Source organism: Litoribrevibacter albus (assembly GCF_030159995.1).
In the GTDB taxonomy this organism is placed as follows: domain Bacteria; phylum Pseudomonadota; class Gammaproteobacteria; order Pseudomonadales; family Litoribrevibacteraceae; genus Litoribrevibacter; species Litoribrevibacter albus.
In genome coordinates this window covers 173,014-230,684 of sequence record NZ_BSNM01000011.1, presented here as the reverse complement: position 1 = coordinate 230,684, position 57,671 = coordinate 173,014, and the positions used below count along the sequence as shown (strand labels likewise).

45 protein-coding genes (2 of these 45 only partly in view) are annotated in these 57,671 nt (G+C 46.4%); 20 read left to right on the top strand and 25 right to left on the bottom strand.

Translation table 11 applies throughout. From position 1 onward, the window contains the following. From pilV to QQL66_RS08050, 5 genes are all read right to left on the bottom strand, one after another. Positions 1 to 414, bottom strand: partial view of a type IV pilus modification protein PilV gene (gene pilV / locus QQL66_RS08070; protein WP_284380605.1) — the 5' portion only. Its footprint begins 141 nt before the window's first position; only the first 414 of its 555 coding nucleotides appear in the window; its start codon is at positions 412 to 414; its stop codon lies beyond the left edge, outside the window. A 14-nt stretch (positions 415 to 428) separates the two neighbouring features. Further along, on the bottom strand, positions 429 to 962 hold the full coding sequence (locus QQL66_RS08065) for a GspH/FimT family pseudopilin (protein WP_284380604.1): 534 nt from the start codon (positions 960 to 962) through the stop codon (positions 429 to 431). A 5-nt stretch (positions 963 to 967) separates the two neighbouring features. Further along, complete coding sequence (locus QQL66_RS08060) at positions 968 to 1,363, bottom strand: type IV pilin protein (protein WP_284380602.1); 396 nt, start codon at positions 1,361 to 1,363, stop codon at positions 968 to 970. Positions 1,364 to 1,661: 298 nt separating this feature from the next. Then, the gene (locus QQL66_RS08055; RefSeq protein WP_284380601.1) at positions 1,662 to 2,174 is read right to left on the bottom strand and encodes a hypothetical protein; all 513 of its coding nucleotides are present in this window, start codon (positions 2,172 to 2,174) and stop codon (positions 1,662 to 1,664) included. Between the two features lie 180 nt (positions 2,175 to 2,354). Beyond that, positions 2,355 to 3,878, bottom strand: coding sequence for a methyl-accepting chemotaxis protein (locus QQL66_RS08050; RefSeq protein WP_284380600.1), 1,524 nt, complete (start codon positions 3,876 to 3,878; stop codon positions 2,355 to 2,357). A gap of 382 nt (positions 3,879 to 4,260) precedes the next feature. On the opposite strand from QQL66_RS08050, the gene QQL66_RS08045 reads away from it, so the two are divergent. Then, positions 4,261 to 5,001 carry a substrate-binding periplasmic protein gene (locus QQL66_RS08045; RefSeq protein WP_284380599.1) on the top strand — a complete coding sequence of 247 codons (741 nt, stop codon included), beginning with the start codon at positions 4,261 to 4,263 and terminating at the stop codon, positions 4,999 to 5,001. A gap of 129 nt (positions 5,002 to 5,130) precedes the next feature. Here the strand turns inward: QQL66_RS08045 and QQL66_RS08040 are convergent, their stop codons facing one another. Together QQL66_RS08040 and QQL66_RS08035 are read right to left on the bottom strand one after the other, a co-directional pair. After that, positions 5,131 to 8,325, bottom strand: coding sequence for an efflux RND transporter permease subunit (locus QQL66_RS08040; RefSeq protein WP_284380598.1), 3,195 nt, complete (start codon positions 8,323 to 8,325; stop codon positions 5,131 to 5,133). A gap of 150 nt (positions 8,326 to 8,475) precedes the next feature. Beyond that, positions 8,476 to 9,789, bottom strand: coding sequence for an efflux RND transporter periplasmic adaptor subunit (locus QQL66_RS08035; protein WP_284380597.1), 1,314 nt, complete (start codon positions 9,787 to 9,789; stop codon positions 8,476 to 8,478). A gap of 160 nt (positions 9,790 to 9,949) precedes the next feature. Between QQL66_RS08035 and QQL66_RS08030 the strand changes: the two genes are divergently transcribed. Together QQL66_RS08030 and QQL66_RS08025 are read left to right on the top strand one after the other, a co-directional pair. Beyond that, the gene (locus QQL66_RS08030; protein ID WP_284380596.1) at positions 9,950 to 10,948 is read left to right on the top strand and encodes a LysR family transcriptional regulator; all 999 of its coding nucleotides are present in this window, start codon (positions 9,950 to 9,952) and stop codon (positions 10,946 to 10,948) included. 97 nt (positions 10,949 to 11,045) lie between these two features. Next, complete coding sequence (locus QQL66_RS08025; RefSeq protein ID WP_284380595.1) at positions 11,046 to 11,477, top strand: hypothetical protein; 432 nt, start codon at positions 11,046 to 11,048, stop codon at positions 11,475 to 11,477. A gap of 34 nt (positions 11,478 to 11,511) precedes the next feature. Here QQL66_RS08025 and QQL66_RS08020 read toward each other — a convergent pair whose 3' ends face one another. Continuing rightward, the gene (locus QQL66_RS08020) at positions 11,512 to 12,381 is read right to left on the bottom strand and encodes a LysR family transcriptional regulator (RefSeq protein WP_284380594.1); all 870 of its coding nucleotides are present in this window, start codon (positions 12,379 to 12,381) and stop codon (positions 11,512 to 11,514) included. A gap of 119 nt (positions 12,382 to 12,500) precedes the next feature. Between QQL66_RS08020 and QQL66_RS08015 the strand changes: the two genes are divergently transcribed. Next, positions 12,501 to 13,634 carry an S-(hydroxymethyl)glutathione dehydrogenase/class III alcohol dehydrogenase gene (locus QQL66_RS08015; RefSeq protein WP_284380593.1) on the top strand — a complete coding sequence of 378 codons (1,134 nt, stop codon included), beginning with the start codon at positions 12,501 to 12,503 and terminating at the stop codon, positions 13,632 to 13,634. A gap of 38 nt (positions 13,635 to 13,672) precedes the next feature. Next, complete coding sequence (gene fghA / locus QQL66_RS08010; protein WP_284380591.1) at positions 13,673 to 14,527, top strand: S-formylglutathione hydrolase; 855 nt, start codon at positions 13,673 to 13,675, stop codon at positions 14,525 to 14,527. Positions 14,528 to 14,646: 119 nt separating this feature from the next. Here fghA and greB read toward each other — a convergent pair whose 3' ends face one another. After that, positions 14,647 to 15,129, bottom strand: a complete 483-nt coding sequence (greB, locus tag QQL66_RS08005) for a transcription elongation factor GreB (RefSeq protein ID WP_284380590.1) — start codon at positions 15,127 to 15,129, stop codon at positions 14,647 to 14,649. A gap of 187 nt (positions 15,130 to 15,316) precedes the next feature. On the opposite strand from greB, the gene QQL66_RS08000 reads away from it, so the two are divergent. Continuing rightward, entirely contained in the window at positions 15,317 to 17,209 is a 1,893-nt protein-coding gene (locus tag QQL66_RS08000) for a nitrate- and nitrite sensing domain-containing protein (RefSeq protein WP_284380589.1), read from the top strand. Here the strand turns inward: QQL66_RS08000 and QQL66_RS07995 are convergent. Then, entirely contained in the window at positions 17,193 to 17,930 is a 738-nt protein-coding gene (locus QQL66_RS07995; RefSeq protein WP_284380588.1) for a substrate-binding periplasmic protein, read from the bottom strand. The two genes, QQL66_RS08000 and QQL66_RS07995, sit on opposite strands and share 17 nt — an antisense overlap. A gap of 215 nt (positions 17,931 to 18,145) precedes the next feature. Between QQL66_RS07995 and QQL66_RS07990 the strand changes: the two genes are divergently transcribed. Further along, entirely contained in the window at positions 18,146 to 20,005 is a 1,860-nt protein-coding gene (locus tag QQL66_RS07990; protein WP_284380587.1) for a methyl-accepting chemotaxis protein, read from the top strand. A gap of 43 nt (positions 20,006 to 20,048) precedes the next feature. Here the strand turns inward: QQL66_RS07990 and QQL66_RS07985 are convergent, their stop codons facing one another. Next, entirely contained in the window at positions 20,049 to 20,285 is a 237-nt protein-coding gene (locus tag QQL66_RS07985) for a DUF6868 family protein (RefSeq protein ID WP_284380586.1), read from the bottom strand. 186 nt (positions 20,286 to 20,471) lie between these two features. Between QQL66_RS07985 and QQL66_RS07980 the strand changes: the two genes are divergently transcribed. Next, positions 20,472 to 22,562 carry a TonB-dependent receptor plug domain-containing protein gene (locus QQL66_RS07980; protein WP_284380585.1) on the top strand — a complete coding sequence of 697 codons (2,091 nt, stop codon included), beginning with the start codon at positions 20,472 to 20,474 and terminating at the stop codon, positions 22,560 to 22,562. 60 nt (positions 22,563 to 22,622) lie between these two features. Here the strand turns inward: QQL66_RS07980 and QQL66_RS07975 are convergent, their stop codons facing one another. After that, positions 22,623 to 25,205, bottom strand: coding sequence for an ABC transporter permease (locus tag QQL66_RS07975; protein WP_284380584.1), 2,583 nt, complete (start codon positions 25,203 to 25,205; stop codon positions 22,623 to 22,625). Next, positions 25,205 to 25,894 carry an ABC transporter ATP-binding protein gene (locus QQL66_RS07970; protein WP_284380582.1) on the bottom strand — a complete coding sequence of 230 codons (690 nt, stop codon included), beginning with the start codon at positions 25,892 to 25,894 and terminating at the stop codon, positions 25,205 to 25,207. The genes QQL66_RS07975 and QQL66_RS07970 overlap by 1 nt, the downstream gene beginning before the upstream one ends. 142 nt (positions 25,895 to 26,036) lie before the next feature. Here QQL66_RS07970 and QQL66_RS07965 point away from each other — a divergent pair, with 142 nt between their 5' ends. Beyond that, positions 26,037 to 26,621, top strand: coding sequence for an arylesterase (locus QQL66_RS07965; RefSeq protein WP_284380580.1), 585 nt, complete (start codon positions 26,037 to 26,039; stop codon positions 26,619 to 26,621). Here the strand turns inward: QQL66_RS07965 and QQL66_RS07960 are convergent. After that, the gene (locus QQL66_RS07960) at positions 26,616 to 27,602 is read right to left on the bottom strand and encodes a GGDEF domain-containing protein (protein WP_284380579.1); all 987 of its coding nucleotides are present in this window, start codon (positions 27,600 to 27,602) and stop codon (positions 26,616 to 26,618) included. The genes QQL66_RS07965 and QQL66_RS07960 overlap by 6 nt on opposite strands. Before the next feature lie 129 nt (positions 27,603 to 27,731). Here QQL66_RS07960 and QQL66_RS07955 point away from each other — a divergent pair, with 129 nt between their 5' ends. Then, positions 27,732 to 28,292 carry an LOG family protein gene (locus QQL66_RS07955; protein WP_284380577.1) on the top strand — a complete coding sequence of 187 codons (561 nt, stop codon included), beginning with the start codon at positions 27,732 to 27,734 and terminating at the stop codon, positions 28,290 to 28,292. Positions 28,293 to 28,436: 144 nt separating this feature from the next. Continuing rightward, the gene (locus QQL66_RS07950) at positions 28,437 to 29,174 is read left to right on the top strand and encodes a PLDc N-terminal domain-containing protein (RefSeq protein ID WP_284380576.1); all 738 of its coding nucleotides are present in this window, start codon (positions 28,437 to 28,439) and stop codon (positions 29,172 to 29,174) included. Positions 29,175 to 29,498: 324 nt separating this feature from the next. On the opposite strand, the gene QQL66_RS07945 is transcribed toward QQL66_RS07950, so the two are convergent. Beyond that, the gene (locus QQL66_RS07945; RefSeq protein ID WP_284380574.1) at positions 29,499 to 29,693 is read right to left on the bottom strand and encodes a hypothetical protein; all 195 of its coding nucleotides are present in this window, start codon (positions 29,691 to 29,693) and stop codon (positions 29,499 to 29,501) included. Between the two features lie 292 nt (positions 29,694 to 29,985). On the opposite strand from QQL66_RS07945, the gene QQL66_RS07940 reads away from it, so the two are divergent. After that, on the top strand, positions 29,986 to 30,351 hold the full coding sequence (locus QQL66_RS07940; protein WP_284380572.1) for a glutaredoxin family protein: 366 nt from the start codon (positions 29,986 to 29,988) through the stop codon (positions 30,349 to 30,351). Positions 30,352 to 30,427: 76 nt separating this feature from the next. Here the strand turns inward: QQL66_RS07940 and QQL66_RS07935 are convergent, their stop codons facing one another. Further along, the gene (locus tag QQL66_RS07935) at positions 30,428 to 31,747 is read right to left on the bottom strand and encodes a hypothetical protein (protein WP_284380571.1); all 1,320 of its coding nucleotides are present in this window, start codon (positions 31,745 to 31,747) and stop codon (positions 30,428 to 30,430) included. Positions 31,748 to 32,083: 336 nt separating this feature from the next. Between QQL66_RS07935 and QQL66_RS07930 the strand changes: the two genes are divergently transcribed. Both QQL66_RS07930 and QQL66_RS07925 read left to right on the top strand, forming a co-directional pair. After that, positions 32,084 to 32,701, top strand: a complete 618-nt coding sequence (locus QQL66_RS07930) for a cytochrome c oxidase subunit 3 family protein (RefSeq protein WP_284380570.1) — start codon at positions 32,084 to 32,086, stop codon at positions 32,699 to 32,701. Positions 32,702 to 32,764: 63 nt separating this feature from the next. Continuing rightward, a complete protein-coding gene (locus QQL66_RS07925; RefSeq protein WP_284380569.1) occupies positions 32,765 to 33,067 on the top strand; it encodes a cytochrome C oxidase subunit IV family protein in 303 nt (100 codons plus the stop codon). Between the two features lie 121 nt (positions 33,068 to 33,188). On the opposite strand, the gene QQL66_RS07920 is transcribed toward QQL66_RS07925, so the two are convergent. Together QQL66_RS07920 and QQL66_RS07915 are read right to left on the bottom strand one after the other, a co-directional pair. Then, the gene (locus QQL66_RS07920; RefSeq protein WP_284380568.1) at positions 33,189 to 33,986 is read right to left on the bottom strand and encodes a hypothetical protein; all 798 of its coding nucleotides are present in this window, start codon (positions 33,984 to 33,986) and stop codon (positions 33,189 to 33,191) included. Between the two features lie 97 nt (positions 33,987 to 34,083). Beyond that, the gene (locus QQL66_RS07915; RefSeq protein ID WP_284380567.1) at positions 34,084 to 35,391 is read right to left on the bottom strand and encodes an MFS transporter; all 1,308 of its coding nucleotides are present in this window, start codon (positions 35,389 to 35,391) and stop codon (positions 34,084 to 34,086) included. Between the two features lie 144 nt (positions 35,392 to 35,535). Here QQL66_RS07915 and QQL66_RS07910 point away from each other — a divergent pair, with 144 nt between their 5' ends. Continuing rightward, positions 35,536 to 36,618, top strand: coding sequence for a GlxA family transcriptional regulator (locus QQL66_RS07910; RefSeq protein ID WP_284380566.1), 1,083 nt, complete (start codon positions 35,536 to 35,538; stop codon positions 36,616 to 36,618). A 24-nt stretch (positions 36,619 to 36,642) separates the two neighbouring features. Here the strand turns inward: QQL66_RS07910 and QQL66_RS07905 are convergent, their stop codons facing one another. Then, positions 36,643 to 37,380, bottom strand: coding sequence for a cupin domain-containing protein (locus QQL66_RS07905; protein ID WP_284380565.1), 738 nt, complete (start codon positions 37,378 to 37,380; stop codon positions 36,643 to 36,645). Between the two features lie 215 nt (positions 37,381 to 37,595). On the opposite strand from QQL66_RS07905, the gene QQL66_RS07900 reads away from it, so the two are divergent. Beyond that, positions 37,596 to 38,504 (top strand): LysR family transcriptional regulator, encoded by a 909-nt coding sequence (locus QQL66_RS07900; RefSeq protein WP_284380563.1) that lies wholly within the window; start codon positions 37,596 to 37,598, stop codon positions 38,502 to 38,504. 56 nt (positions 38,505 to 38,560) lie between these two features. Here the strand turns inward: QQL66_RS07900 and QQL66_RS07895 are convergent, their stop codons facing one another. Together QQL66_RS07895 and QQL66_RS07890 are read right to left on the bottom strand one after the other, a co-directional pair. Beyond that, positions 38,561 to 39,937 (bottom strand): glutamine synthetase family protein, encoded by a 1,377-nt coding sequence (locus tag QQL66_RS07895; RefSeq protein ID WP_284380562.1) that lies wholly within the window; start codon positions 39,935 to 39,937, stop codon positions 38,561 to 38,563. A gap of 161 nt (positions 39,938 to 40,098) precedes the next feature. Further along, a complete protein-coding gene (locus QQL66_RS07890) occupies positions 40,099 to 40,962 on the bottom strand; it encodes a helix-turn-helix transcriptional regulator (RefSeq protein ID WP_284380561.1) in 864 nt (287 codons plus the stop codon). Positions 40,963 to 41,279: 317 nt separating this feature from the next. Between QQL66_RS07890 and QQL66_RS07885 the strand changes: the two genes are divergently transcribed. The 4 genes from QQL66_RS07885 to QQL66_RS07870 all read left to right on the top strand — a co-directional run bounded on the left by QQL66_RS07885 (position 41,280) and on the right by QQL66_RS07870 (position 47,867). Further along, the gene (locus tag QQL66_RS07885; RefSeq protein ID WP_284380560.1) at positions 41,280 to 43,010 is read left to right on the top strand and encodes an ABC transporter substrate-binding protein; all 1,731 of its coding nucleotides are present in this window, start codon (positions 41,280 to 41,282) and stop codon (positions 43,008 to 43,010) included. A 122-nt stretch (positions 43,011 to 43,132) separates the two neighbouring features. Further along, complete coding sequence (locus QQL66_RS07880; protein WP_284380559.1) at positions 43,133 to 45,133, top strand: methyl-accepting chemotaxis protein; 2,001 nt, start codon at positions 43,133 to 43,135, stop codon at positions 45,131 to 45,133. Positions 45,134 to 45,246: 113 nt separating this feature from the next. After that, positions 45,247 to 46,158 (top strand): DMT family transporter, encoded by a 912-nt coding sequence (locus tag QQL66_RS07875; RefSeq protein WP_284380558.1) that lies wholly within the window; start codon positions 45,247 to 45,249, stop codon positions 46,156 to 46,158. A gap of 83 nt (positions 46,159 to 46,241) precedes the next feature. Continuing rightward, a complete protein-coding gene (locus QQL66_RS07870) occupies positions 46,242 to 47,867 on the top strand; it encodes a methyl-accepting chemotaxis protein (RefSeq protein WP_284380557.1) in 1,626 nt (541 codons plus the stop codon). A gap of 181 nt (positions 47,868 to 48,048) precedes the next feature. On the opposite strand, the gene QQL66_RS07865 is transcribed toward QQL66_RS07870, so the two are convergent. The 4 genes from QQL66_RS07865 to QQL66_RS07850 all read right to left on the bottom strand — a co-directional run. Beyond that, a complete protein-coding gene (locus tag QQL66_RS07865; protein ID WP_284380556.1) occupies positions 48,049 to 49,500 on the bottom strand; it encodes a hypothetical protein in 1,452 nt (483 codons plus the stop codon). 240 nt (positions 49,501 to 49,740) lie between these two features. Then, positions 49,741 to 52,107, bottom strand: a complete 2,367-nt coding sequence (locus tag QQL66_RS07860) for a fatty acid cis/trans isomerase (protein ID WP_284380554.1) — start codon at positions 52,105 to 52,107, stop codon at positions 49,741 to 49,743. A 202-nt stretch (positions 52,108 to 52,309) separates the two neighbouring features. Next, positions 52,310 to 54,703, bottom strand: coding sequence for a penicillin-binding protein 1C (gene pbpC, locus QQL66_RS07855; RefSeq protein WP_284380553.1), 2,394 nt, complete (start codon positions 54,701 to 54,703; stop codon positions 52,310 to 52,312). Between the two features lie 114 nt (positions 54,704 to 54,817). Continuing rightward, on the bottom strand, positions 54,818 to 57,671 hold the end of the coding sequence (locus QQL66_RS07850; protein ID WP_284380552.1) for an alpha-2-macroglobulin family protein. Its footprint extends 3,023 nt past the window's final position; the window shows 2,854 of its 5,877 coding nt (coding positions 3,024-5,877); its start codon lies beyond the right edge, outside the window; its stop codon occupies positions 54,818 to 54,820.

Genomic DNA, 57,671 nt, shown 5'->3' with positions numbered 1-57,671 from the left:
GGTAGTTGCATCTTCGGCTACACATCCTCGTGCACTTAATAGAGCACCACCTTGGTTCTCTCCCTTGAGTAGGTCATCCCAAAAGTTCAGGTCGTTTACTGCTTGTGTTTGTGTTTCAAGTGTTCCTGAGCTTGTACAAGTGAAACTACCAGAAGTACCTGTTCCTACATAAGGCGTCCCATGTGATCCTAGAATAGTTATATAACAGCCTCTGGCATCTCTATTTGTTTGAATGGCTTCTACCATGTAGCTGAGTATTCTTGCTGCTTGTTCTCGTTGATCCATTTCAACATTCATTTGGACACCTCTGTTCTGCATCCCAATAAAGCCAAGAATACCGAGAGCAAAAATTAATAATGCTACTAGGGTTTCCACCATGCTAAAGCCTTTTGAGTGCATAAGGTGGTTAGGCATGATATTGCTCTTTATCATGGTTCACAGTTCCCCTCTGAAATGATTTTTGGGAAGCCATTAGAACTGACCTGAATGGTGCGTTTTGTGACATAAGAGCTCTCATCTTTGTCACAAATTACAATTTCAATATCGGATGTGGTAAGTGGAATGCGGCCTTGTCGGTTATATTTGACGTCACCTGATAATCCGGATAGCTTAACTGGTCTATCATTTTGGAACACATATAAACAATCGTCCTCAGGAGAGCTATCAATACAGTCTTCAAAGCTTCGATTTTCATTCGATGAAATTGCCCAGCCTCCTGTATATCCCTCTGTTGATGGAATCATAAATACATCTTCGTTTCGCTTAACTGCTTCACTTCGTGTCATGAGTAGTGAAGACTGCAGCTGGTGCGCCATAAGACGAACATCTTCGTTGGGTGTGTAATTTCTTAGGGCTGTATAACCACCAGTAAAAAGAATACCCATAACAACTAAACTCACCATTAGCTCCACTAGCGAAAAGCCTTTGATGGTTTGATTTGTTGATGTACCGAGACTCTTCATCGCTATTACCACTTTGCTGCTGGGGCTTTAACGCCAAGATGGTTTAGTGTCAAATTGCCGTCTGAAGCCATTATGCCTGTAGATATTGGTGTCGCTGTAATTAGGTAGTTTGGGACAGTATTAGAACTAATAGAAATCGTAAACGTATAGTTATCAATTACTTCATTCGAAGCAGTAACATTTAAATCCGTTAGAGTTGTTGTATACGCTCGATTGTCCTGAAGATAATTCGCTTCTTGACTTGCAAGTTCTAGCATGTAGCTTTGAGCTGAATTTCGGATACCTTCTTTAATGAAATCTTGATAGCTGGGATAAGCAACGAACCCTAAAATGCCAATAATTGCTACAACGACAAGTAGCTCGATAAGTGAAAACCCTTGATGTGAATTCTTGAGACTCATGTACTTCGTCCTATGGGAAATAGTCATACTTCTTACTTCACTTATTATAAAAAAGTGCGTAAGTCTTGAGGTGCCTGAATGGCAACGATATTAGGGCTAACCGGACAGGCGGTCTGAATTCAGGTGTATGTGGCTTTTTGTTGTGTTTTTTTGGACAATCAATTCGTATCATGGAATATAGATTAGAAGATAAGTGTGATTTTTATCACGGAATAGTGGTCGAAAATACTACAAAGAAAATAATAAATAGTATTGAGGATTGGTGGTAACTATAACAAAAGCTTAGCTAATTTCTATACTATTCATTCGATACAAGCCAATAATTTGTATTATCTTTTTTCTCTCCTTTTGAACGAATGCGTTGAACATGAATTTCTTCCACAAAGAACAGGTGGTCTTTTTTTAAACCGGTTGCTATGGCTTTGAGGTATTCAAGCTCACCATAGAATTCCAGGTTGGTATCTCCTGAGAGCATCATGGTGGTGCTGGAATCGGGCGTGCTCTCATCAACGATGATGGAAAATTCGCCTTTCGAGTCTTTATATTGAAGTAGTAACGCAACCGGTTTGTCCGGTGGGTTTTTGAAAGAGAGCCAGACAGCCGTATTGAATTGTCGGATATGTTTTTGTTTAGGGTTTACTTTGGGTTGAGGTTCTGATTTGGTTTTGCCTCGAAGAAGCTTAAAGAAGTCCAATCGGGACTTTTGATCAAAAGGATCTTTGCACTCTGGAACATCAAGAAATTCTGATCGCGGCACATTTAGAAGTAGGGTGATGTCACGTAGGAATCTGGACGGAATACTGTTATTCATTAGGTGCCTCAATAGAGCTTGGTTGAGTCCCTGCCTGAGATAAGTTCTTCCCTATTCATTGCTAAGTTTAGGTGACTTTGTCGTGAAAATGCGTCCGTTTATCGTAATTGAGCCGTGTAATGAGCGTACTTGATGAGAACCATGCAAGTACGCCCGCCCGAGTGGATGTTTGAGAAATAATTAGACTTTAAACTGTCCGAGTTGATTACGGATTTCTTGAGTCAGGTCTGCCAGTCGGATACAGGATTCTTCGGTGTTTTTAGCTCCGTTAGCAGCCTCATCGGCAATCTCTGCAATACGAGTCACGCTGTTGCCAATCTCTTCTGAGACGGCCGTCTGTTGCTCTGATGCGCTTGCAATCTGTGTACTCATGTCGTTAATGGTTGAAACGGCACTGACGATTCCGGCAAGAGACTCTTCTGTTTTATTTACTTCTTCGACGGTACTTTCACCCTTGGCTTTACTGCTTTCCATGACCGCAACGGCACTCTGGGCTCCGGTTTGAAGTTTATCGATCATTTGTTGAATTTCTTCTGTGGTCGATTGAGTTCGGCTGGCAAGGGTTCGTACTTCGTCGGCAACCACCGCAAATCCTCGGCCTTGCTCTCCTGCTCGGGCAGCCTCAATCGCGGCATTCAGTGCCAGTAGGTTGGTCTGTTCGGCAATGCTTTGAATGACATCAACCATTGAGGTGATGTTACTTACGTCGTTTTCAAGGTTGTTGATAACTTTGGCTCCGGTGTCAATTTCACCTGCTAAATGGCCAATAGCATCAATTGAGGCGGTTACAACACTCTTAGCCAATAAGGCTTCATCGTTGGCGTGATGAGCTGCTTCAGCCGCTTCTGACGTGTTCTGTGAAATATTGTGCGCTGTGGCGCTCATCTCATTAATTGCAGCCGCTACCTGATCTGTTTCCTTGGACTGTGCCTGAACCCCCGCATTGGTTGTTTGAGCTACTTCTAACAAGTCTTGTGTCAGTTCAGACATATGGTTCATAGAACCAACCACTTGCTGTACCAGATGTTGGATCTTATCCACAAATAAATTGAAGTGGTTTGCAACCACACCCACTTCATCTCTTCTGTTGGCATTGAGACGGCGAGTGAGGTCTCCTTCTCCTTGAGAAATATCACTCAAGGCATTGCCAATCTCTGCGAGTGGACGAATAACGATAAGTCGCATCAGAAACGTAATGGTTGCAACCAGCAGTACAACCATCACGATTAATTGAATTAATGTTCTTTTTAGCGATTGATCCAGTAAGTTATCGATCGCACTTTCATCTATCAGAATGACAACTTTACCCACTTTACTGACGGAACCTGAGTCATCGAACTCAAGCACTGTCTGCTTGGTGAGGCCGGCATCTGCGGGAAGTTTCTTTACGTCTACGATTTTTTCAAATTCATTGACCATTCTACCCATGATGATTTCTTTGGTGTCATAGACGAATACACCTTTAATCTCACTGGCGCTGACTTCCGATTCGACGATGCTAACCATTTGATCTGTCTCAAAGTTCCAGAGAGTCGGTGGCAAACTCTGTTTCAAACGCCCCAATACCGCATTTGTTTGCTTATCAAGGCTGGCCCGTAAGGCATTGCCTGTTTGGGTTTGGTTATAGGCGCCAAATGCAACCAATAAAGTAATCACTAGGGCACTGGCTAAAAGATTGAAACGCAAGCTAATTGAATTTTTCACAGAAAACCTCTGATGCAACTTTTAACAGGTTTATTCTTGGAGAATGGAATTGGCTTTCCATCCAATATTTCTTTTCCTGTGTCATGTTTAATCGACTACTTTTGCAAGATCTTTAAAGAAATCATTAAAAAGTTGTCATTTCCGTTGCTGAAATGCCTAAGTATTAGGGGCTTTATCGACCATTGTTTAGGGGCGATATCTCAAAGTAACAGTAGCAGATTTTTAGTAGTGCGTGATTTAACCGATGTTTACCCAGATGCACTATCTGAGCATTAAGTATTAGCCTAATCATGAAATTTCACAAAGTTTTGCTAGCCTTAATAACGTTGATATTCATCGACATAGCTATGCAATAACCATAAAGATCTTGGAGAAGTAACGCATGAGAGTATTCAGTGCCATCTTAACTTTGGCTATTCTATTACTACCTAATTTATTGAAAGCTGACACCATCAAATTAACCTCATTGGAGTGGCCGCCGTATACCAGTGCATCTATGAAAGAGCAGGGTGCCAGTGTAGCGGTCGCTAAGGCTGCATTTAAAGCGATGGGGCATGAACTGGTGGTTGAATTCTATCCTTGGAAGCGTGCAGTTCATTTGGCTAAAGAAGGCCAGTTCGACGGATATTTTCCTGAGTACTATTCAGAGGAGTTAAAACAGGATTTCGTATTATCTGAACCTATGGGGTCCGGGCCGCTAGGATTTGCAGAGTTAACCTCTAAGCCTATCAGCTGGTCAACGTTGGAAGACTTAAAAAAATTCAAAGTGGGTGTGGTGAGTGGCTATGTGAATACCACTGATTTCGACAAAATGGTTGCAGAAAAAGCCATTAAAGCCAGTGAGGCCAGTGATGATGTGAAGAACCTGTTAAAGTTATCCACAGGGCGCACTGAGCTAGCCGTGGTGGATCAAAACGTACTGAGTTATCTATTGGCGTCAGACCCTAAGCTGAAAGCACAGGCGGGTAAGATACAGTTCAACTCGACTTTGCTTGAAGACAAGCAACTGTATGTGTGTTTCAAAAAAGGCGCTCGAGGTGAGAAGCTGGCGGGCATTCTTAATGAAGGGCTGAAGAAAATAGACGTCGCAGCGATTATGAAAGGCTACTTGGAATCGCTCTAAAGATTCAAAATGAATGATAAGAGAATGAAGCACCCAGCCTGGGGGTAAGGGATCGGGAATTGGCCGGGGCTTCAAGAAGGAGAGTGACTGGATTGAATATTCAACTTCAACCAGTCACTGCATTCACAATCAAGCCGCTATTTGAGGCTGATTAGAGTCGTTTTTAGACGCAGGTGAGGGTTGACCTTCCTGTGCTTTGTTGTCGTGCTTTCGGCGTAACAAGTAATAGAACACAGGTGTCAGTACCAGACCAAAGACGGTGACGCCAATCATGCCTGAAAACACAGCAACGCCCATTGCTTGTCGCATTTCAGCCCCTGCACCCGTAGAAAACACCATAGGCACAACCCCCATAATGAAAGCGATGGACGTCATTAAGATAGGCCGTAAACGGAGTCTTCCTGCTTCTTTAATGGCTTGGATCACAGTCATGCCGTCGTCTTGCAATTCTTTAGCAAACTCGACGATGAGGATTGCGTTTTTCGTTGCTAAGCCCACCAGAACGATAAAGCCAATTTGGGTGAAGATGTTATTGTCGCCACCATACAAAATCACACCCGTCATCGCTGATAAAAGCGTCATAGGCACAATCAGAATGATCGCAAGTGGCAGACTGATACTCTCATACTGTGCTGCCAGAACAAGGAACACCAGAATCACTACTAACGGGAACACCAGAAGTGCAGCATTGCCTGCCAGGATTTGCTGATAGGTTAAATCCGTCCACTCGTACTCCATACCGATCGGTAATGTCTCTTCAAGAATGCGCTCGATCGCTGCCTGAGCTTGACCCGAACTGTACCCCGGAGCAGGTGCACCATTGACTTCTGCAGTGGTGAAACCGTTATAGTGCATTACTCGGTCAGGGCCAGCACCATGAGTCACATTTAAGAATGAGCCCAATGGAATCATGTCGCCGTTTTGGTTGCGTACTTTTAACTGGCCGATTTGGTCTGGTTCTTGTCGGAAACTTTCATCCGCCTGAACATTGACCTGATAAGTCCGGCCAAACTGGTTGAAGTCATTTACATAGATGGAACCTAAGTAAGCTTGCATTGTGGTAAACACTTCATCCACCTGAACGCCCTGGCTTTTCGCTTTGGTTCGATCAAGATCTACTTCCAATTGGGGTACGTTTACCTGGAAACTACTGAAGTTACCGGTCAACTCTGGGGCAGCCCAAGCTTTCATAATGACTTCCTGAGTGACCCGATATAACTCTTCGTAACCTAAGTTGCCCCGATCTTCGATCTGTAGGCGGAAGCCGCCGATGGTGCCCAAACCGGATACCGGTGGTGGCGGGAAGATCGCAATAAAGGCTTCCTGAATCGACGCGAACTGTCCATTTAATTGACCTGCAATAGCAAAGGCTGACAAGTCTGGAGTGGTACGTTCGCTGAAGTCTTTCAGTGTCACGAAGACAATACCGCTGTTAGGGCTGTTGGTGAATCCATTGATGTTCAGACCAGGGAAGGCAACAGCTGATTCCACACCTGGATGCTTCAATGCAATATCTGACATTTGACGAATCACGTCTTCGGTACGCTCTAAAGAGGCGGCATCCGGTAACTGGGCAAAGGACACCAGATACATCTTGTCTTGCCCTGGAACATAGCCTGTCGGTGTAGTGCTGAACTGATGGTAAGTTAAGCCCATCAAACCACCGTACAGTAAGAGTACAATGCCGCTCAGACGAATTAACTTGCCAATACCAGCGGTGTAGCCTTTTGCACCCCAGTTAAACAGCTTATTGAACGGGCCGAATAACCATTTACCAAATAAGAAATCAATCAAACGACTTAACCAGTCTTTCTTCGCATGTTCGTCTCGCAACAGCAATGCAGACAAGGCTGGGCTTAATGTCAACGAGTTGATGGCCGAGATGATGGTTGAAATGGTGATGGTTAAGGCGAACTGTTTGTAGAACTGCCCGGTTAGGCCAGACATGAACGCCGTAGGAATAAATACCGCCATCAATACCAGGGTGGTGGCAATGATCGGACCGGTTACTTCGGTCATGGCTTTCTTCGTCGCTTCACTCGGAGACAGACCTTCGCTGATGTTACGTTCGACGTTTTCTACTACTACGATGGCGTCATCTACGACGATCCCGATGGCCAGAACCAACCCAAACAAAGACAAGGCATTAAAGCTGAAGCCCAACAAATGCATGATGGCAAAAGTACCAACCAACGAAATAGGAACCGCAACCAGTGGAATGATCGAGGCACGCCACGTTTGCAGGAAGAGTACAACCACCAGTACTACTAACAGGATGGCTTCGAATAGGGTGTTAACTACCGCTTCAATAGAGCCTCGAACAAACACTGTCGGGTCATAGACGATGGAATAGTCCACCCCTTCAGGAAACGCTTTTTTTAGCTCGGCCATGGTGGCTCGAACGTCATCAGAGATCTGAATGGCATTTGAGCCAGGCGCCTGGAAGATAGGGATGGCCACAGCCGGTTGGTTGTTCAGTAAAGAACGCAGTGCGTAGAAGTCCGAGCCCAGTTCAATACGGGCTACGTCTTTCAAACGGGCGATTTCGCCGTTCTCACCTACCTTGATGATGATTTCGCCAAATTCCTCTTCGGAGGTCAGACGGCCTTTTACATTAATTAGCAACTGAAATTCATTGCTGCCAGACGGTTGAGCCCCTAAAGAACCTGCTGCAGCTTGCTGGTTTTGCTCACGAATCGCACCCACAATATCGCTCGGGTTGAGGTTCAATGCAGCCACTTTCTCAGGGTCTAACCAGATACGCATGCTGTACTCACCCGCACCAAACAGGCGAACATCACCAACGCCTTCGATTCGGGCCAGTTCATCTTTTACTTTTAGGTGTGCATAGTTAGACAGATAAAGCATGTCGTAACGGTTATCGGGTGAGGTTAAATGCACCACCATGGTTAAATCCGGAGAGGATTTCTGGGTGACGACACCGAGACGTTGGACTTCTTGTGGCAGTCTTGGCAATGCACGATCCACCCGGTTTTGAACCAGAGTTTGAGCTTTATCGACATCGGTGCCGATTGCAAAGGTAATGGTCAGGGTCATACGACCGTCTGAAGTGGCTTGTGATGACATATAGAGCATGTCTTCAACGCCATTAATTTCCTGTTCTAACGGCGAAGCCACGGTATCCGCAATGACCTTAGGGTTTGCGCCAGGGTAGTTAGCTGATACAACGACAGTCGGTGGTACAACTTCAGGGTACTCGGTGATTGGAAGCTTCCACACCGCTAAAGCCCCTGCGATGAAAATCATCAAGGAGAGAACGCCCGCAAAGATCGGGCGGTTAATAAAAAACTTCGAAAAATTCATGCGCTCTTCTCTTAAAAAGCTGAAAAGGTTTACTCTGCGATTAGATCTGAAAGGAATAGAACCCGATGATTAAGTCGTTGAATAAGACTTCTCTAACGACGTGGCACCGAATTCTATTTTCCTTCCTAAAGGTCATGCTTACCGTTGAGGTTATAGATGACCCTGTTTTGGCGCTTCTTGATTGATTTGATTGGCAGGCACCTGTGCTGTAAGCAATGTTGTAGTTTCAGCGTTAGGTACTTCCAGGCCAGATGCGATTAGGATGCGATCTACCTTGGCCTGAATTCGCTGTAATTGCGCTAACTGCTCAGGTGAGGCCATCTCGGCAACTTCCGGGTTGACGGGTGTACCAGGGCGAACGCGCTGTAAGCCTTTCACAACAATGCGCTCACCTGGATGTAAACCATCAGAGATGATCCGTAAACCATTCACTTTTTCACCCAGGGTAACAGGTCGATATTGAACGGTGTTGTTTTGATCCAGAACCAGAACAAACTTGTTGTTCAAATCTGTACCGATGGCTTTATCGTCAATCAGAATGCCTTGATAGCTGGCACTGCCGATCAGTTGCAGGCGAGTAAACAAGCCTGGTGTGAACAGGCCACTTTCATTCTGGAATACAGCCCGACCACGAATAGTACCGGTTGCAGGATTGATGCGGTTATCCACAAAGTCGATGTGACCTTGATGAGGGTAGTCGCTTTCATTAGCCAGAGCCATAAAAACTGGGTTATGAGATTCGCGATCGTCCGCTCGGCTGCCTTCTTTAGCCAGTCTGGTGTACTTCAAGTACGTATTCTCATCGGCATCGAAGTAAGCGTACACTTTCTCGGTAGATACCAGTGTGGTTAGGATAGTCTGACCGGCGCCTACATAGTTGCCCTTGGTGACTTCCGCTCGGGAAACACGACCTGTGATCGGTGCTTCGACACGGGTATAGCTCAAGTTTAGCTCAGACAATTCCAAAGCTGCTTCAACTGATTGAACGTGCGCGCGCGCTTGTTGAAGCTCGGCAAATCGGTTGTCGTAATCTTCTTTAGACAAAGCATTCTGAGATGTCAGACGCTTGGTGCGGTTATAAGCTAATTCAGCCAGTTTTAACTGGCTTTGAGCGTCGGTCAGTTCCGCTTTCAAACGTTTTACTTCCGTTTTGAATGAGCGGCTGTCTATGTAAAACAAAGGATCACCGGCGTGAACGATTGCACCTTCTTCAAAGGCAACGCGTTCGATGTAGCCTGAAACACGAGGACGAAGCTCAACACTTTCAGGCGCTTCAAGGCGACCTGTGAACTCATCCCACTCGGTGAGGCGTTCATGTAAAACTTCCGCTACGGTTACGGTGGGTGCGGGAGGCTGATGAGACGTTTGCTTCCCTTCAGTCTCTGCTGGTTCCTGGCTGCATGCACTAAGCACCGCCATACTGGTAATAACTGCAAATAACTTCAAAGTACGTTGAAGTGGCATATTCGATCCCCCCAGATCATATTTTTCTAAGGATTGGATTATGCAACTGGCAAAACTATAAATATAATTATATTTTTTAATGGTAATCATCATAAAAATTGATGATTTATTTTCATGGGATAGAAAATGAATTATTTGGTCAGGAAAATTGGAGAGTTTTTTGTATAGCGAGAGTAAGAAAATGCGCCATCAGGATCTAAATTTACTGGTAATTTTTGACGCAATTATGACCGAAGGGTCAATAACCAGGGCCGCTGATCGATTAGCATTGACTCAGCCCGCTGTGTCGAATGCGTTGTCCAGAATGCGCTCAGTATGGAAAGACGAATTGTTTGTAAAAGATGGCCGAAACATTCGTCCGACGGTTTACGCTCAAAATCTTTGGTCCCAAGTTCGTGAACCTTTAAATAATCTGGAACAGGCGATTGATCAGGGCAGTTTTGATCCTGCTTCTGCCACCCGAACGTTTCGAATTGCTTCGGCTGATGCATTAGTGGATGTGATATGGCCAAGACTTCGAAAGTTGATTGAAGCAGAAGCGCCTGGAATTAATGTCCATGCCATTCCCTATACGATCACCAATGCCAGTAATCTATTGAATGCCGCCGAAGTGGATATGCTGATCGGTGCCAATGTCCTGGGCGATTCCGTCATCCAAACCGATTATCTTTACACCCCTTGTTATGTCTGTGTGATGAGACAGGGCCATCCCTTGGCAAAAGCGGATTTAACCTTGGAAGAGTTTGCGTCGGCAGATCATCTGTTGGTGTCTTTGTCTGGGGATACCACAGGAGTGACAGATCAGGTATTGGTTCAGCACGGATTAAAGCGTCGTATTGCAATGTCGGTGAATCACTTTTCTGCAGTTACCCCTTTGCTGAAACAAAGTGATCTCATCGCAATGATGCCGTCCACCACCATTGAGAATGCTATCTTTAATAAAGAGTTAGCTGTGGTTCAGCCTCCCCTGGAAGTGATGGCACCTCAATTGTCCTTGTGTTGGCATAAACGTCAGGAACATGATCCGGGGTTAAAGTGGTTGAGAAAGCATGTAAGTTGCTTTGTAAAAGAACATGCTGAGCTACATTATAAAATGCTCGAACAACGAATTTGTAAGGATGGTAATTGCGATTCGAAGGGTAGGAAATCCGCTAGCTGATTGGACTTTGCTAGACTGGAATAAGGTAAGACCTTAGTAGGGAACAGTTAACCTCTGTGGATGTATCACCGTACATCCTTTGTTGTAGGGTTGTTGTATGTTTGTTGATACTACTTGCTCGACTCGGAACTGTGTCTGTAATGGGCTTGTCGTGTTGCTAGTGATGTTTAGTTCTATGACGATGGCGCTGGATGAGTTTACCTATCAATGCCAGGCCGAGGCGGGGGCGGGTATTGAGCATACCGGAAAAGGGAATATTGCGGCCAATCTGTACGATGTTTCTTCCTTAAAGTTAATGCTGACAAATAAAACCGGGCAATGGCAGGTATGGGAGAATGATGATTCTGAACCCATTTTTGCCAACTGCCAAAGCCAATATCGCTGCGAACCCAAAGAGGGGTTTTATGGCGTCTTTTATATGACCAAAGATCATCTTTTTACTTACATTATTCAAAAAGCCTACGGTTCGAATTTGGAGCGCCAGATCGTGTTCACATTCAAGGGGATGTGTACTGAGGTCGAACTCTGAGAGATCAATATTTCCTTTCCAGAAGAGCATCCAGCTACGCCAGTTGTTCTGAAATATACGCAAGGAGTACCTGCATTTTAGGGGAGAGGTATTGCCTTTGCGGGTACAGTGCCCAAACGGCTTCCGAGTCGTCCTGATAAGAAGAAAGTACTTCAACCAGTTCGCCTGAGGCCAGCAATGGTGCAACGTAGAAATCAGGTAGTTGCGCCAATCCTAAATGTTTACGAGCTGCGTCTAATAGCGCCGGGCCACTGTTGCATTTGATTCTGCCGTGGACACTCAGATTCCTCGTTTTACCGGCTTCTTTAAAACGCCACTGTTCCAGTGTGCCCATCAGACAATTATGTTGACTGAGTTCTGACAGTGCGTAAGGCGTTCCACATTGATCCAGGTATTTGGGCGTAGCACAGACATGGAGTCTTCGGTTGGCCAGGCGTTTGGCAATAAAGCTGGAATCCTTTAATTGTCCTAGCCGAATCGCCAAGTCGATGCCTTGATCTATTAGATCCAGTTTTTGGTTAGTGAGGATTAACTCCACTTCCAAGTCCGGGTACTTCACCAGAAAATCATTGACCAAGGGCGCAATGATTTGTTCTCCATAAGTAACGGGTGCCGTCAGTTTAATCAGGCCTTTGGGTTTGGATTGCATTTGACTGACAAGGAGATCCGCGTTTTCGAGCCCGCTTACCAAGGCTTTGCACTCTTGATAATACAACTGGCCTGCTTCGGTTAAAGACACCTTTCGAGTGGTACGATTAATCAGTTTAACCGCTAACCGGGCTTCAAGCGCTGCCACTTTACGGCTTATCTGGGCCGGTGAGGTTTTCAGTCTTTGCGCAGCGGCGGTGAAACCTTTCTGTTCAATGACACAGACAAACTCGCTGATTCCATCCCAACACGTCATAACAATTATTTCATATATGTAATAAATATTTTCAATTATTGCTGATTATTATTTTTATGGAAATAAATATACTGCTCATTCATTGTTAGAAACCTAATTCTTTTTTCATGAGGCGAATCATGACTGACCAATTTATCAAAGCCAAAGCAGCCGTAGCCTGGGCCGCTAATGAACCATTAAAAGTAGAAGAAGTGGATGTAATGTTGCCAAAAGCCGGTGAGGTGTTGGTTAAGGTGATTGCCACAGGTGTTTGTCATACCGATGCGTTCACGCTGTCGGGTGAAGATCCGGAAGGGATTTTTCCTGCGATCCTGGGTCATGAAGGCGGCGGTATTGTAGAAATGGTGGGTGAGGGCGTCACCAGCGTGTCAGTCGGTGATCATGTGATTCCGCTGTACACCGCAGAATGTGGGGAATGTAAATTTTGTACTTCGGGGAAAACCAACCTATGCCAGGCGGTTCGTGAAACCCAGGGCAAAGGTCTGATGCCGGATGGCACAACCCGATTCTACAAAGACGGTGAACCTATCTACCATTACATGGGGTGCTCTACCTTTTCCGAGTATACGGTTCTACCAGAAATTTCTTTGGCTAAGGTGAATAAAGAAGCTCCGTTGGAAGAAGTGTGTCTGTTGGGGTGCGGTGTTACAACGGGTATGGGCGCGGTGTTGAATACTGCGAAGGTTCAGAAAGGTGACACCGTGGCTATTTTTGGTCTGGGTGGCATTGGTTTGTCCGCCATCATTGGTGCTCGTATGGCCGGTGCTGGTCGCATCATTGGAATTGATATCAATGAAAGTAAATTTGAATTGGCTCAGCAATTGGGCGCGACGGATTGCATCAATCCAAACACGTTTGATAAGCCGATTCAGGAAGTCATTATTGAGATGACCGACGGTGGTGTCGATTTCTCGTTTGAGTGCATTGGCAACGTTAATGTGATGCGTCAGGCGTTGGAATGTTGTCACAAAGGTTGGGGCGAATCGGTCATTATTGGTGTGGCGGGTGCAGGCCAGGAAATCTCAACTCGTCCATTCCAGTTGGTGACGGGGCGGGTATGGCGTGGCACTGCATTCGGTGGTGTGAAAGGCCGTTCTGAATTGCCTGGTATTGTAGAAAAATATTTGGCGGGTGAATTTGGATTGCAGGAATTCATTACCCACACCATGCCTTTGGAAGAGATTAATAACGCCTTTGATTTGATGCACAAGGGTGAAAGTATTCGAAGTGTTATTCATTTTGATCACGACTAGGGGGTAGGGCGCCTATGGGCGCCCGCACGGATATGACTATGGACATTGAACATGTAAGTCAGGCCAAGGTTTTTAACGGTTGGCACAAGCAATATCGTCATTCATCTCTGGTGTTGGGATGTGAGATGCGGTTTGCTATTTTCTTACCTTCCTGCGCTACTCAAGACACGCCGGTTCCGGTGCTCTATTGGTTGTCCGGGCTAACCTGCACTGATGAAAACTTCATGCAAAAAGCCGGCGCGTTTCGGATGGCGGAAGAATTGGGGATTGCCATTGTTGCACCGGATACCAGCCCTCGTGGAGAGTCCGTGCCGGATGATCCTGATGGAGCTTACGACTTTGGACTAGGCGCTGGCTTTTATCTGAATGCGACTCAGGCGCCTTGGTCCGAGCACTACCATATGTATGACTATGTGGTGAACGAACTGCCTGCGTTGATTGAGGCGACGTTTCCTGTCTCATCCCTTAGATCCATCAGCGGACACAGCATGGGTGGGCACGGTGCGTTGACGATCGGTATTAAGAATGCAGATCGTTACCAGTCTATATCGGCGTTCAGTCCGATTACCAATCCAATGAAATGCCCTTGGGGACAAAAGGCGTTCACTAACTATCTGGGGCCAGATCAGGATACGTGGAAAGCTTATGATGCCTGCTCTCTATTAGAGAGTAACGGTTGTGCCTTGCCGATTCTGGTAGATCAGGGGGACAGTGATGGTTTTTTGGAAGAGCAATTAAAGCCTGAGCACTTACAGTCAGCCGCTGGAGCAGCACAGGCTCAGTTAGAGCTAAGGATGCAACCAGGCTATGACCACAGCTATTTTTTCATCCAAAGTTTCATTGAAGACCATTTAAAATTTCATGCGAAGTATTTAACCCAGGGTGAAGGCTAATGAGCCTTACTCAGGCTCTCTGTACTCTTTCTTTGTGTAAAGTATGTTGTTTTGAATACTGTGTGCCTGTCATCGACAGGCGCACTTTTTCGAAATGAATTTTTTATAGACGAGTTGTTTTATTTTGGATCGGATTGATACGTGATCGAATTGACGTACCAAATTTTCTCACCTTCAGGCGTTCTCACCAATACTTCGTCATCAACGGCCTTTCCAACCAGTGCTCTGGCCATTGGGGTATCAATCGAGATGTAATCATTGCGATCAAAAATCTCATCGTAGCCGGCGATACGAAAGGTCTTGGTTTCCCCGTCTTCATTCTCTACCTCAACCCAGGCGCCAAAAAATACTTTTCCTTCTTGCTCCGGGCCGTAATCGACCACTTTCAGGTTTTCAATTTGTTTGCTGAGATAGCGTACTCGTCGATCGATTGAGCGCAGCTTTCGTTTGTTTTCTTTGTAGTCTGCATTTTCGGAACGATCCCCAAGGCTGGCCGCCCAAGCGACTTTTTCGGTAATTTCAGGGCGTTCAACTCGCCAGAGATGATCCAATTCTGCTTTAAGCTTCTGAAAGCCTTCACGCGTAATAAGCGGTGTTCTCATACAAATAGTCCATCAAAGAAACAGCAGGAATGTGCGGGCAGAAATGATAGGCATTCATTGTTTATTAAGCCAGCAATAGATCTTCAAACTATCCTACCAGCGGTAAGAACAGTCAATGCTTTTAATGGCGCAGTTTCGTCAACTTGTCTAGTCTTTTAGCTGATTATGGTTTGTTAATGCTTGCGTTATGACGTCCAACTTTCATAAAGATGAATCACATGCTCGGCCCCACTATTGGTATCAGCTGATTACTCTGGTGGTGTTACCGTTGTTTTTGCTGTGTTTGGTGTCTTTCCAGGTGATGGAGTGGTTGTGGAAGGAACAGAAAGTCTGGAAGTCAGTGGTTGATGTGGTCGAACACTCGAAACCAGTGATGATGTATCTGGATGCGTTGGCTAAAGAGCGAGGCTACACCGAAGGATTTATTGCCAGCGACCATACCGAATTTCAACAACAGATGAAGGCACAACGAGCACTCGTCGATCAGTCTTACGAAAAGCTGTTGAAACACACTCAGACCCACAGTAATTCCATTGACGAGCATACGCATCAAGCATTGCAGCAGCTATTTCATCGTCATCTCATGCTCAGAGAAATACGCCTGAATGTGGATCGCCTGGATGCTCAGGACAGCTTTTTTGAAAGCTACTCTGACGTCACTGGTCTTGCGTTAAATACGATTCAGCTTTCAATAGATCGAATCAATGGCACAGAACTCGCCCGGGACTTGTTGCACCTTCTGGATCTTCTTTGGATGAAGGAGCGTGCAGGACAAATTCGTGGGCGTTTAAACGGTGTTTTCGCAAGTCACTACGCCAATGTATCTCAGTATTCAGATGTGATCTGGTTTCAGGCGTCCTACTTTGATCATCTTTCCCGGCTGGAGCAGAATCCTAATTTCAAAGGGAAGTCGGCTCTACATCAGCTAATAGAAACCCCTGTATATCAAGAAGTGACAGCCATCGAAGAGGCCGCCATCAGCACGCTTCATTCTGCTATCCATCCTGAAAACATGACCCCTGGTGAGTGGTTCGAAAAGGCTACGCAACGAATCGGATTGATTGATGCGTTGGCGGTGGAGCGGATGCAGGACATTGAAATACGTGCCGAAATGCATCGGGCTGAACGACGGACAGGGTTTTATCTGAGTTTGATGCTGCTGTCCGGGGCAATTGTGTGTGTGGCGATTTACAGTTACAGAACGGTCAAAGAGAGCCAAAACTTTACTCATGATCTTGCTCAGGAAGTAAATAGCCAGACGGCAGAGTTACGACTCTCAAATGAGCAGTTGAAAGATGCGATTGATGAAATGAAGGCGTCTCAGCAGCAGTTGGTTGAGAAAGATAAGTTGGCCTCTCTCGGCTTACTAATGGCGGGTACCTTCCATGAAATTAATACCCCGGTCGGTATTGGTATTACCGGGATCACAGGGTTAGACAATTGCATCGAAGAGCTTGAACAAAAATTTCAAAATGGTTCTATCACAAAAAACGATCTGGAAATGGGATTGAACCAGGTAAAAGAATGCAATCAGCTGGTATTGAATGGATTGCAGCGTATTGAACAACTGCTCACCAGTTTTAAATTGGTGGTGTCGGATCAGGCGGCCAATGAACAGCGATATGTGCTTTTACACGAGTACATTCAGGATATTCTCAATACACTGACCCCTACGCTGAGCAAGTCTGGTATTCATGTGGAGCTGGATATCCCGGAAAACATCGCTTTGGAAATCAATCCCGGAGCCTTGTACCAAGTCCTGTCGAATTTACTTTTGAACTCTATGTGCCATGCCTTTAAAGACATTAAAGAAAGGAAAATTTACCTGACCGCTCGTTTAGAAGGCGATGAGGTTTTGATTCACTACGCTGATAATGGTAAAGGTCTGAAAACCAACGTGATCGAGCATGTCTTTGAGCCTTTCTTTACAACCGAACGCGGCAAAGGCGGGACCGGTTTGGGAATGTACATTGTAAAAACACAGTTGGAAGAAAAGCTGGGAGGTAAGATCTCTATTGATGATGACCAATCACGGGGGGCCGCATTTACATTAACGATCCCAACTAATCATTTAAGTTAGGATTGTATTTCTTCAGTAACGATTTAAACATAACTGACGTCTTGAAGGTCTGCAGCGCTTCTCGAAAGTCTTCTACGATTTTATCGTCTGTATCTTTGTTGAACGCCAGCCAGAGATGGCTTGAAAGCTCATCAAAGACATAAGCTACTTCAAACTCTTTCGGCGAATAGTCCAGCACTCTGAGCGTGTGATAAAAATTGAGTTCTACAGTACTGGTGAGGTCGATTCGTCCTAACTTCAGCATCTGAATGTTTTGAGCGGTGGAGGGAATTTCAAGCACCTCAATATCATAGCGCTTTAAATGCTCCCAGACCGCAGACCCTTGAATATCACTGATCCGAAATTCTGCTATGTCTTCAATGGATTGGATATTGATGTCTGTGCGTTGTTTTAACTTGAACAGGGCTGTGGTGATTGGAGCCAGTCGACCAACCCACTTAAAGTGTCGTTCACGTTCTTCACTTCGAATAATGGAGAAGATCAGCGTATTTTTCCGGGTTTTCGCCAGCTCGATGGTGCGTTTGAAAGGGTAGACCCGAATATTGGAAGGCAGGTTCAATTGTTCTAATAAGGATTCAACGATTTCAACAGAAATACCCGTGAGCTTTCCGTTTTCTTTGTAGCTGTAAGGGGCGAAATCCTCAGTAACGATCTGAATTTCATACCCTTGGCACATGAATGAACTTAGCAGGAACCAACAACCGATCAGGATACGACGCATAATCTACTCTCGGAAATCTATTCCTATAAGAGTATATGCAAATATTTCAGTTGGCATGAGTGACTGACCAATGGTCACTAGCCATTCGCGGATGATCTCCTACATGCTTTTCAGTGCTTCTCATCTGAAACCTATAGGTTTGTTTACGATACTTAATTGATTGGACTGAAGAAAGCTTCACCAGCCTACTCAAACAAACCATATAGAGGTGTCACATGGAATTGGGCCAGCACTTATCCGTTCGTCACAAGCACATTATTATTTTGTTGTTGGTTGCGGTAGGTTTTTTGATTACCGGAGGTCTGAGCCGTTACTCCAGTGAATCCTTGCATCAACTGCATGAGCTGGCCAATACACTGGAAACCTTGTCCGAGCAGGTATTGGAGCTTCGTAAGACAGAAAAAGATTTTTTAGCTCGAAAAGATGCTGCGTACATTGAAGAGTTTAATCGACTCTATGACACGACCAAAGCGACGTCGTCTGAGTTTGAGCGAGGATTGGTGGTTCAGTTGCAGGACAGCGCACTCAATTTATCTGATATGAAAAGGGAGCTCGATAGCTACCAACAGTCTTTCAATGCATTGGCGCAGTATCAGCAGACCATAGGGCTTGATCATAAAAGTGGTTTGTATGGTGCATTGAGGGGAAGTATTCATCAAGTTGAGGCAGTAATTCAAAACCAGCCCATGCTCTTGTTTGAAATGCTGATGTTACGACGTCATGAGAAAGACTTCATGTTGCGTCGGGACAGCAAATACATCGACAAATTCAATCAGTCTATTGAGACGTTCAAAACTAAGGTACCGGTTTCTTTAAAGGCAGAAATTATTCCCATTCTGAGTGATTATCAAACTCAATTTATGACGCTGTATGAAGCGGAGAAAATGAAAGGTCTTAGCCATAAAGATGGCTTACATGGCACCCTCCGGGCGGCAGCTCATAATCTAGAAACCATCTTTTCTTCCGTCAAGGAAGAACTCAAAGTGGCTATACATGACCAAACCGAGACGGTGACGGCCATTCTATATGGCACCTTAGCCCTGTTGGCGGTAATTACCCTGTTCAGTGTTTTACTGGTTTCAAACAGCATCAGTGTGTCTCTGAATAAACTCATTCAGTACGTGTTGAGTTTGATTAATGACGATGAACTGGCTCATCGGGTTCAGAGCAAAACCAACGAACTGGACATTCTCGAAAGTGCCTTTAACGGCTTAAATCAAAAACTCTCTCATGCCATTTCTGAAATCAAAACCTCAGCAAACAGTATCACGGATGTGGCCACTGAAATGTCTGTGATGACAGAGCAAGTGAATCTGTCTACGGCTGAACAGCACATGAAGGTAGAGCAGTCGGCAACTGCCATGGAAGAAATGTCGTGTGCCATTCAGGAAGTGGCGCGAAACGCTCAAGGGACCGCCAACTTTGTAGGAACCGTGAATGAAAAACTCAATGAGACCACAACCATCAGTGGCATGGCTCAGGATGCAATTCGAACCTTGCAGGAAGAGGTTCAGAATTCTGTCAGCGCCATTGGTCAGTTAGAGGATACCAGTGCTGACATCGAGACATTGTTAGATTCCATCCAGGACATTGCAGACCAAACCAATATGTTGGCGTTGAATGCGGCGATTGAAGCTGCCCGAGCCGGAGACCACGGCAGAGGCTTTGCGGTGGTGGCCGATGAAGTGCGAACGTTATCGGCTCGAACCCATTCAGCCACGGAAGAAGTCCGCAGCACGTTAAGTCAGTTTAAAGAAGTGATTGCGAATGTGGTGGCGTCGGTATCCTTATCCAGCGAGAAGGGGGCAAAAGGTCAACATCAGGCGGATCAGGCCATTCAAATGATGCGTGAGATGACTCAGAAAGTGGCAGAGATCAGCATGATGAACATTCAGATTGCCACCAGTGTTGAAGAGCAAACCGCCGCAGCCAATGAATTAAACAGCTATATTCACGATATTTTTGAATCGTCCAAGTCGTTGAAGGAACACAGCGAGCAAACTTCCTTGGCCACCGTTCGATTGGGAGAAGTGGTTAACGATATCAACACCTCGGCGTCAGCCTTCGCGGTTTAAGGCATGAACAGATAGGCGCGTTCGAGTTGAGCATTGGCTGTCCCTACCGGATAGCCAATAGAATAAAAAACGGAATCATTGCAAAGAAGGCGATGAATAATTTGTAGATCGCCATAGCCGTGTAATGAATGACATCAAACTGAGGTTTGGAAATATCAAACCAAGTGGTGTGCAGGTTATATAGCCAGTTTTTTGCAAACGCAAACAGCCCGAACCATAAACACAGAATCAGGTAGTTTATGAGCGTGGCCCAACCAAGAAATTCAATCAATGTGTCCATGTGTCCTCCCGCTTCTTAGCATGTGTGCTGTGCTTGCTTCTATTTTTGATACTAGATCAAGTCCTTCGGGAGATAACAATTTTCTCTGAATATGAGCTGATGTAATCGCTCGGATGCGTTTTTGGAGTCGGTGTGAAGCATGAGATCTGGTCTATATTTTAATCACTTAGATGGAGTGATTTTGCGATGAAAAGCAGCCCTCTTGTTCGGTTTCTGAGTTTCGGTCTACTAGGGGGGTCCGTACCTTGTTGGGCTCAATTTGCCAGCTCTGAGCATTACGACTTCTTTGAGTTGTCTTTGGAAGAGTTGATGACCATTACGGTGGATGTCTCTACCGGTACAAGCCGGTTGGTTAAGAACTCCCCATCCTCTGTTTCCGTTTATACCAAGGATGAAATGCAACGGATGGGTGTCGAAACTCTTGATCAATTATTGAATTTTGTGCCCGGTTTTCAAATGTCCCGTACCGATGCTGAAGGTGGTGTTAGTGTTCCTAGCGTTCGTGGACGACAGTCCAACACCGTAGGTCGGGAGGTTTTGGTGTTGCTGGATGGCGCCCGGTTAAATGATCCGATTACTGGCGGCGTGTTTTCTCAAGATCGCCAAATTACCCTGGAAAACATTCAACAAGTGGAAATCATTCGGGGCCCGGGTTCTGCGCTCTATGGTGCTAACGCCTTTTCTGCGGTTATCAATCTGATCTCGGATCGTGATTCGTCCAACATTAAACTCAGAGCCGGAAGTCATAATGCGCAAGAGGCCGCACTTCAGTGGTCTCATCAATGGTCTGATTTGTCTGTGTCACTTTTTGCCCAGGATTATCAGGATCATGGTGAGCACTATCCGGCCTTCTATGACTTCCAGGGACAATTCGAGCCGACACAAGATCCCATTCATCGTACCGATTTCTATCTGCAAGGGCGCTTTAAAGGTTTCAGCGCCTATTATCGGTTGGCCAAGCGCACAAATGAGGATTTTATCAGCGGCGGAGCACAAGCCATTGACCATCAACGAATCAAGACGGATAACGAATTACTGCGTGTGAGTTATCAACACGAGGTAACGGATTTTAAGTTGTTAGTTCACGGAGAGCAGAGTTCATCCGATTACGATACCGTCCTTGGCTTGTTTCCTGAGAACCCGGTTCCTGACCCCACTGGCAGCCCTTTGTATTGGACCAATAGCAGTCAGCAGTTGATGGTGGGCGGTAATATCCGCACGGTTGAGCATGAACGGGTGGGAATGGACGCTTCCTGGCAATTACATCCGGATCACCTACTAAGTTTTGGTGGTTCCTGGATGAAGGAAGAAAACAGTCTGAATCCCTTCCAGACCAACATTGATATCGATAACCTGGCGGCAACGGGCCAGCTGGTACCCACAGATAACTTTGCGCTTGAACGCGGATTCTATATCGCCGGCGTGCGCTATGATTTGTTGGAGCCGGGTGACCGAATTAGTAAAGGTTTGTACCTTCAGGACGAGTGGCGAGTCGTTGAAAACCTGAGTCTAACGGCAGGCCTTCGCCACGATAAATACGATGACTTTGGTAGCCACAACAGTTATCGGGGAGGCATGGTCTATAGCCTGAATCGACACACCTTCAAACTTCTTTATGGTGAAGCATTTCGTGCTCCGTCGTTTGCTGAAACTCGCGCAGGTATCGCCTCGGGTGGAATTTCCAACCCTGATTTAAAACCCGAAGAAGTGGATACCTACGAGTTGAGCTGGCATTACCAGCGAGATATGGTGCAATCCACGTTAACCCTATTTCATAACCACTATGAAAATCTGGTCAAACCTGTGCTGGTGGACGATGTGGTGCCTGGCTTTACGGCTTTCCAACCTCAGAACGTTGGTCAGGATGAAGTAAACGGGTTGGAATATGAGTTGGACGTGGCCTTGAGTGATCATCTGTTACTTCGCTCCGGTTACACTCACATCTTTAAAACCATCGATTCAGAGCCGGTATCAGATAACTTAGGTTTCTTTTCCGCGAATTATCATCGACATCCGCTGAATCTTAATCTCAGTGGTTATTACCACGATGAAGTGTTATCCACAGAGAATGGTCCAGATGGCAAAACCTATTTGGATGATTACTGGATCTTCAATGCCTCAATGCAAGCGGAAGTAACCCCAGAGGTGGCCTTGCGAATGGACATCTATAATCTTGGGGATGTCTCTTATCGTACCCGGTCGCCTCAACAGGGGCTGGAAGAAGGGCTTCCCGCCCGTGGCCGAACGGCTTTGGTGGGTGTTACGGTGCAGCTCTGATTTGCCTACAGGTCTGCGTCGATCCTGCCTGATTCCAATCCCGAGTTAATTATGTGAGGGTTAACTAACTTCCCTCAACAAGCGATTAGGCGATGCCTGGATGACCGGGCGGCTGCCGTACCAACCGCTGGCAACAATCACTGAAATGGCACCCAGTGGCGTAGCAAGCCAAAGCGACCAGTGGAGCTGCCATTCGGCTTCGAATATACGATGGTAGAGTGCAAAGCTCAGTGCTTCGGTGGCGAACATCGCCAAGCCGCTTGCCAGCAGCGCTAACCATAGATACTCGTAGATAACCAATTGGTTGATGTAATTGCCTGAAGCCCCCAGCGTGCGGTAAATAGCGGCCTCATGTCGTCGAATCGACAGGGTGCTTTGCAGGGTCGCAAATAACAGCACTAAACCCGCCGCTAACACCAAGAGCAGTATGTACTCCACCGCGACTGTAGTCTGGTCAAGAATGCCTCTGATTTGTTGAATAATTTGTTCGACCGGAATGATACTGACCGCTTTGAATTCCCGGTTAAGATCAATCAGGGTTTGATGATCTTGGGCATCCATGTAAAAGCTCTTGAGGTAGGTATGGTGGAAGGCATTCAACGTGCCCGGTGGAAAGATCATATAAAAGTTCGGTTTGAAGTTATCCCACTGGACTTTGCGAATGCTTGAAACCTCGGCATCAAGACGTTTGCCTGCGACTTTGAAGGTGAGAATATCGCCTAATGCTACGCCAAGTTTATCGGCCAGCTCACTTTCAATGGAAACGTAGTTATGTTCAAAGTTACGAGCATCCTGATGTGCAGCGGTCGCAGCTTGATTGGACGAGGTATTGAGCTCAGGCCACCATTTTCCGGCAACAATTTCCGTATCAGCCCCAGGGTGTTCACTCCAGGTTAGATTCAGCTCCCTTCGAATAGCGTTTGGTTGATCTTCTTTCGAAACAGCTTCTTGAACAATTTGCTGATTAATTTCAATCAATCGTCCTCGCACTATCGGGTAGGATTCACTGCCGTCGACACCCGCCTTGTTAAGGAATTGATCAAAGGCGTTAATCTTGTCGGGTAAGATATTAATCGCAAAATGATTCGGTGTGTTGGCGGGAATTGATGCTTGCCAACGGGAAAATAAATCTGTTCGTACCACCAGAATCAAGGTGATTGCCGTGAAGATAAAGGCAAAAGCACTGAGCTGGGAAATGGCATAGTAACGGTGACGATACAGCTGATTAAAGCCTAGCTGAACCTTCTTTGGCAGTTTGGGTGCCAGCTTATGAAGGGCTACTAACAGAGCGGCGGACAGTGCACTAAACAACACGGCCATGACCACCAGACCCACCACGAAAATCAGCGTCAGTTGCAGGTGTTGCGTCAGCAGGTACGCCAAGCCACCCATACAAACGATGGCGATGAGGTAGAAGGCGTTGAGTTTAACCGGTTTAGGGTTGAGTTCCCGTCTTAACACCCGAACCGGAGACACTTCCTTCAGCTTTTGAATCGGTGCTAAGGAAAATGCCATGAGGACGATTAATCCGGCACTCATGCTGATCAGTACGGGTGTCCATCGTGCTGGCAAAATGTCTGAAGGAATCAGTGATTTCATCAATTCAAATAGCAGGTAATGGGCAAGAAACCCGAGGGCACTGCCTAGGGTGACGGCCAGTACTCCTGTCATAAGAATCTTTACGAGAAAGATGCGACTGATTTGTTGTTGGGAAGCCCCTAAGCAACGTAGCAGTGCGGCGGTTTGATAATGGCGCTCACTGTACCGTTGGCTGCTCATGGCAATGGCAACGCCTGCCAGTAACACGGCTACTAAACTGGCTAAGCCCAGGTATTGTTGTGCCCGTTGAACTGCTGATCCCATCGAGGTTTCAGAGGACACTGCTCCCCTCAATTTCTCATGCTCTGTTAACTGAGGCGTGAGCCAATCGGCAAACTCCTGGATGAGACGGGTTTGTGTGACATCATCCGTTTGATCCTGAGTGGATGTAGTTTGTGGCGCTCTAAAATAATGTTTGTGCAAAATACGGCTGCCGGGACCAAGTACGGCCGTTTTCTCTACATCTTCCATTCGCATGATCATTGCCCCAAACGGGCTGTAGAAGTTCCCGGAACGATCTGCATCCTGTACTAAGATTTTATCCACTGTGAACAAGGCGTCACCGATTTCAACGGTATCGCCGAGACTCAAACCCAGTGCGTGCATCACTCGTTGCTCTGCCCAGACGGAGCCAGGTGTAGGAGGCTGAGCCGATGGCGCGCCTGTACCAAAAGGCTGATCGGCAATGGTGATGGTGCCTTTTAAGGGATAGTTGTCTGAGACGGCTCGAATTTGTGTGAGCTGCAGTTGGTCATTGGCAAAGGCCATCGTTGAAAACGACAGTGCAGGAGAGTGAAGGAAACCTCGTTGTTTTGCCTCTGAGATGATGCTCTCACTGATGGGGTTCTGACTTTGCAGTGTTAAATCCCCGACGATTAACTCACTGGCCCGGTAGCTCATGGTTCGGGTGAGACGATCCGTAAAGGTGGTGATCATCGTCATGCTGAGGGCTGCAATCAGGGTTGCGATGAAGAGTAATCGCATTTCGGCGCTGGAAATGTCTTTCCACCAATGTTTGCGAGCGATTGAAATACTTGGAGACATTAAGACAGTGCCTCCAACGAGGTCTGTTCTACCAGCTTACCTTCTTCGAGCGAGACTTGCCGCTGGCACAGCTCTGCTAATTCATGATCGTGGGTGACCAGAATTAAGGTGGTTCCTTGTTGCTGGTTCAGGCGGAAGAGTAAATCGGTAATGGTTTGTCCCGTATTGGGGTCGAGGTTTCCGGTAGGTTCGTCCGCGAACAGGATTTCAGGGTGAGTGACAAAGGCACGTGCAATGGCCACCCGTTGTTGTTCGCCGCCTGACAGTTGATTGGGTTGATGATCCATGCGGTTACCCAGCCCAACCTCTGTTAGCCAATACTTGGCTTTTTCCTCCGCGTCCTTATCACCGGCCAGTTCCAGCGGCAACATGACGTTATCTAGTGCAGTGAGATGGGGCAGTAATTGAAAAGATTGGAAGATAAAGCCCACATGTTGGTTTCTTACTTCAGCGCGGCCATCTTCATCGAGCAGGGTTAGCTCGTTGCCGTTGAGTGAGATCAGGCCGCCGGTGGCTGAATCCAACCCCGCCAGTAAGCTCAGTAAGGTTGATTTACCTGAACCGGAACGCCCCAGAATTGCCAGTGTCTCACCTGAATTCACCTCCAGGTTGAGTCCTGATAGGATGGTGAGTGATTGTTGGCCTAACGAAACGGTCTTACTGAGGTTTTCTGCTTTGATTACAACCATGGGTTATTCAATTCCATTTTATAATTCGTTAACACATTTGAGAGTGATGAAACGACGGTCTTTCTCATTACCGCAGCGTGCTCTTTTCGGCGGTCTCTCTCTGATAGTTATACTCACTTTGTTGCTGTTTAGTTCAGTGAGTATGGCACAAGCCAGCCGTATTCTTATTTTGGGTGACAGCTTAAGTGCCGGATACGGCATCGAGGTTGAGCAAAGTTGGCCTGTGCTGCTTCAACAAAAACTGGATGCTGAACAACGTAATACCCAAGTCATCAATGTCAGTATCAGCGGACAAACCAGTGTCGAAGGCTTGTCCCAGATTGAGCACTTACTTACCACGCATCAACCCAGTTTATTGATTCTGGAGCTAGGGGCAAACGATGGGCTTCGAGGTTTATCGCTTACTGAAATGAAACGCAATTTGTCTCAGATTATTCAGTCCGCACAAGCAAAACAAATCGAAGTGCTCTTGCTGGGGATGCGAATCCCTACTAACTATGGCCGTCGCTATACTCAAATGTTCCATAATATTTTTATTCAATTATCAGACGAACATAGCACAGGATTTGTTCCGTTCATGCTTGAACCTTTGTTTATTAAAGACCCGGCTTCCGGGGCGACAAGGGTTCCCCCTGAGTTCATTCAGGAAGACGGCCTTCACCCAACAGCCAAAGCCCAGCCTTTGATTGTGGAGTATTTGTGGAAGGAGATTGAAGGCAGGCTATGACTGAGACTCTCCTTGCTCAATCACAATACAATTCCGGCCCTGCTCTTTGGCTTGATACAGCGCGTTATCACAGTGTCTGACCCAGCTTTTTAATGTTTCTTGAGCATTCACTTGAGAAAGACCACCGCTGAAGGTGACTTGTCTAGAGATATTAAAGTCATGCTGAGCAACCATTTTTCTGAGTTCTTCGGCTACTGTCAGTGCTGTTTCAATGGAGGTTTGAGGCAGAAGCAATGCGAATTCTTCCCCTCCATAACGAAACAGTTGGTCGGTAGCGCGGATGCGCTGCATGATGACCTGAGCCAATTCCTTCAGTACTTTATCTCCGGCCTGATGACCATAGGTATCGTTAATCAGTTTGAAGTGATCCACGTCCAAAAGCAGCAGGGTTGCCTGAGTGTTATATCGTTGGCAGGAGAACAACTCTTTTTCTACGGCGGCGTTGAAGGTATAGCGATTCAATGCATTAGTTAAGGGATCGTAGGTCGCGATTTTGTTAAGACGCTGATGCAGGCGATCATTTAAATAAGAAAACGAAAAGGTAAATAGCGCAACTAACGTTAAGGTGCCATAGACCCGATACAGAACATATTCTGTGTGGTTAGGGTAGGAGAGGTAAAAAACGCCCGCCAAGAATACCAATACCCCAGCGGTGGCTTCTTTGAGTTCCATGACCAGGAAAAAGCTGATTACTCCCACATAAGCCCAATAGATTCCGAATTCAGGGCGAAGGTAAATTAGGTTAAGAATGGTGATGGGAATAAAAAATAAGAACCCTCTGCCCTTCCAAAGATAGATCCGTTTCTGAATCATTAAATAAATAACAATCAGAAAATAGGTGCACCCCAGAATGGAAATGAGGCCGGTGATGTTGTCACCCCGACTGATTTGAAGAGCGCTGAAAAATGAGGCCGCTGCTGCACCAAAAATCGAAAGATATAATCTAAGTTTAAATTTAAACTCGGTAATTTCGTCCAGCATAGTTGAGGTTGGGACTCGTTTTCTTTTAAGGGTTAGTTCAGTATAGGTTTAAATTGAAGAGGCGAGCGAGGAAGCGCGTGTTTCCTGCAGTCGTTTTGTTTGATGGGTTGGATGTAAAGAGAAGCCTTTATGAAAATAGCTGTATTTTGTGGTTCCAGTGCTGGGGTTGATCCTGTGTTTGCTGAGGCGACGGCTGAGCTGGGGCGGTACTTTGGCGAGCAAGGGATTGCTGTGGTCTATGGTGGTGGCAATGTCGGTTTGATGGGCATTGTGGCTCAGTCTTGTCTGAATGCCGGCGGTGAGGTGTTTGGGGTTATTCCTGAAGCGCTTCAGGAAAAAGAGATCGCACATCCTTCGTTAACCGAATTAAAAGTCGTGGCGGATATGCACGAACGTAAAGCCGAGATGGCGCGCTTGGCTGATGCCTTTGTCGCTTTACCAGGTGGCGCGGGCACATTAGAGGAAATCTTCGAAGCCTGGACTTGGGCGCAGTTGGGTTACCACACTAAGGCTTGTGCGTTCTACAACACCAATGGCTATTACGATCCTTTGAAAGATATGATTTCTACGATGACCTCCGCAGGTTTCTTAAAGCCTGATTATGCCGACATGCTGATTCATACGGACAGTCCACAGGCCTTGTTAGAGGCGATCAATAACTATGTATCACCGAGAGAGAAGTGGGCTTAAACGCGCCTTCTTGTTGATCTTGCGATTGTTTTGTGTGACAAATGCAGCACAAAATTTGATGGCCGCGAATGGAGTTCGTGGATGAGCTGATTATTGCCTTCATTGATACATGAAGGTAATCAATAAAAAGGAAGATTCTAATCAATGCCTATTTTCATTCTCTCTATTTTAATTCAAGTCTGCTTTGTGATTCATGTGGTTAAAACCGGGCGAAGCACTACCTGGATATGGATCATTGTAATGTTGCCTTTGGCTGGGTCGATTGCCTACTTCATTTTGGAAGTGTATCCGGAATTGGCGAGTAGCCGTACCGGTAGAAAAGCCGGAAATAAAGTGCAGTCCGTCCTTAACCCTAACAAAGACCTTAACGAAGCGGCTAAAAATTATTCCATTGCTCCAACGGTTCATAACACCATAGCCTTGGCTGAAGAATGCTTGGAAAAAGGCATGTTCCAGCAAGCGAAGGACTTATACAGCAAGGGACTAACTGGGGTTCATCAAAGTGACCCCGAATTATTGTTTGGGATAGCGAAAGCTGATTTTGGGCTCAAGAGCTACACAGACGTTAAGGAAACACTCGACAAACTGATTGATAGCAACCCAGATTATAAAAACCAGGATGCGCATCTTTTGTATGCAAGGGCATTGGAACAGTTGAAGGATGCGATCTCCGCTCGACACGAGTATGAAGCCTTGCATCAGTACTACACCGGGCCGGAAGCCACTTTTTATTATGCGTTGTTTTTGAAATCACAGGGTGAGAAGGATAAGGCTAAAGAATTGCTGTCCGGCATTCTTCAAAAGGCGAAACAATCGGGTCGGTATTTTAATGATTTGTATAAAGATTTAATTCGACAAGCCAAGGACGAACTCTCCCGATAGCGCTATTTTCACTGCATCGCTTTTTACTTTATTAATTTGTCCGTTATCAATTCGAACATCATCAATTTTTACTAGATCACTTCAGTTTCACTATTTGAGCTTCTCTCAAATGTGACTGAAGTGCTGCTTCTGCACTTTTATCCCATCGTTACTCATAGTCAATACGGTGAGTTTCTGTTCTGCTTATCTTCTGAGGAAAGTGTTCTCTGCTTCCAGTTTCTGGCTTTTGGAATCGAGGAGTTAATTGCTTTCGTAAAATAACAACGCAATGAGTTGGCTGAGGAATATCAGCAGAATCAGGAAGTACAAGGCATTCATCGAATATCAGGGCACCAGCTTAACTAATGAACTATTAAAGAATCTGTTCTGTATCACTTTTCTAAGAACTGTAATTTTGGTGTCTTCCGGCAAATCAAAATTGGACACGGTCTTACCTTGATCTTCCAATTGATTGGAAGAAAGCACCGCTTTGAAGGTTATTTCAGGGGCGGAAATCTGACAGAGATAATACTTGCTCATTGCATCACCTATTCGTTGAATCGAGTGTTGTTAATTGGTTAGGGAATTCATTGATTCTTGTTTACAGAGCACTTGCCTGCTTTACGTCCTACGAGTTGTAAACCCGGACCCAACCTCAAGATTGCACGATAGTGAAAAGCGGTTTTGATGAGAAATGAACTTGCCGACTAATTGATATTCCAAGCGTTGATATATCAATAGATATGCGGTTTTCAAGGGTTAGATCTGACTGTGTTATGATCGTCGGGTTTTAGGGACGTATACCGAGTAACAAGGGACTGGACGAGAAGTTATGAACAGCAAAATTATTTTAGGCGTGCTTTTGATTGGGCTGTTTGTCTATCAAAAGCGTGATGCCATTGATGTCTATCTCAACCCGCCACCACCAAGTGTGATTGAACAACGTGCTGCCGAGTTTGCTGATCGCCATACAGAGCCGGTGGTTCTGTATGCCACCTCATGGTGTGGTTATTGTGCTAAGGCGCGAGCTTTGTTTGAAGAGCAGGGCATTGCGTATTTTGAATACGATATTGAAGAATCTGCGGTTGGGGATGAACAATACAAGGCATTGGGTGGTAACGGTGTCCCCTTGATGATTGTGAACAATCAGGTCATTCAAGGATTTAAGAAGAAGCGGATTCTAAGTGCTCTGAATTAAATGTTTAAGGCGATTTGAAACTAAGAAACGCCTTGGTAATTCAAGGCGTTTTATTAGCTAAAGGGTGCTGAATATTCTATTTATGGCCCTCAAATGAGTGCGCTATACCTTTCGGGCTTTGTATACTTTTGAAGATGTGGCTAAGGCCGCTTGTAGTCGTTTCGTTTGGCTTATAAATGTGACAATCGAAGCAATTTAATAGATCGCCACTCTTAGATACATCCCCCCCTTGAACGGTTGTTTCCATCAAGGTATTGGTAAGCTCCAACGACCCGCGTTGATTATCTGCCACTGACGAAGGTTCTTTTACGTCATTCAACCATAACCCACCGGCAATGTAGTAATTTTTTAAGACCGGTTCACTGTCAAAATAATTACTGGCGGTCATTGCCTTGTTTAACTGATTGATCGCATCGATATTGAGGTCGTATTTGTTTTCATCATAAGGAACGCCTTGTGAATTTTTATAGTAAAGCGGGTTTGAAGCATCAGAACCATCCGGGAATACGCGGCAAATTTCAGTAGGCCCACCTGTTAGATTATTGGTTTCTGGTGCCTCATTAAAGTTACAGGCCGGATCTGTATAGTGACCTTTTACTAAGCTTCTGTAACAAGCCTGGCTGGTAAATGAGAAGTTGCTTTTATAGGCTTTAGGTTGGCAATCCGGATTGTTATCCACATGTTCATAACTTCCCCACATCATCTCTGGGTGGTTTTTCGTTGATTGAATGATATGAATGCCAGCCAACCCAAGCGTCACGTTTTCCAGGTTTCTCTGTTGACCATCAGCACTGGTAATTGCGAGGTCTCTGGTGATGTTAACGTATCGGCTTTTGTCATAGTCGGAGATGATCCGCCATGCCATCTTGAGTTCAATGGTACCTACCGGCAGATCCCCTTGCTTAGGGGCGTTACAGAGTTCACGGGTAAAATGAACGGAGTAATAAACAACGTTTTTATTCTGGTCATAAATGACAGCATTACCTTTCGCTTGATTTATGCTCACCGATAAATCATTTGGTTTATCCGTACATGAGGCGCCCGTATTTGCATAGTTATAAACAGGGAACTTATCGATGTTTTCGAAGTTCCATGTTTGGGTGTCTTTATTCTTACTCAGGAAGTAAATGAAAGACTGTAAAGAAAACTTATAAAAGTCGCAGAAGGTGTCTGTTGATGCGATTTCAGTGGGTAATTGGGGATTTTTAAGCCAACTAGGGTCAGGGAGGCAAGCCTCCATATTGGGTGAATACTGAGCGTTGGCGTTATCCATCTGACCGGTGTTTTCCGTTTCGGAGGGTTGATCCGACTGTGTTTGTTGCCCGTTACAGCCTAACAAAAGCAGTGTTAATACTGCCACAGCAATGTATTTCACATATGAATCCAAGCTTTTCATGATTTTTATTCCTTTAATCTATCGATTTGAGCAATTGCTATTTCCTTGAACCTTTTGTTCAGAGGTTCCCTAGGTTCAAAGGAAGATACGTCAAAGACGTGAAGTGGGAGCTGTGAGTAAGATTGGAAGATGAATAGATAAAAGGGTATTACATGGTATTACAGCGAATCCGCAGGCTCCCTAGAGGTTCAGGCTTATCTATTCGTTACTGTGCTATAGGATAGAAGCATTCTATGTATTAAATACTTGATTAAAATACTCGGTTATTGACTTCGGTCATAAGCTAAAAATTACTATTAGGTATGATCTAATCTTGATCTTCTTTCTGGATGGCTTATGACATACACCTCTCCTCAAACGACACCTCAAGCATTGGCAGGTGATGAGTTATTGAAGACAAGCAAACCACTACCGGGTGATTTGGCGATTTGGTTTTTCATCCTGGCGGAATTGGCGGTGTTCTCTATTTTCTTTGTGGCCTATGCCTTTGTTCGTCTTAACAACTTGGAGATGTTTCAGGAAGGCTTTCATCATCTCAACAGAACTGCTGGTGTGATTAACACCTTGGCGTTAATCACCAGCAGCTACTTTGTTGTTCGGGCAGTGATTGAAGCGCATCAAGGCAATCAAAGAGGGTGTTCTCGTTGGCTGAATTGGGCGCTGGTGTGCGGTGCTGTGTATGTGGTGGTGAAACTTTGGGAGTATTCGGAAACATTAGATGCGGGCTTTAGCCTCCATACCAACACCTTTTATATGTTTTATTTCTTCCTGACGTTTTTCCATTTTGCGCATGTGTTATTGGGCATGGTGGTTTTAGCCATCTTGTCGTTCAAGTCTCGTCAGGGCGCCTATTCTGGTGAGGAAGTGGCGGTCGTTGAGAGTGGTGCTTCGTACTGGCATATGATCGATCTGCTTTGGATCATTCTCTTCCCTCTGGTTTATGTACTGCATTAAGCAGGAATTACGATCTGAACGGGAATTACGATCTGAACGAGAGTATCACCTTGGAGGAAAACGATGGCGGATTTGTCTGATAGAAATACTGAGCAGAGTGTGATCAGTGTTAAGAAAGTCACTTGGGTTTGGTTCTTTCTCGTGCTCGCCACCTTATTAGCGGCGGTGATTGGCAGTGCCGGTCATGCCGGTATGTTAGGCGCAGTGGTTACCTTGGGCTTGTTGATTGCTAAAAGTCAGCTGGTGGTCGATCACTTTATGGAGTTAAGGCATGTCGATTGGCATTGGCGATTGCTGTTGTCGGCTTATTCTGTGGTCATAGGCGGTTTGGTGTTATTGGCTTACTGGATGAGTATTTCGGCATAAGCCGCATTAAATATGCTAAAGCCGTATTTAATATGCAAATAAAGTGCACCACTATTGAAATCAGAGAGCCTCAAACCGTTTGATAATTTTTTTAGAGGCTCTCGTCTGTGCAGTTATCCAGTTATTGTTTGTTACGTTTGTTCCTCCTTAGGCTGGTGCCAATCACACTTTTCATCGTTGCTAAATCAAAGCGCATCATGATCGGGAGCGATTTCCCGTCACGCCAGTTTGGATTGTAGCGTTCGTATTCCTTCCTCAGCTCCGTAACCCCTTTAGAAGCCGCTTTTTCTTCTGCTTGAGGCACGCCCATATTGCAGATCAGCTTTTCGTTGGTATCCCAATTATTGCCATTCAGATTGGCTGCCAGTGCTTCTAACATTTCTTTTTCCCAAGGCTGCGCCAGGTCACCCTGAATGGTGTAAACACGACCAAAAGTTCGGCTGAGTGAGACAAAGCTGGTTGGGAAGGTAAACGCTGCGAAGTAGATGCGACGTAGGCCATATCGCCAAATAAATTTTGGCATCATCGGCCATGCAGCAGAGGTGATTTTCGGGTGCCCGCGATAAGGCGTATCCACGTAATAATACTTGGAGTGAATCATCAAGGCTTTGTGGCCGGGCTTGTTCACCGGATGAAATGAGAAGGTAAAGAAGGCGCCCATTTCATTGTCTTCTCCCCGGAAGGTAAACAGAAATGTGTCGGGACGGGTACAGTAATCTTTGAAGATGGCGTAATCCTCTTCTTCCGGAATACTCAACGTCAGAAATTTTAATCGCATCCGCCACATGTCCCTTAGCAAAGTGTCATCCGCATCCTTGCTTTCTACAACATGAGTGAACAGCTTCTTCCGTGTTTTTGAGCGCGTATCTGTTTTCTTTAGACGTTCTGTCGTTGCGCTACTGTTTTGCACTTGTGTCATGAGGCACCTCGTTTCTAGGGTGTTGTTTATAAACTCTTAGTGTTCTTTCCGTGTACTAGGTCTGTATTGCTAGCTCTGTTTTGCTGGTTCTATAACGCTAAGTAAAAGGTGAATGCTTAATGGTTAACACCAAACCTATGCTTAGCAGCGGTATGACTACGGCCGTGATCAATAAACTTGAAGCTGTGAAGGTAAGGCTGGCACTGCCATACGCTAAGTAACCCATAATCCCTCCAATCCAAGGGGTAGCACTGATCAAGGCCAGCGCTTTTTCTTCACTGAATGCGTTGCTTTTTATGTGTGTTCCTTGGATGGATACCCACTGATTTTTCAGGAAATTGATGCTCGGGGCATATCGAACAAGTGTTTCGGTGTGCACTCTATGGCCTGTCGGTTCTATGGTTCGATTGGGGGAGCAGAGATCAATGATCCAGGCACTGCCGATGCTTCGGCTGCCTGAGGAGAGGAAACGAATCATAAATGCGGCTATCCAGAAGGTTACGATGGACTCAGCCACCGACAGTAATATCAGGGCAATGGCGCCAATCAGGTTACTGAAAATCCAAAAGGCTTTGCGTCCGAAGATGTCTGAAGCATGGGAGGCACCATATATAAAGGGGATGGCGGCTAAACCCCCGATGATCGCGGTGCTGGAAATTTCGGTGGCTGAATAACCAGCATCCTTCATGATCAACGAGGTGGCCAATAACGCAATGTAATAACTCATGTACGACAACGACGCCGCTGAAATCAGTTGGTAATTCCAATGCTGCTGTTGTTTTACTCGTGGCAGATACACTGTTGATCCAACACGAGTAGGGGTCTTAATCTCGATGGTGGTTATGGACTCATCAGTGCGAACCATAAGTCCGCACACCGGCCACAACATATTGATTAGGGCGAGTGTGAAAAACAGTGCATCAAAGCCCCAGAGATCTACGATTGGCCCCGAGAATGCCCCACCGATGACCGATCCGATCGGGCTGGTGATGGCTAACAGACCCATGACTTTGCCCCGATGCTTATGATCGGTCAATTTGGCCATCATGCTATTCAATGCACTGAACCCTGCGCCCCCGAGCAACCAGATCAGGGAGGTAAACGCGACCAGCTCGTAAAGTGAGCGGGCTTGCCCAACGCAGAAGATAATCGGGATGGATAGGGCACCACTGATGACCATAATCTGTTTTGCGCTGTGCTGGGAGTGAACTGTCTTAGCCGCCACAACAGCCCCCATTGCCAGGCAGGCATAGGAGAAGGCCAGATACAACCCGATTTCAAAGTTATTCGCGCCTAACGATTCGGCATAAATGGGTAACAACGGAAGAATGCCATTCCCGCTGATCCAGATAATCGAGCTGGTGATAAACAGCGCAGTCAGTGAAAGTCGTGCTTGTGAGGTCATAAAAACATCCAAACGTAAATCGGGTACTTGTTAGTTCTCTATCGGTGTTGGAGAGCGATACCCTGTGAATGAAATCATGTTAGTCATTGAGCGAATTAGCTGCTAAGGTCGTAAATGACATAAAACATGTGAAAAGTGAAAACTGTGAATGCGCCTATAAATTCCAAACCTGCCGGTACCTCTAACCTAAGAACAGTACCTCAAGCCACTCATGAAACTGGTTCAAAACATCGGGTGCGTCCCCTGCATGTGACCGTAATGATGGCGCCGTACTCTTCTTCAAGCAGCATTACCACTACCTTGGAGATGTTTGACAGTGCCAATGCTATGGACTGGTTCAACCAACGGAGAAATAAGGAGTCTCAATCAACGCAGCTGTTTCAAATGGAAACGGCCTCGTTTGATGGCGGGCCGGTTCAATGTACCGGTGGGGTAACATTGACGCCTTCAAAGGCGCTGGATGATATCGGGCAAACCGATCTGATCATAGTGCCAGGTTTTATGTTTAACATTCTCCCGGTATTGCATACCCTTCAACCCTACAGTGATTGGCTTAAAACAAAAGCTGAGCAAGGTGCGAATGTGGCTTCTATTTGTACCGGCGCGTTTGTGGTGGCGGAAGCTGGCTTGTTGGATGGGCGATTAGCCACCACTCATTGGATGTTTCTGAGACAATTTCAGCGACGTTACCCACAGGTGATCATCAAAGATGATTATACGGTGACTGATGATCAGGGCTTTTATTGCTCGGGTGGCGCTTCATCGGCCATTGATTTGTTGATCTACTTAATCCGCTGTTTTGGCTCGCCGGAGTTGGCTTCGGAATGCTCCCGAAAATTATTGGTAGATACCAGTCGTCGCACGCAAACGCCCTATGTGCAGTACAACTTCAAGCGGAATCATGAAGATCAGGAAATTCTGCAGGTACAGGAATGGTTGGAGCAGAACTACCATCAAGACATCGTGTTTGACGATGTTGCTGTGTTATTCAACTTTGGCGTCCGCAACTTTATTCGACGTTTCAAGAACGCCACAGGGGATACGCCCAATCAGTATTTGCAGAACCTGAGAATTGAACGGGCCAAGTTCTTATTGGAAACCACCAAAAACAATTTTGACCAGATTACTTACCAAATTGGCTATGAAGACAGTAACTCCTTCCGGCGACTGTTCAAAACCCGGGTGGGTATTGGGCCAGCCGACTATCGGAAGAAGTTTCAGTTTTAATCACCCTATCAATCCAGTCGCAATCTAGCGTTTCATCTCAAAGCTAATCACTTCCGCCGCAATGTCAGGCGATGCACTGTACAGTGTGACCGCTTGATTGGCCGGGATGTGGTAACTCTCTCCGGCAATGAACCGATCAATGATTTTGCCGGGACGTCGGACTTTGATAGTGCCTTTTGCAACGTAGCCCACGACAGGTAAGTTCGGTTGGAGTTTGTGTTGAGAGTTCGGTGTTAGCTCTGTATGAAACACGTTCACTTCATCAATGGTCTGACCGGTAAGAGTGCTGTTGGTCAAACTCACTGTTGGCAGTGCCCGACGGTCGATGGCTTCAGTGGGGGGTGTTTCAAAGACGATAAATGGCTCATTCTTTTGTTGGAAATTAAAATCAATGAAGACTGCTTTGTCGGTGGCTGAGGCGTTATCAAACCGAAGAATGTTTGACCCGGTAGGCTCATAGAAGGCGTCCCCCGCTTTCAACAGCACAGGTTGTTCTCCCTCTACTTGATATAAAATCGATCCCTTTGCAACGTAGCCGATGGCGGGCGCCTGATGGGTATGTAACGGCGCTACTTGTCCTGGTAAGAAGTGGAAACTTCCTGCTTCAATCTGGACAACCTCTCTTGCATCAAAATTCGCACTAAGCAGTTTTGTTGATGTGATTTGGTGTTCTTTGCTGACTGTTGCATTGGCGTGCATGAAACTGGCAGAGACCAATACAGGAACAGCAAGGGCTACTACGTGAGTGAATGAAAGTTTCATAAGCATCTCTCTTCGATTGGTGGTTAGGATGAGAGGAGTGTAAGAGAGGACTTTCTGATAATAAATTCTCAAAAAATGCGTTACAGTTGTGCAAAAATGCACATATAAAAATCATTACCCGCTGTTTAGTCATGTGGCTTGAATCCGAATAGTTTGAATCCAAATGGCTGAATAAGAGTGGCTAAATTAAGCGTGACTAAATAAAGAGCAACGTTATGAATAATTGGGATGACATACGGTATTTCCTGGCCGTTGCCCGTAAAGGCAGCGTCTCGTCAGCAGCCAAGGTGCTGGGCGTGAATCATTCAACGGTTTCTCGTCGGATTCAGGCGTTCGAAGAAAAGCACGGTGTGCGTTTGTTTGATCGTCAACGCGACGGCTATGTGATGACGGCAGCGGCCGATGCGATTTATGAACAAGCTTTGGAGATGGAGACGCTGAGTCTCAGTGTCTCCCGGACGTTGTTAGGGCAGGATCAGCGGCTGGAAGGGGTGATCAATCTCACCATGTCTCACGATATTTATGAATGCTTATTGGCCGAACCGTTATCGCGTTTCCGAGCTCAATACCCTGGCATTAAGATCAATATGAGAGTCACCGATACCTTATTGAATATGGTGAACCGTGAAGCGGATATTTCGGTGCGTAAAACCGGTAACCCGCCTGACATGCTGGTGGGAAAAAAGGTCTGTCGAATGCAGCATGGCATCTATGCTTCAAAAGATTTTGATCTTGCTTGTCTGAAAGACCCGGATTATGTGGTTCCGATCATCGTCTGGGAGGATGAGCAGGAGACCCCGGAATGGGCGGCAACGTTGTTTCCGAACAGTGAAATCGTGATGTGGGTAGACGACCTTGCCAGTATGTACTCGGCGGTTCGATCTGGCATGGGGGTCGCCCGCATTGCCTGCTATTACCCAGAGCTATTGATGAGCGCTGGTCGTGAAACGCCGGATCAATTGATTCAGCAGTTACCTTTTGCTCAAGCGCCTTCGGAGTGGGGGGTATGGGTATTAAACCATGTGGACTTGCGTAAAACGGCACGCATACAAACCTTACGGAAATTTCTGATTAATGAGCTGGAAGGGCATCGTGCTTTGTTTGAAACCAGTCGCTACACCTGATGGTTTTGAATGTTCGACCATCAGGTGAGCCGAGTAAGTTCGATGGTTAAATCGAACTATACGTTCAACAGTAGGTGCTCGCGTTCCCAAGGGGAGATTTCACGATGGAACTGACGAACTTCTGCCAGTTTAACTTCCTCGTACACCATAGAGAAGGATCGACCTAATACCTCCCGAATGGCAGGCGCATTGTGGAACAGGTTCAGCGCATGATCGAGCGTAGTAGGAATTGCGAAGTCACTTTCTTCCAACTCACCGGTCACGGGTTTGCTGGGTTGAATTTTTTCCATGATGCCTAAATAGCCACACGCGAGACTGGCCGCAATGGCTAGATAGGGATTGCAGTCCACACCAATCACCCGATTTTCAAGGCGACGATCCTGAGCACCAGAGACGGGAACGCGCAAACCTGTGGCTCGGTTGTCGTATCCCCATTCCACATTGGTGGGTGCACTGGAATTGGTATCGGATTCAAAGCGACGGTAGCTGTTCACATACGGCGCGATCAGAGGCATCACCAACGGCATGTACTTTTGACTGCCCCCGATGAAATGCATAAAGGTTTCAGTGGCATTGCCATCAGTATCGCTGAAGATGTTATTACCGCTTTCCATATCCACCACACTTTGATGAACATGCATCGCAGAGCCGGGTTGTTCCTTCATCGGTTTCGCCATGAAGGTGGCAAACATCCCATGATTCAGTGCCGCTTCCTTAATGATACGTTTGAAGAAGAACACCTGATCGGCTAAATGCACCGGATCACCATGAGTGAGATTGATCTCTACCTGGCCGGCACCGTCTTCCTGAATCACGGTATCAATGGTTAAGCCAGCATCTTCGGCGTAGTTGTAGATGGTATCAATCACCGGGCCATACTCGTCCACGGCAGACATTGAGTAGGATTGACGCCCGGCACCTTGTCGACCGGTTCGACCGATCGGTGGTTGAATTGGCTCATTGGCATCCAGATTCGGATTAATCAAATAAAATTCCAGCTCAGGCGCAACAACGGGCTCCCAGCCTTGTTTTCGGTATAGCTCGATGACATGTTTTAAGACGTTTCTGGGGGCCAGTTCCACCGGCTTACCATCCCGATAAAACAAATCATGAATGACCTGCAAGGTCGCTTCTTTAGCCCAAGGCACAGCTTTGGCGGTGCTCATGTCCGGCTTAAGAACAATATCGCTTTCGGCCCATTGGTCGTCGATGTCCAGCTCGACGTCTTCGCCGGTAATGGTTTGATAAAAGATGGAGATGGGCAGGTAGGTTTCATGGTCAGGACTGAACTTCTTAATCGGCATCGCCTTACCACGTGACATACCGGCCAGATCAGGAACGATACACTCAACCTCATCCACATTACGGCCATTTTGATAGGTCTGGAAGGCATCGGGTAATTCTGTCAGCCAATGTTGGTTTCGAGAACTCATTTGGATTCCTTATTATTCGAGCTGATACCAAAAACAATGCACTGAGTGTAACACCGATTGATTGCGTGTGTTTAATATTTTTTACGTTGGTGTTTTATATTTGTGGTTGGCGAGCATTTAGAGGTGATGTTTACCAAAAAGGTTTTTTATTCTGATAGGGCTCAATTTTTGACTGCAGATCGGAACTGACCGGGTGTTAGTCCCGTCCATTTTTTGAAGGTGCGATTCATGTGGCTTTGGTTACTGAATCCGCATTCCTGTGCAATTTGGCTCAAGGCGCTGTTAGTCGCTAAGTTCTTTTTCACCGCTTCGACGCGCACGTGATTCACGTAATCGTTTGGCGTGAATCCCGTGGATTGTTTGAACATACGAAGCAGGTGGAAGTCACTGAGATTCGCCTGATCGGAAAGATCCGCAATGGAGATGCTCTGATCGAAGTGCTGATGAATATAGTCTTTCACCAGAATAAGTGCTTTGGGGCTTAGGCCCCCCGTTAATTTCAGATGCTTGTTCAGGCAATACTGAGTGTCGGATAACAGGTATCGGAAGATTTCTAACGTATTCTGCTGATAGCAAAGTGAGGATGTATCTGACGTTAAAAACAATTGGCGAGCCAACGCCACGAGTTGTTGATCATCATGGAAGGTCAATTCAGGAATCTCAATTAATCGAGGTTCCATATCCAGGGTGGTACTTGCAAATTGTTTGATCGATTCGTCACTGAAGTATAGGTGTGCGAATTTAAAGGGGGAGGTAATCTCCCACACAGAGTGATGGTACTGAGGGAATAAGCAGAGACTGCCGGAATGACCATGACCGCTTTGAATATCAAGTCGTTTGGAACCTTCCCCACCTTCCAGATAAAAGCTCAGGGTATGTACCTGATCTGCGTTATAGACCACCCGATCTTGGGTATTTGCCCAGTAAGCCACTTTTAAGTGTTGGTTGATGTCTTGGTTCGCCAAGAGTTCAGCATTGGACTTGTCCAAACTATCAAATACGGATTCCTGGCTGACTTTATTCATGATGTGTCTCGTTACTGAAGTGAGGGAGTAATCCCACCTTCTTTAAGAGTACTCATGAGCTCTTGCTCTCACAAGTATCCAGAAAATAAAACCGCAATATTGTGCAAAAACAGGGAGTAGTGCGTGTGTCCGATAGCACGCTAACACAGGTTCTGTTTCGTTCGGCCGTAGCAGATACTGTGTTTCGTAGTGTCCCAATATAAGCAACATTCTGTTTAGAGCAGTTACTCAGTTGTGGTGTAGGAAATTGACTACTCTTAAACAGATTAATAATTGATAGCTGTTTGATTTTGTTACTAATAAATTAAGGGTGAACTATGAAATATTCGAGCATGCTTAAAGCGCTGGCATTGACCCCTCTACTGGTTTCGGGAGGCGTACTGGCGGATGAAGCAGCTGCCAAAAAGTGGGTGACCGACGAGTTTAAAACTTCGACTCTCTCCCAGGCAGAGCAGATGGAAGAAATGAAATGGTTCATCAATGCGGCCAAGCCGTATAAAGGAATGAAAATCAAAGTAGTTTCTGAAACCATTGCGACTCACGTGTATGAGTCAGAAACCCTTGCAAGGGCCTTTACCGATATCACCGGTATTGAAATTGAGCACGTATTAACGGGTGAAGGTGATGTAATCGAGCATCTTCAACAACAAATGTACACTGGTGAAAACATTTTTGATGCTTACATCAATGATTCCGATTTGATCGGAACACACAGCCGTTACGGCGAAGTGATTGCTTTGTCCGATTTTATGACCGGCGAAGGAAAAGCAGTGACCTTACCAACGTTGGATATTGATGACTTTATTGGTCTCGATTTCACCAAAGGGGTGGATGGAAAACTTTACCAACTCCCGGATCAACAATTTGCCAACCTCTATTGGTTCCGTGCCGATTGGTTTGAACGGGACGATTTAAAAGCCAAGTTTAAAGCCAAGTATGGCTATGAATTAGGGGTGCCGGTGAACTGGTCCGCCTATGAAGACATCGCCGAGTTCTTTACCAACGATGTGGGTGAGATTGACGGCGTGAAAGTCTACGGTCACATGGACTACGGTAAAAAACACCCGTCGTTAGGTTGGCGTTTCACTGATGCCTGGTTGTCTATGGCCGGAGCTGGGGACAAAGGTATTCCAAACGGTACACCAGTCGATGAATGGGGTATTCGAATGGAAGACTGCCATCCGGTTGGTTCGTCTGTAGAGCGCGGCGGAGCGACTAATGGCCCGGCTGCGGTGTATTCGATCACCAAGTACATTGAGTGGTTGGATAAGTATGCACCACCAGGGTCACGAGAAATGACCTTCAGTGAAGCCGGTCCGATTCCATCTCAAGGGAACATCGCCCAACAAATGTTTTGGTACACCGCCTTTACCGCTGACATGATCAAAGAAGGTTTGTCTGTAGTGAATGCCGATGGCACACCAAAATGGCGTATGGCACCGTCACCTCATGGTGCCTATTGGGAAGAAGGCCAGAAGTTAGGTTATCAGGACGCCGGTTCCTGGACATTACTCAAAAGCACACCAGAAAAACGTCGCCAGGCGGCTTGGTTGTATGCTCAATTTACGGTTTCCAAAACCGTTTCTTTGAAGAAAACCCTTGTTGGACTAACGCCGATTCGTGAGTCGGATATTCAATCGCAAGCCATGTCGGATGTGGCACCAAAACTGGGTGGACTGGTTGAGTTCTATCGCAGTCCGGCGCGTAAAGCCTGGACGCCAACCGGGGTCAACGTGCCGGATTACCCTAAACTCGCGCCTCTTTGGTGGAAAAATATCGGGGACGCTTCCAGTGGTGCCAAGACACCTCAAGAAGCGATGGACAGTTTGGCTAAAGATCAGGATAAGGTTTTGCGGAAGTTAGAACGTTCCGGCGCGCAAAAGGCGTGTGCACCTAAGTTGGCTAAGAAGAAAGACCTGAAGGGTGCTGATTTCTGGCTCAGCCAACCGGGCGCACCAAAAGCCAAGTTAGCCAATGAAAAGCCTCAAGGTATCACGGTTGCTTACGATAAGTTATTACAGGCTTGGAAAGCAGGTCGTGCTATGTAAGGCGACTGTTCCTCTCATATATTGTTGGATAGTTTTGTCTAAAGTACTTAAAAACTAAGCACTTAAAAGCCATCCAACAAACAGGCTATCCTTCGGGATGAAAGGGCTGAATAGGGCACTTTATGAAGTTATCGGTTGGGTTAAAGATTGGCGGCGGCTTTATAGCTGTCCTGGTTATGTTATTGATTGCTGGTGGCTTTGGTTTCAAAGGGGCCATTAAACTCGGCAACAATGTGGATTACTTATCTCAGACGGCCTGGCCTTTAGCTCAAACGTCTAATACCTTATCGGCAACGCTTCAACAACAAGCTTCTCTGGTCACTGAAATCATCGAAACCAGAGATGAGGTCGACACTACTAAAAAAACCGAGCTGACTAGCCTGACCTCTCAGGCTCAAGAATTACTCACCCAACTGAAACAGTTTGATCTGGTTTCGGAAGAAATGATCAATGCCTTGGATCAACGGTTTTCTTCCTTTTCAAGCAGTCAGGACAGTTTACTCAATCGTCACGCCAGTTTCGTTAAGGCCCGTAAGGATGCGTTTTCCGGGTTCAATAAATTTGAAAGCTATATGGATTTATTGCAGTTCTATAACAATCAGATCTTTTCTTTACCGAAAGTATCGGCAGACGATAAATGGGAATTGCAAACCTATTTCTTCCAGTCGAAAGCGGCGCTTGCTAAGCGATTTTTCTATCTGCAGCGTTATTTAGGTGGCGATGCACCCGAAGAAATGCTCGATAAGATGGAAGGCTCCTGGGATGATTTATCGGATGAAACCGAATACCTGGGGGAATTGGAATTTCTGGAGAACACCATCAAGTCCGGTGAGTATCAAGGTCAGACCTATGTGGATGTGTTGAATTCGCTATTGGAATCCCACCGCAAAGAGTTTGATCAGTTAGTGAGTGATCACAAGGCGTTTGTCCAAGCTAAAGCCGCTTATCTCAAAGTCGCCATCGACTTTAATGGCTATCTTAAAAATGCCAAAACCACTTTGGATAAGGTGGTGGCGGATGAGACCGAAGGAGCCGCAGACACCAAGTTTGGCGTTTACCGTTCCATCACTATTGCTTTGGTTGTCGGATTCCTGATTGCTGTTGCAGCGACGGCTCTGTGTCTGATTTCGGTAGTGAAACCCATTAAAGTGGTGGGGCACCGGATGCAGGACATTTCATCCGGCCGAGGTGATCTAACCAAAACCATCAACTTTAAAGGCAACGATGAAGTGGCTCAGATGGCCGACAGTTTTAATAAATTTGTCGGAACCATTCGCAATACCGTATCCAAGATCATCGACCGTGCCGAAGACCTCACGAAAACAGCGGTTCAGTTAAAGTCCCAGGCGGAATCCACCAGTGAAGCCACTGCCGAACAGCGGGAAGGTAGTGAACAAATTGCTGTTGCGTTGAATGAGATGAGTTCGGCGGTTCAGGAAGTGGCTCGAAATGCCTCCGAGGCTCAGTCAGCGACCCAATGTGCGGATGATAAAGTAACTGAAAGCCAGCGAGTGGTTCATCTGAACCGACAAGCCATCACTGACTTATCGGGTGAGATTGAATCGGCCTCTGACGTAGTACGTAAATTAGCCGAAGAAAGTGAGTCTGTAGGTTCTATTTTGGACGTGATTAAGGGCATCGCTGAACAGACGAACTTATTGGCCTTGAATGCCGCTATTGAAGCTGCCAGAGCGGGGGAGCAAGGGCGAGGCTTTGCGGTGGTGGCAGATGAAGTTCGCACCTTGGCGCAACGCACGCAAGATTCTACCAATGAAATTCAAGCCGTGATTGAAGGTTTGCAGGCTCGCTCCAATGAAGCTGTGAGTGTGATGAAAAACAGCCGGGAACGCGCAGAAAACAGCGTGGGTAATGCGGAAACGATCGATGGCTTGTTGAATGAATTGCGTGAACAAGTGAATCACTGCTTATCTATGAATATTCAGATTGCCACGGCAGCAGAACAGCAAGTCAGTGTCACCGAAGAAATTAACCGTCATGTGAATCAAATCAGTGATCTTTCCGGAACCGCTGCCGAAGGGGCGCGTGCCAATATGGAAACCAGTCAGGAAGTGGCCCATTTGGCGGATCAGCTCACCAACATGACCAGTCGTTTCAAGGTCTGATATCGGGTCGCCTTCCTACCACTCAAAACGGGCTTTGGGTAAATAACCGCAAGATTGTGCAATACCTCCCTCTGGTGCTTTGTCATCATAAAGCTCTATAGGGAGGAATTCTCATGACACTATCTTTATATGCATTAACCGTTTTAATCTGGGGCAGTACCTGGCTGGCAATTTATTTCCAATTGGGCGAGGTGCCCGTCAATGTATCTGTATTTTATCGCTTCGCTTTAGCTGCCATTTTGCTACTGCCGTGGATGTGGATTACCGGCAAACTTCAAAAGACGGATCGCAGTGATCACAAGTTTATGATGCTGCAAGGCGCTTGTTTATTCTCGCTGAACTTCATCTGTTTTTATAACGCCACTCAATACATAACCAGTGGTTTAGTGGCTGTGGTGTTTTCACTGGCAACGCTCTACAACGCCGTAAACAATCGTGTTTTCTGGAAAGAAGCGATTCCATCCAAAGTCATTCTTGCGGGGGTAATCGGTACGTCTGGTTTGATTCTGTTGTTTTTGCCGGAACTGATGGAAAGCCAAAATGGCGGTGGTGTATCCACCGATACTCTGAAAGGGTTATTGCTGGCCGCACTGGGCACGTACTTCTTCTCGTTGGGGAATATGATTTCGAAACGACACAGCTTGAAAGGCGTAAAACCATTAACGACCAATGCCTATGCAATGGCGTATGGCTCTTTCATTCTGATCGGTATCTTAATCGTCACCGGCCAACCGTTAGTGATGGATACCCGACCTCAGTACCTAGGTGCGCTGGTGTACCTCAGTGTGTTTGGGTCAATCGTCGGTTTCACTGCTTACCTAACCTTGGTCGCGCGCCTTGGGGCCAATAAGGCGGCTTATGCCACTGTGATGTTCCCGGTGGTGGCCTTGCTTCTGTCCAGCTGGTTTGAGAGCTACCAGTGGCAAGTAACCAGCTTTGTCGGCTTAGGCTTAACCATGATTGGTAATGTAATCATGAACCTGGACATGGAGAAGTGGTTTAGACGAGGCTTAATTGCAGATTAACCATACTTTAATTTATCGTTTCTTTAAAAAATACAATATTGGTCGATACTTAACCTAAGAATAAAAAACTTAGGTGAGTAAAGATGAATTTCCAGAACATTCGTTTTAAATATGCAGCAGCTTTTTGCGCGATTGCGGTAGTAATGTGTATCACTGGGATCATTAGTTTTAAATTAATTAAAACTCTAAATCATTCCTCAGGTGAGCTTTCACAGAAGTTTAATCCTGCAATTTCTGCTGTTATCAATGCTGATCGTGATCTTTATCAGGCGCGTGTTGCAGAGCTCAATGTGTTACTTCATAAAAGCAAACTGTCTGATGCAAAGGCCTCTTACGAGGAGAATGCTCAACAGGCTTATGATCGAATGCACACGCTAATGAAACTACTTGCGGATTACCCGGAAGTAACGTCAAAACTCGAAGGATTTGAGCGCGCATTCAATGCCTGGAAGAGTGCCAGTAGCAAGGTCTTTGAAATGGTTCAAAGTGGTGATACCGAAGGTGCGTTGTCGGTAAGCGATGGGAATTCAAAGACGACCTTTGGGGTTTTACGGGACTTTTATGATATCGCCGGGGAGGCCGCTGATAAGACCGGATCAGAACTCGGTGAAAGTGTGCTTGCAAAAGTTGATGCGAATTCCACTCGAGTCCTTGTGTTCATCGTAATTACCGTTTTACTGACACTTGGTGTCGGGATTTACGCCCCAAGGGTTATGTCAGATTCATTGTTTCAGCTGGCCAATGAATTAAAAGGGTTGAACAGCGGGGACGGTGATCTGACTCGTCGTATTCGTTCAAAACGTAAGGATGAAATCGGGTACCTTGCAAACGAAATCGATGCGCTTTTTGATGGTTTGACTGAGCTTATTCGCGGCATTGTTAATCAATCCGCTACGGTTATGAGCAATGTTGAGCAAATGGACGCTGGTTCTCAAGGTATTGAGCAAGCGAGTAAAGATCAGCTTGAATCTATCGAATTGATTGTTACATCCGTCAATGAGATGTCTGTTGCCATTCGTGAAGTAGCGGAAAATGCTCAGTTAACCGCGAATGAAATCACCGAAGTGAATAAATTATGCACTGAAGGAAAAAACATTACTGATGAGGCTGTTGATCAAATTCGTGATGTGTCTAACACCGTAAGTAATGCGTCAAAAGCTATGGAAGAATTGTCTGAAAGTTCAGATAACATTGCGTCTGTTTTAGGTGTAATTCGGGGTATTGCCGAACAGACGAATTTACTGGCATTGAACGCTGCAATTGAGGCGGCTCGTGCAGGTGAACAAGGAAGAGGATTTGCGGTGGTAGCCGATGAAGTTCGTTCCTTAGCAAGTAAAACCCAACAATCCACCGATGACATTCAGGTAATGATCGAAGCCTTACAGAAAGGTGTCAGAGATGCGGTAACGGCTATTGATAGCGGTTTAGCCTCTGTTAATTCATCGGTTGAAAAGTCTGAATCAACGCTTGGTGCGCTAGACAGTATTGTCGAGGCGGCGCATCGTGTCTCAGACGCTTCTGTACAAATTGCAACCTCAACAGAGCAACAAAGCCACGTTGCTGAAGATGTAAACATTAACTTGGTGAAATTGTCTGAATTAGGACAGACCAGTCATCAGCATTCCTCACAAAATAATAAGTTGTCGAGTACAGTGGCTGCGGTTACCAGAGAGCTCAGTAATTCGGTGAATCGTTTCAAACTTTCGTAGACGTGTCAGGAGCATATCATCGAGTGTTTACACTGCCGGCGATTAATGCCCCAGATGATTCCTTCACCGGCTTAGAAAAGCCATTTTAAAGGTTGCGGTAATTCCATGACGCGTCGCCGCTACCTTATGAAATTCCTTTAAAACATAAAGAGGGCAGTTAAAGTACGAACCCGTTTCTTAACTAGGGATTCGTAAACCCGTCTTTTGAAATGATTACATCATCATAATCTATATTGAACGATTCCGAGCCACCCTGTGACCAGCCGAACAGTCCAAGGTGATCGATGTATGAACTGTTGCTGTAATGGCGATTAAAGACGCCTTTGGCATCGACGTATACCTTGTTGTCTATCTCCAAGTAGATCTCACCGTTAGCCACTTCATTTTCTGCAGTTGAGCCACTATTAAATTTGAAGTGCATTTTAAAGATATGCCATTCAGTTCCCCAATCGGTTGAACTGAAGGCTTGATTCTGTGGTGTTTTAACCATTGCACTGCCATAGCTTCGGCCAATCAGTTCAGGTGAGGTTCCGGATAGGGTAATGATGTTTTGAGTATCGTTGGTAACGGTAGAGCCATCACCAAAGCTGACGGAATAGAGGCTGCCATTATCTATGCCTGTATAATCTAGTCCATATGTAACATCAGCGTAGCCACCGTTAACGTTTTCACCAAAGATCTTGAGGAACTTCAAACCATGGGTCGCGTTTGGCATACGTGCTTTAAACTGGACAAACACCTCGCTTAATTGTTCTTCGATCAGATATTTGTTAAACCAGATGTAACTTTCGCCGGTTGGAATGGGGTATTGACCTGCTGCATAGCCATTTTCAAAGCTCAGTTGTGCGCCTTGCTGTGCACCTGTTGTCCAGCCATCAGGTGCTTGAAGATCATTAAAGTTCTCATAAGCGAGCACAGTTGTTGCAGAAGATAGCTCGGCGTTTCGAAGTGCTATGTTACTGAATCGGCTGTTAGATTGTGGGCTAGCATTGTCTTCATCGTTGATGAACACCATTCGGTTGAACTCACCGGTAAAGTACTCTCCAACAGGAATGGTAACGTGTTCAGTTTGCAAACCTGAATACTGATAGGCTCCGGTGATTCCCCAGTTTTCACTGCCAAAAATCTGGAAGCTACGATCAGCGCTTGGCGAATTGTCGGTATCAAAGCCAATGGCGTGAATTTCGCCTTCTGCATCACTTTGAAAGTCAAACTCCAAAACGGTGTCTGGGGTGATGGTGATATTTTGATTAACTTTTTGCCAACGGTTGCCACTCATGACGAGTTGAGTGCCATCGGCTGAGATTTCAACGTTTCCGCTGGTGTCCTCACCTTCTCCATAGCTTGTGAAGAACAAGGTGTTCAGGTCTAACGTTGTTGAGGCGTCAGAGGTATTGTCTTGATTCGTTGAGTTACCTTGATCTGTTGAATTACCTTGGCTGGTCGAATCGTTCTGATTAGTATCGGAAGCTTCACCGGATGGGCTTGAACCTGAGCCTCCGCCACCACAGGCGGTGAGTAATACGAGTGAGGAAACGAATAGCGTTGTCTTCAAATGACTGAGCAATGAATACGGTTTGAGTGCCTCGGTGACTTCAGGTGCTTTCGGACGATATGGCGTTGAAAGGTTCATTTGCATACTCCATTGCAATAAAGAAAGGCGCGGATGATTCTCCAAGGCGCGTGATTAGGAATACAGCAATTCTAGATGGCGCTTGTCATTGATAATGTGAAGAGTTGTAAAACTGTGAAGAGCTACTGATAAATTTGAACTTTGGGATAGGAACGCGCCCAAAAGAAAAGGGCTTTCCTGTTGGAAAGCCCTCTGGGTTGTGTCACTCGGTCGTCAAAAGAGGTTTGATGACATGTCTAACTACCGATTCTCCAACCGGTTGTAATCAAGCAGACCTGCGGTTTTCGGTTGGTCTTTTAAATACTGTTGGTGAATACGGTCACTGTGTGCCCAGAAGTCAGGATTGGTACGGCGAATACCAAAGGTATCCATCAACTGATCGTAATCGTCTTCTGTTTTGAGATTGGATACAGCGGTAATGAATTGATCCAGATTTTCTTCCTTAACATGCCAGTAGGCGGCTGGATAGCTGCCGGTAATACCTTTATTAACGGTTAGATAATCTTCTTCAGGCAAGCGATTGTCGTCTTCGAATAATAGACTGTCGATGTTGCTGTGACCGCTGTTTCTGAGAATGGTGTATAGGCTCAAGTTGTTACCGTTTTTAATCGAAAGCACGCCCATTTCGGGCATCAGTGTTGGAGCGCCACTTGGGAGGGTGTGCAGCTTAGCCAGCTTGCTATCCAAGTCTGAATTGGTCAGATTGTGTGAGCTGGTTTGTAACTGTCCTAGCTTGGCTTTCGCCATGTTCAGTAACTCGGATTTTGGTGTGTCGGTTTTAAAGTCAATGTTGGTTTTTACATCGAAGTTAACGCGCGGGCCGAAGACAAACTCTTTCACTTCTTGCTGAGAGTTTCGATACCAATATCGCCACAGTTTCTTACGTTCTTCGGCCGGAAGTAGTGACAGGAAGTTGCCTTCACCTTCCATGCGTAAGAAGTCCATGTACAAGCGGGTATTCATTTGATGGCCGATGTTGCCGAACACATCGTATTCCGCAACCAGTAAATAATGGATGCGTTCAAGCAACGGGTAATCGATCAACCAGGTGGTTTTCGGTTCCTGGCCGACCAAGCCTTTTAACACGGTGGAACTGTCAAAATGGCGGAAGATAGTTAATGTGGCATTGTCGTTATGGCTGTCGCCATCCCAAATAAGATCAAGATTTAGTTTTTCCTCTTCACTCAAATGCTTGATTAGTTCCAGTTTGTTATTGAGGTATGTTTTTTGTGTGACAGAGAATGACACCCAGTTGGTTACGATGCCGGCGTTGCTTTGCTTTTCACCGGGTAAGACCAGGTTCTCTTGTTGACTGGCCACCAGTTTGTCCATGCCTTCCGGGTTCAGATCCGGGTCCACAAACAGTACCCAGAAGTGATCATCAATCACATTCAGTGCAATCTGGCCGCGACACACCGGGCCTTTGATGAAGCCCATAATAGTGAACTGGGATTCTTCCAGCATAAAGCGATAACGCGAACGGCTTGGAATGGCTTCAAAGGCTATGAATGGGTTTGCAGCAACTTCCGGCTCATAGCCTGGTAATGACTCTACTGTGTACTCAGGCTCAATAAACAGCGTCTTGATCCAGTTCATTCGTTGAGAGTCCAGCGAATAAGGCATGTGCGTTTTTGCCAGAATGCTTTCTTGTTCGCGTTCTAAGCGATAGTAGACGCGCTGAATGCCTGGGTCATCGTATGGGCGACGAGTTCTGACATGATTAATCGGCGAGCCGGGTGGTGTCGAAGAGCGCACCATCTTAAAGTACTCACGATGTTTTGAGTCTTTGTTCTCATCCAATTCAGCAAAATACAAATGCCCTAAATAGAGGTGCTCGTAGACATAGCGAGCCATCAATTGATGTTTCAGATCTTCCTGATTGAGAAAGGCTTCCCATTGTGCAACTTGATCAGTGTATGGCTTGGTCAATTTAGGCTTATTCGCCATGTTTGCGCCATCGGCTAACCACTTGGTAAGAACGCCGTATTCCTGTTTCGATATGGCAGGTAAGCCATACGGCATACCGTGGCTTGGGTTCTCTGCAAGATAATCCTGAGACTCCGCAGGTGAAGGGCACTGATTTGGATTGTTCAACCCCAGTGGAATGTCGTCACCCAAACGTTCAGCATTAAAAGCCGGTTGTTTCTGCTTTTGGCTAATGAACTGGAACAGCAAACTGGCTTGCAGGTTCACCGTTGGTGTTTGAGTTCGTTCATTCAAAACGGGATGGAACCCTTTCTGACGCCATTCGAAGGTATTATCGGCATCGATGCCTAAGCGAGTCGGTTCGCTGGCTAGAATTCGTGTTCCGTCATACACCACATCTTTGCTGGCACCACGGTCAATTCCAGCAGGCGACGTTAACTTTAATTGACAGGGCGCATCGTAGCAGCCATGACAGACCACGCAACGCTGCTCAATAATCGGTTGAACATCATGTAAGAAGTATTGACCAGCGGTAGAGTCCGGCTCCACAACTCGGTTCTTAGGGGCGCTTTGGCCATAGAGTTCAACCAACGGATCATACTGAGTAATACCAACACCCGCACACCCGGCTAACAATAAAACAAACCACTGCCAGTGAAACTTCAATTTCAATAAACGCATAACAATCTATCCCTGATAAATGGGCTTTTCGGACTCTAAAAGCGCACATTCTGGCACATTAAAAACGAATTGAAAGGGATAAAAGTTGCTATTTTGTAAGTGGAAAAAGACGAAAAATTACAGCCAACAAGCGAACAGCTAAAGTCCCTATATATGGGAGGTTAGGGGGTTTTTGGAGTTGAAAAGTGGAACGGGTGTGTTCTTAAATTTTTTGCACTTCCAATTCAATTGAATCCGTCAATCCATGATCATCCGTCACTGTGAGCAAGTAGTGACCCGGTTTGGCGTTCCAGAACAACGGCTTGTTGGGTGTGGATTTTCCAATAAAGCTACCATCCAGAAACCAGTAGGCGTGTTTAACGTCGGCATCGAGAATCGCTTCAAAGGGCAGTTGTTCTTCATCTTCAGTCAGGAAATACACTAAGCCTTTCACGGGTGTGGTGATGCGCGGTGGTGTAGCATCGGCGCTGAGTTGTTCCAGCTGGCAGTCGGCTTCGTATTCCGGTGGTTGTTTGCGCTGGATGCCGGCCATTTGGAAGAGTCGGGATAAGTCACTCGGCCAGAACTCATAGACATCGAGACGAGTTTTACCGGGCTGATGACGGCAGGCGCGTTTTCCGCTTTGGATGTTTACTGGTACGGCTCGGAACACATTGCCGGTTTTAATCGGTGATACGCCGGGAATAAACCAGCTTTTGACGGTCATTGGGCAATGCTTACCGGGTAGGAATCCTGTGGCTTCACAGATATCGACTTTCTTCACGTTTAATCCGAGCTGTTCCGGTGGTAGTGTCAGATCCACTGGGTTCGACTCTTTGGTTCTTCTAACTTTAGGACTTTGAACTCTAGCACTTTGAACTTTAGTACTTTGAAGGTCCCTGAATATGTTGAAGAACAGCGGTGCGGCGGCTTTACGTCCGACCAAGTTCGGGTTGCCTTCACCATCGAAATTTCCTACCCAGACTGCCAGTACATATTGATCATCAAAGCCCACTGACCAGGCATCCCGAAAGGCGAAAGAGGTGCCGGTTTTCCAGGCAATGGGGTTGTTTGATGATGAACCATCCGTGAGTGATGCATTGGTTGCTTTGGATAGGACACGCTGATCCGTCGCCGGGTTTTGACTGAGCATTTGGTAGGTCAGCCAAGCACTTTCTGGTGTCAATAGCGTGTTCTCTTTCACTCGAAGAGCTTGAGAGTGAATGAGTTGTTCCGATTGAAACTTGCCAAGGTTTGCCAGCATCGCATAAAGACGTACAAGTTCTAACATACTGGTTTCCATGCCGCCTAACACGGTGGACAAACCGTAATGGTTGCGGGCTTTCATATCGGTTACGCCAGCTTGCTCTAATAGCTGATAGAGATTAGGCGTGTTCAATTGGGCGGCTAAACGAATGGCCGGCACATTCCGGCTGGTAATCAAGGCATTGGTGGCGTTGATTGGCCCTGCATAGGCTAAGTCGTAATTCTCTGGTGTGTAGGCGGCAAAACGACTCGGGGTGTCTTTCAATAGAGAGAGCGGATGGATCAAGCCTTGATCCATCGCCAAGGCATAGACGAAGGGTTTCAATGTCGAGCCCGGTGATCGCTTGGCGGTGACGCCATCCACCTGACCGGAGATCTCATCATCAAAAAAGTCTGCAGAGCCGACCCAGGCTTCCACTTCCATCGTGTGATGATTCAGCAGAAGTACTGAGGCGTTTCGATAACCCAGCGTTTGAGTGTTGGATAAATAGCGATCCACCCAAGCTTCTAACCGCTTTTGTTGAGGGAGTTTGATGCTGGTAAGAAGTCGATTCTGAGCGTAAGGCCGGGTTTGTTGGAGGTGATTGACAAAGTGAGGCGCTTCGAACGGCAGTTGTCGAGGGGAACGGAAGTGTAATGGCAGATCAAACCATTGGGTGAGCTGCTTGTTTTTACCGTACGTATCTTCCCCGTATTCCTCTTGCCAAAGTTGAAGTAGGCGAGCACGTGCTTCCATCAAGTGGGTATAGCCTGTTGTTGTCAACGGGCTACGTTTTGACGGGTTTTGCGGAATCACCGCCAAGGCCATGGCTTCTGCAGTATTGAGTTGCGCGGCGGGTTTGTTGAAGTAGATCAGACTGGCCGCTTCGATGCCTTCGATGTTACCGCCGTAGGGCAGATGATTCAGGTAGGCGGTCAAAATCTCTTGTTTGCTGTAGTGGGCTTCAATCCATAAGGCATAGAGCATCTGTTGCATCTTGCCGGGGATGTGAGAAGAATCGATGCCCGTGCTCATCCGAGCCACTTGCATGGTGATGGTGGAACCACCAATCTGGCGATTCTTCACCACGTAGGTATGCCAGAAGGCTCGCCCAATGGCACTGAAATCTACGCCTGAATGATCATAGAAGTCTTTGTCTTCGTATAGCAGCGCGGCTTGAATCAGCGCGTCAGAAACGTCTTCGAGTTGGGTTTCTAAACGGTAGGTCTCATCGTCGGCCAGGGTGAGACGAAGCAGTTGGCCGTCTTGATCGAGATAGGCGGTTGACCAGGTTTGCCATTCGAATAACTTAGGTGCTGGCAAACAGTAGAGGACGAACAGCAGTAAAAAGTGAAGTGTAAAAAAGAGCAAGGGTAGCCCAAGGATCACTCCCAGCCAAAAACTTGGCTTGTGTCTCCACCGGAGTGGAGCGTGTGTAGAGCGATCATTGGGCATTGCGGGTTTAAGCCTGGCGATTATCGATTATTATAGCTTTGACGGCTTCACCGTTAAGGTGTCAGCCGCTGAGTAACCGAAGGTCTTAGGATCGTACATGGCTTCCGCAAAAACAGGCGGTACGACGAAGTCACCCGAGGCCGTTGCTTTGATCTTGTAGCTGAGCTCGGTCACACCGCTGTCAAAATCACCGTAAATCACCAATCGATCTTCCCGAATGTCGATGTATTCGGAATCCCAATACCCTTGGCGACGATCAACGGAGCTGCGAAGTACCTCAAATCCGCCCGGTTGCAAATCCACCACCGCGACACTGTCTACACGACGGCTGCCAGTGACACGTACTTTCAGTTTCACGGTCACTTCCTGGCCTTGATGAATCTCGGTCAATGCTTTGCCATCTTCATCATACAGCTCTTTAACGATCTCGATGCCTTGATTGTTCTTTACCTCTGAAACCGCACGATCAAATCCGGCCTGAACCGTCTGATAGAAGAACGGATGAGGTGCTTTCAATCGAGTTGATTGGGTGTTCAGCGCCAAATCACGGGATGCAAAACCGGCATTCGACAGTTTAGTCAGCAACTCATACTCACCTGGTTTGATTTCGATAGAAATCTTATCGTCACCGTACTTAGCTCGGTTACGGCTACTGTAAGCACTTAATGCCAGCGTTGTGTATGACGCATTGATGGTAGTCAGGTTGCCTTCTTTGCTCGGAATCAACAGTCGCTCCATCGTGTCTTGTGCTGGCAATGTTTCCATCACCGCAGGGAAGTGGTTCGCCACCAGATACACGTATTGGGCAAACTGGGTATCAGCAGTTTGATAGTTGGTGATGCCTTGCGCTTCTTTGGCTGGATCAAACAGCTTGATCAGACGGTCGGCTTCCTCTTGCTTCTTCAACAGCTGATAGGACGCCGCCAAATAACTGGAGGTGATGTCTTGCTGCCAGTTCAAAGCCGATGCTTCTAATACTTGATGAAGGTCGATCAAGTAACTGGTGGCAACGCTTTGATTACGGATCAGAAGATAAATTGCCAACGCGCGGTGACGTGCAGAAATCAAATCGTCTGTCTGTTTGCTGGCAAGTACACGAATTCTCGAGATGGCATTTTCAAACATGTCATCAGGTACTTTAAAGCCCGCTGCTTTTGCTTCGGTCAATAAGTGGCTCGCATATAAAGTAGGGAAGGTCGCCGAGTATGCACTGCTGGACCATAGGCTGAAGCCACCGTCGCTGTGTTGACGACTTCTTAGGGTGCTGATCAGCGTTGCCAGTTTCTCTTCGGTCTCAGGGCGTTGATCCAGGTATTCCGGCTGAGCGGTTAGATTAATCCAAGGGAACACCTGACTGGTCATTTGCTCGGTGCAGCCATGAACATAATTTGACAGATAGGTGGTTAGTCCTCGGGTAATCGCCATTGGGCTGGCAGAGGCAACTACTTGCTTCTCACCGAAGGCATTAAATAGTTTACGGGTTAGCGGAAGCTCAGTGTCTCCGTCACTGTAACCGGTACTCACCTGAGTTTGGAATGGCGCCGCAGGGCGGATACTCAGGCTCGCTGAACGCTGAGCTTCTTCTGCAGAAACTTCATTGCCAACATCAGTCGCATCCGTGCCAATGGTTGAGCCTGCGTAGTGAGCCATAAAGGTAAGATTTCCTTCACCTAGGATTTGGCCTGAGTTTTGGTTTTCATCTTTGCTTGGCTCTTTCACTTTTACCCGGAAGGTCGCTTTGTCTTCACTCCCTTCAGAAATGGTTAGCTTGCGAGTTTTATCGCCAAGAATTTCCAGGTTATTCGATGCTTTGACCTGTACGGTGATATTGGCGTTATCGCCAGAATCTTGAATCAGATTCGCCACTCCAAGTGTCACATCAAACTCATCTCCCGGTGATGCCGTTGTCAGTACGTTAGGTGATAACACAAACGGGCCGCGTACCAGACTGTCTTTGCTGGTGGCTCCCAGTGCTTGCTCTGACACGGCCACTGCCATGACGCGAAGGTTACCACTGAAGGTATCTGGTACGACAAACTCTGTGCTGCGTTCGGTTTGGTCGGCTTCCAGGACGCCAGACCAGAATACGGCTGGCTTGTCGAGCTTACGCTGGAATGGGTTGAGGTTCGCGGCCATCAGTTTCATGGCCTCTGCGCCACCACCAATACCGGCGTGTTGCAGTAGCGTTCTGTACTCCGGCAAGATCAGATCCAGCATTTGGTAGGTGCGAACCTGCAAGGCGCGTTTGCTTAGGAAGTGATCCAAAGGTGCTGGTGTTTGATAACCTGCTACCTGCAAGATGCCTTCGTCTACAGCGAATACGATGATTTTAGAGGCTTTGTTCGTGGTGTAACCAATTTTCATTGGTTTGCCTGGGCGAACAATGTCTTGGGTATTCAGTTGAATATCCACCTCTCGGCTGCTGCGATCAATATTGAATGGTTTTACCGCATAGCTGAGTGGGCTCATGAAAATCTCTTTGGCATCCTGAGCACGAATGAAAGCCACATTCACATAGGCGTTGCCTTCGATGCCTTCCGGCAAACGAATCTTTTGCAGGGTGCTATTGGTGGACGTTTTGAACCACTTGTGCGCGTGTACTTTGTTGCTTTCGATGGTGATCAAACCAGAACCTGCATACGGCGCAACAATGTTCATTTCGATCCAGTCGCCTGGCTTGTAATCGGCCTGATTTAGCTTGAGTGACAGCTCAGCGTTTTGCTCAAGGCGTCCGGCCATATTGCCTTCGGCAACCACTTGATAATCGATCTTGGTCAGAAGTTGTTGATCCGCATCCAGCAATTGCAGTTGGAAGTCGCCTGCATCGGTAGTGTCCAGCGCAAGCGTGTTGTCTGCGGTGGTTAGCTCAAATGCGGTTTCTTTG

What these genes read in the sequence shown, in the direction of transcription:
- QQL66_RS08065 (WP_284380604.1), bottom strand. Translation starts at nt 962, where the DNA reads ATGAAGAGTCTCGGTACATCAACAAATCAAACCATCAAAGGCTTTTCG.
- QQL66_RS08060 (WP_284380602.1), bottom strand. Translation starts at nt 1,363, where the DNA reads ATGAGTCTCAAGAATTCACATCAAGGGTTTTCACTTATCGAGCTACTT.
- QQL66_RS08055 (WP_284380601.1), bottom strand. Translation starts at nt 2,174, where the DNA reads ATGAATAACAGTATTCCGTCCAGATTCCTACGTGACATCACCCTACTT.
- QQL66_RS08045 (WP_284380599.1), top strand. Translation starts at nt 4,261, where the DNA reads ATGAGAGTATTCAGTGCCATCTTAACTTTGGCTATTCTATTACTACCT.
- QQL66_RS08040 (WP_284380598.1), bottom strand. Translation starts at nt 8,325, where the DNA reads ATGAATTTTTCGAAGTTTTTTATTAACCGCCCGATCTTTGCGGGCGTT.
- QQL66_RS08035 (WP_284380597.1), bottom strand. Translation starts at nt 9,789, where the DNA reads ATGCCACTTCAACGTACTTTGAAGTTATTTGCAGTTATTACCAGTATG.
- QQL66_RS08025 (WP_284380595.1), top strand. Translation starts at nt 11,046, where the DNA reads ATGTTTGTTGATACTACTTGCTCGACTCGGAACTGTGTCTGTAATGGG.
- QQL66_RS08020 (WP_284380594.1), bottom strand. Translation starts at nt 12,381, where the DNA reads ATGACGTGTTGGGATGGAATCAGCGAGTTTGTCTGTGTCATTGAACAG.
- QQL66_RS08015 (WP_284380593.1), top strand. Translation starts at nt 12,501, where the DNA reads ATGACTGACCAATTTATCAAAGCCAAAGCAGCCGTAGCCTGGGCCGCT.
- fghA (WP_284380591.1), top strand. Translation starts at nt 13,673, where the DNA reads ATGGACATTGAACATGTAAGTCAGGCCAAGGTTTTTAACGGTTGGCAC.
- greB (WP_284380590.1), bottom strand. Translation starts at nt 15,129, where the DNA reads ATGAGAACACCGCTTATTACGCGTGAAGGCTTTCAGAAGCTTAAAGCA.
- QQL66_RS08000 (WP_284380589.1), top strand. Translation starts at nt 15,317, where the DNA reads ATGACGTCCAACTTTCATAAAGATGAATCACATGCTCGGCCCCACTAT.
- QQL66_RS07995 (WP_284380588.1), bottom strand. Translation starts at nt 17,930, where the DNA reads ATGCGTCGTATCCTGATCGGTTGTTGGTTCCTGCTAAGTTCATTCATG.
- QQL66_RS07990 (WP_284380587.1), top strand. Translation starts at nt 18,146, where the DNA reads ATGGAATTGGGCCAGCACTTATCCGTTCGTCACAAGCACATTATTATT.
- QQL66_RS07985 (WP_284380586.1), bottom strand. Translation starts at nt 20,285, where the DNA reads ATGGACACATTGATTGAATTTCTTGGTTGGGCCACGCTCATAAACTAC.
- QQL66_RS07980 (WP_284380585.1), top strand. Translation starts at nt 20,472, where the DNA reads ATGAAAAGCAGCCCTCTTGTTCGGTTTCTGAGTTTCGGTCTACTAGGG.
- QQL66_RS07975 (WP_284380584.1), bottom strand. Translation starts at nt 25,205, where the DNA reads ATGTCTCCAAGTATTTCAATCGCTCGCAAACATTGGTGGAAAGACATT.
- QQL66_RS07970 (WP_284380582.1), bottom strand. Translation starts at nt 25,894, where the DNA reads ATGGTTGTAATCAAAGCAGAAAACCTCAGTAAGACCGTTTCGTTAGGC.
- QQL66_RS07965 (WP_284380580.1), top strand. Translation starts at nt 26,037, where the DNA reads ATGGCACAAGCCAGCCGTATTCTTATTTTGGGTGACAGCTTAAGTGCC.
- QQL66_RS07960 (WP_284380579.1), bottom strand. Translation starts at nt 27,602, where the DNA reads ATGCTGGACGAAATTACCGAGTTTAAATTTAAACTTAGATTATATCTT.
- QQL66_RS07955 (WP_284380577.1), top strand. Translation starts at nt 27,732, where the DNA reads ATGAAAATAGCTGTATTTTGTGGTTCCAGTGCTGGGGTTGATCCTGTG.
- QQL66_RS07950 (WP_284380576.1), top strand. Translation starts at nt 28,437, where the DNA reads ATGCCTATTTTCATTCTCTCTATTTTAATTCAAGTCTGCTTTGTGATT.
- QQL66_RS07945 (WP_284380574.1), bottom strand. Translation starts at nt 29,693, where the DNA reads ATGAGCAAGTATTATCTCTGTCAGATTTCCGCCCCTGAAATAACCTTC.
- QQL66_RS07940 (WP_284380572.1), top strand. Translation starts at nt 29,986, where the DNA reads ATGAACAGCAAAATTATTTTAGGCGTGCTTTTGATTGGGCTGTTTGTC.
- QQL66_RS07935 (WP_284380571.1), bottom strand. Translation starts at nt 31,747, where the DNA reads ATGAAAAGCTTGGATTCATATGTGAAATACATTGCTGTGGCAGTATTA.
- QQL66_RS07930 (WP_284380570.1), top strand. Translation starts at nt 32,084, where the DNA reads ATGACATACACCTCTCCTCAAACGACACCTCAAGCATTGGCAGGTGAT.
- QQL66_RS07925 (WP_284380569.1), top strand. Translation starts at nt 32,765, where the DNA reads ATGGCGGATTTGTCTGATAGAAATACTGAGCAGAGTGTGATCAGTGTT.
- QQL66_RS07920 (WP_284380568.1), bottom strand. Translation starts at nt 33,986, where the DNA reads ATGACACAAGTGCAAAACAGTAGCGCAACGACAGAACGTCTAAAGAAA.
- QQL66_RS07915 (WP_284380567.1), bottom strand. Translation starts at nt 35,391, where the DNA reads ATGACCTCACAAGCACGACTTTCACTGACTGCGCTGTTTATCACCAGC.
- QQL66_RS07905 (WP_284380565.1), bottom strand. Translation starts at nt 37,380, where the DNA reads ATGAAACTTTCATTCACTCACGTAGTAGCCCTTGCTGTTCCTGTATTG.
- QQL66_RS07900 (WP_284380563.1), top strand. Translation starts at nt 37,596, where the DNA reads ATGAATAATTGGGATGACATACGGTATTTCCTGGCCGTTGCCCGTAAA.
- QQL66_RS07895 (WP_284380562.1), bottom strand. Translation starts at nt 39,937, where the DNA reads ATGAGTTCTCGAAACCAACATTGGCTGACAGAATTACCCGATGCCTTC.
- QQL66_RS07890 (WP_284380561.1), bottom strand. Translation starts at nt 40,962, where the DNA reads ATGAATAAAGTCAGCCAGGAATCCGTATTTGATAGTTTGGACAAGTCC.
- QQL66_RS07885 (WP_284380560.1), top strand. Translation starts at nt 41,280, where the DNA reads ATGAAATATTCGAGCATGCTTAAAGCGCTGGCATTGACCCCTCTACTG.
- QQL66_RS07880 (WP_284380559.1), top strand. Translation starts at nt 43,133, where the DNA reads ATGAAGTTATCGGTTGGGTTAAAGATTGGCGGCGGCTTTATAGCTGTC.
- QQL66_RS07875 (WP_284380558.1), top strand. Translation starts at nt 45,247, where the DNA reads ATGACACTATCTTTATATGCATTAACCGTTTTAATCTGGGGCAGTACC.
- QQL66_RS07870 (WP_284380557.1), top strand. Translation starts at nt 46,242, where the DNA reads ATGAATTTCCAGAACATTCGTTTTAAATATGCAGCAGCTTTTTGCGCG.
- QQL66_RS07865 (WP_284380556.1), bottom strand. Translation starts at nt 49,500, where the DNA reads ATGAACCTTTCAACGCCATATCGTCCGAAAGCACCTGAAGTCACCGAG.
- QQL66_RS07860 (WP_284380554.1), bottom strand. Translation starts at nt 52,107, where the DNA reads ATGCGTTTATTGAAATTGAAGTTTCACTGGCAGTGGTTTGTTTTATTG.